This is a genomic window from Sutcliffiella rhizosphaerae (genome assembly GCF_917563925.1).
Lineage (GTDB): Bacteria > Bacillota > Bacilli > Bacillales > Bacillaceae_I > Sutcliffiella_A > Sutcliffiella_A rhizosphaerae.
In genome coordinates this window covers 1-57,671 of the sequence record NZ_CAKJTJ010000008.1, presented here as the reverse complement: position 1 = coordinate 57,671, position 57,671 = coordinate 1, and the positions used below count along the sequence as shown (strand labels likewise).

The following is a 57,671-nucleotide window of genomic DNA, read 5'->3' as shown; positions in this document are numbered from 1 at the left end:
TAGGAGTTGGCAATAGCAAGATTGGTCTTATTGGCATACGTGAATCTTATAAGGAAGCAAGACAGTGTGTGCATTTAATGAATAAATTCTCAACTGATAAAACGATCTCCCAAATTCAATCGTGGGGGTTAATTCGCCTTTTAGATGAAATAAAACCATCTGTTAGAGAAGAATTTTTGGCTCAATATCAAGTGGGAAATTTACCACTACATTTAAGGGAGACATTAGAGGCATTGATAGAAAACAATCACAACATAAATGATACCTCGAAAAAACTGCATATCCACCGTAATACTCTCCATTATCGACTAGAAAATATTGAGCAATTGACTGGCCTTCATCCTAAAACAATGAACGGGTTAGCGCTATTACATATTTTACTTATTTTTGATAAGCTTAGAGAAACGTTCTAGGCTTTTTTTGTGCATTTGCACAAAAGTAAGTGTCGAATTTCCTGCAAGTTTAGCTGGATATCTAATGTTTTTATTTTCAGAATATTATTAAATATTTATATAGTATAAATAAGAGAAAAGGTGTTGTACAAACAAATGAAAATTATCATCGCTCCCGATTCTTTTAAAGGAAGTTTAACCTCCATGGAAGCTGGAACCATTATTAAAAATGCTTTTCAAAAAGTATTCCCACAGGCAGCTATCGAAGTGGTTCCCATGGCTGATGGTGGGGAAGGAACCTTAGATACGCTTTTATTTTCAACAAAAGGTAAGCGTTTACAAAAAGAGGTGAAGGGACCCTTAGGTGAACCTGTACCTGTAGAATACGGAATATTAGGGGATGAGGAAACAGTTCTAATTGAAATGGCTAAAATCTCTGGATTGCCCATGGTGGAAGAGAGCAAACGCAATCCATTGAATACAACTACCTATGGAATTGGGGAAGTAATCTTAGATGCGATTAATCAAGGTTATCGAAAGTTTTTAATCGGTTTAGGAGGAAGTGCAACAAATGATGGGGGCCTAGGTATGCTGCAAGCTCTTGGTGCAACCTTTCAAGATGAAGCAGGAAAAAAAGTACCTCCTTTTGGCTCAGCAGTTGGAGAAGTGGCAAGTGTGGATTTCTCCACGATACATCCACAAGTGAAGGAGTGTCAATTTGATATTGCAAGTGATGTGGAAAATCCCCTGTGTGGAGAGATTGGAGCATCTGCTGTTTTTGGTCCGCAAAAGGGTGCAGATGAGAAAATGGTGGAGATGCTGGATGCTTCATTAAGTAAGTATGGGGCACTAATCGAACAGCACTTGGGTAAAACTTTTCAAAACATGAAAGGAGCTGGTGCTGCTGGCGGATTAGGTTTTGCATTTTTATCCATAGGTGGAACCATTCTGTCCGGATCTAAATTAATCGCAGAAGCAGCCAACCTACATCAAGATATTCCTCATGCAGATTTAATCATCACAGGGGAAGGCCAAAGTGATTTTCAAACGCTTTACGGAAAAATACCTGGATATATTGGGCAACTTGCATCGGAAAATAATATTCCAGCAATGCTTATTTCAGGTAGCTTAGGAGATGGGTACGAGAAGCTATACGAATATTTCACAAGCTGTGATTCAATTGCAACTGGTCCCATGTCGATTGAAGACTGCATCTTACATGCAGAAAATCTTTTGTATAAAAAAGCATACAATCTTGCAAAAATTATTCATTTGCATTCAAAGGGGGATTAACCAATGGAAGGGCCATTATTATTTTTAATATTATTTCTTGGCGTTGTATTTATCGTATTTTGTACAGCAAAATTAAAACTAAATCCGTTTTTGTCTTTATTATTTGCTGCTTTTCTCGTTGGTATTTTTGCAGGTCTACCTATAAATGAAGTGGTAGATGCTGTTAACGGCGGGTTTGGAGGATTAATGAGTAGTATCGGGATTGTCATCGTGGCAGGTACTATCATTGGAACAGTTCTAGAGAAATCTGGGGCTGCTTTAAGAATGGCAGAAGTAGTGCTTCGAATTGTCGGCCAAAAACGCCCACAGTTGGCCATGTCGATGATAGGTGCAATTGTAAGTATTCCGGTATTTTGTGACTCTGGATATATTATACTATCAAGCTTGAAAAAGACGTTAGCAAAAAGAGCAAAGGTAGCACTTGCATCAATGTCAGTAGCTTTGGCAACAGGGCTTTATGCTACACATACGTTGGTTCCGCCAACACCAGGACCGATTGCGGCTGCAGGTAACATTGGAGCAAGTAATTACTTAGGCACAATCATTTTAATCGGTTTATTAGTTTGTATTCCAACTATAATCGTTGGATATATTTGGGCAGTAAAAGTAGGTTCTAAGATTCGTATTAAAGGTGAAGATGATCTTGAGCTAAACTATGAAGACGTAGTGAAGTCATTTGGGGAGCTTCCGAGCACAGCGAAATCCTTTACCCCAATTTTACTTCCGATAGGGTTAATTGCTGCAGGTACAATTGCTAGTTTCGTAAATATTGAAGGACCATTAGCAAGTACTTTAGCATTCTTAGGTTCTCCTGTAGTAGCTCTTCTAATTGGGGTATTAGCATCCTTCTTCCTTATGCCAAAATGGAATGAAGAAACCCTTACTGGCTGGGTAGGAGAAGGGATGAAAAGCTCGACAAATATTCTTCTTATTACCGGTGCGGGTGGAGCATTTGGCTTTGTCATTAGAGCAACACCAGTAACAGATCAAATTCAAAGCTTTGTAGATGGTGGAGTGCTAACAGGTGCATTATTTTTACTAGTTCCTTTCCTAATTGCAGCTGCCTTGAAAACAGCTCAAGGATCTACCACGACATCTATGGTTATTACCTCAGCCCTTTTTGCACCATTACTACCGCAATTAGGAATTGAAGGTGCAATTCCACTAGCTTTAGTAGTAATGTCCATCGGTGCAGGTGGGATGGTAGTAAGTCATGTCAATGACAGCTATTTCTGGGTCGTTAAAGAATTCAGTGGGATGGAAGTCACGGATGCCTACAAAGCTCAAACGATGGCAACACTTGTCCAAGGTGTAACTGCTATCACTTTTACCCTACTCCTTTGGGTATTGCTGGTGTGAAAATTACGCGTCCAAAAATAAATTGCTTGGAAGAAAACCTATTTTTACGGTTTTCTTTCAAGCATTTTTTATAATAAAAGTATAATTCTTTAAAAAGAACATGGTATAATAAGGAAAAATATGGGGGTGGAATGTGAAAAGAGAGGTACGTCTCACAGAGAAGTTGTTATTGGCGGGATTTAGTTTCATTTTGATTTTTATGATAGTGCAGGATTGGGTCCCATTAGGTTCACTGAATGATGTTTACGCCATTGCTGAGGATCGTACAACTGGGGAATTAATCACCGTAACTCTAGTTGGTTTTGTGCAATTTCTAATTTTAACCGGGGTAGTTCTCTATTTTTTAGGGAGAAGATACCCATTTCTAATCAAGCTCTGGTTAATTATCCATCAAATGTTTATCTTTGTAGGAGCACTTTTTGCTTGGTGGATCCCGTACTTCTTTGGTTATGGTGCAGCAGAAAGGGTCGAAAGATATGATCAAATGTTTGGAAATACCCACTCCTTCCTACCACCAATGAATGGCATCGTTCCTAATACACTCCACACTATTTTTCATTTCATTCTTTTCATCTGCATCCTTTTGACCATATATATTAGCATCACAGATTCAAGGAAAAAGAAATCGACGGTGGTAAGTTTAGACCGGTAACTTGTACCTTCAATGGACAAAAACCATCCTTGCTAACATGCGAGTCTCAACAAGCGGTAGGCAGCTGGGGAGATAGTGTTTTTAGGCTACCCCTAAAAAATGTGAACTACACTAGAAGATAAACAATCCCTCACTATGAAAGTCAACTAAAAAAGGTGGACTCTTGTGGGAGTTCACCTTTTCTTTATACTATTGGGTTAATCAATGGAAACAACAGTGCCGTCCCCTTTATTCCTCGGAAGGATCAGAATCTCAACCCGACGGTTTTGGGCTCTCCCTTGCTCGGTAGAATTGGTGGCGACCGGGTAGTATTCACCGAAGCCTTTGGCGCTGAACCAGCGGGGGTCTAAGTTATCGTTTTCTATCACGATTTTCATGAAGTTTACTGCCCTCATAACGCTTAGTTCCCAGTTGGAGGCGAATTGTGAATTGTTTATTGGTACATTATCTGTGTGACCGCTAATGATGATGTTTCTTGGTGGGTTAATTTCTAGTAAGTTCGAAATCTCTCTTGCGATCACCAAATCTTCGTTTCTAACTCGATCACTACCTGAACGGAATAAGACGTTATCACGAATCAAAAGTAATAGTCCTTCATCGGTCAATGTTGTTTCTAACATTTCGTCTAATTCTTTTTCTGCGATATAAGCGTCTATTTTTTCTTGAATGCCTTTTAGTTCTAGCATATCAGATTCTAAATCGTATTCTTCCTCTGTTTCTTCTTGGTCTTCTTTTTCCTCGAAGGTCACTGCGTCATCCTGATTAATAGGATTTGGATATTCGAGAATGCCAGTCCCTTTTGTGAAAACTTCATTAAATACTTCTGAAAGGGCTTGGAACCTTTTGGCATCGATAGAACTCATCGAATATAATACGATAAACAATGCTAAAAGAAGTGTTAGCAAATCGGCGTAAGGAATTAGCCAGCTCTCATCAATATGCTCGTCATGATCGTGCTTTTTTCGACGTCTACTCATTCGCTAACTCATCACTTTCTTCAAGGATTTTCTTTCTCTCGTTCGCAGGTAAGTAAGAGCCAAGCTTCCTTTCAATAACTCGTGGTGATTCGCCTTGCTGAATAGATAATAGACCTTCAATCATCATGTACTTAAGGTCAGCCTCAAGTTTCGACTTTCTTTTTAACTTATTTGCAAAGGGATGCCACAATACATAACCAGTGAAAATTCCAAGAAGTGTTGCAATGAAAGCAGCACTAATGGCTTGTCCCAGCCCATCAATATTATTCATATACTGCAAAGCAGCTACTAGACCGATTACTGCTCCTAAAACCCCTAGTGTCGGTGCATACGTTCCAGCTTGTGTAAAAATAAGTGCTCCAGATTTATGACGTTCCTCCATTGCTTCAATTTCCTCAGATAATACATCTTTAATAAAGTCGGCACTTTGACCATCAATTACTAAAGAAATTCCGTTCTTTAAAAAGTCATCCTCTATTTCATTAGTAGAGGGCTCTAAAGCCAACAATCCTTCTTTTCGAGCCACTTGAGCCAATTCTGAAAAAGTCCTGATTAATTCCAGCTTGTTCATTAGTTTTTTTTCTTTAAACAAAATACCAAAAAGCTTAGGAACTCTTTTAATTTCTGCTGAAGGAAATGCAATCACTACAGCACCAACAGTACCTAACAAGATTATCAAAAGAGCAGCCGGATTAATAAGTGCAACCGGACTAACTCCCTTCATGAACATCCCAACTCCAACAGCAATCAATCCGACAACTAAACCAATCAACGTTGTTCTATCCATAAAACTCACCTATCTCTCCTATACTAAAAAATACTCTACTCTTTATTTCGACAACTTTCTGGATTTATTAAGGAAACAAGTGGACAGAGATTATGTTTCTTTTTTCATTAAAGGAACTAATAGAGTTGGAAAATCAAACAAGAGTAATATATCACAATCAATTTTGAACTAAAAAGGGATAACCATATTAAATAAAGGTGATGAATCCTGTAAAAATCCTACTCTTAAGCAGATGTAAAATAATAATGGAAAACATATGTATAAGGACCACTTTTTCCTTTTTTTATTTTTGATAAAGGTTTAAGATGGATAGGTATATATTTTACATTATTGTTATTTAATTGATAGTTTTGGTGTCTATACCAGTAAAAAATTGGAGGAGTTATTTTGAACAACTATAGTAGTGTCACCATACTAATACCGGCTTACAATCCAGACCATAAGTTGACGGAATTAGTTAGAAATACTGTGAAAGAAGGTTTTCAAAAAATAATTGTTGTAAATGATGGAAGTAGACAGGAATGTCATCATATTTTTGATGAGTTAAAAAAAATTAATCAATGTACTGTTTTAGAACACAATTTAAACCAAGGAAAGGGGCAAGCATTAAAAACTGCATTTGCCTATTTCTTAAAGAATTCTGCAGGTTCAGAAGGCTTAGTCACAGCGGATGCTGATGGTCAACATGCCGTAGAGGATATGAAAAAAGTAGCAATGAGGTTATACGAACGACCAGATAGCTTGGTTCTTGGGGTAAGGGACTTTTCGGCAGCAAATATTCCCTTTAGAAGTAAATTTGGTAATGTATTAACAAAAGGGGTTGCCCGTTTTGCTTGCGGGATTAATGTTTCAGATACGCAAACTGGTTTAAGGGGAATACCAGCTAGTTTCCTTGAAAAACTCCTCCATGTTGGTGGACAACGATATGAATTTGAGATGAATATGTTAATAGAGTGTAAGACAAACAATATTGATATTGAAGAAGTAACTATACAAACTATTTATATTGATGAGAATGAGTCATCCCATTTTCATCCAATTATTGATTCTATTAAAATATATTCTGTATTCTTCAAGTTTGCCGTATCTTCCGGGCTGTCTTTTGTGTTAGATGTATTATTATTTGCTTTATTTGTTATGTTGCTTAATGGAGTATTTGTGGAAACATATATAATTTTTGCTACCATTTTTGCAAGAGTACTATCTGCACTATTTAATTTTACTGTAAATCGTAATGTGGTATTTAAATCAGCCGCCCCGAAAGCCATCTTAAAGTACTTTACTTTGGCTGTGGTACAAATGCTTGCTTCAGCTTTAGCTGTGTATCTAATATATTTAATGGTAGGGTTTGGAGAGGTTGGAATTAAAATAATCGTTGATTTCCTATTGTTTTTAGTAAGTTTTGTTATTCAACGAGAATGGGTTTTTAAAAAGAGAATAAAGCTGGGTGAAGTACAGTGATTAATTCGCTTTTTCATTTTGGGGCTTTATTTCTATCCTTTGCTGGATGGGGAATGCTTTTTTATAATAAATGGCGTTTAAATCCAGCAGTTATCCCATTACTTGTTTTTTCCTGGGTTACTGCCATTGTCTTTGGAGCAGGATTATTAAATATTATTTCAATAGCTGTTTACCTTATTTTCGCGATGGGAATTCTATTAACCTGTTATTATATTTATCTTTCTTGGAAGAAAAGAGTTGACCTTTTTCCTCTTTTGACACCATCTACCGTTATATTCTTGGTGTCTCTGATTATTATCGTGTTTTCTTTTCGAGGTTTAATTCATACACATTATGATGATTTTAGCCATTGGGGATTAATAGTAAAGGAAATGTTTCAAGTAAATGGTTTGCCTGATGGACGAACAATGGTGGACTTTAAGAACTACCCTCCAGGTAGTGCAGTTTTTATTTTTTATATACTTTCAATCTTTGGATATGCAGAAAGCTATGCCCTTATGGCCCAAGCATTCTTAATTTCCTCAGCGCTTATTGTATTATTCATTTCTATAAAATGGAATAACATAGGAAAACTTGTCCTTGCAATTGTTATTTTTCTCACACTTTTAACTATTAATGGAACGTATATTTACACTCTTCTAGTCGATGGTTTATTGGGGTTTGTAGCACTTGCTATTACCATTATTGCTTTCCATTATCGTCATGATTGGAGAAAAAGTGTGGCAGTTAATGCCCCAATCCTTATCCTACTACTTCTAATAAAAGATAGTGGAAAAGTCTTTTTTCTGATTAATATTTGCATCATTCTTTTGTTTGTCATTAAAAATCAATTAAAAGATAAAACAATAAAGAATCTGCGCTTAAAAGCAATGTCAAGAGTCATAATAGCGGTATTAGTCATACCTCTTTCACTTAACTTTCTTTGGGGACAGTACGTGGACAAAGTTTACCAGGAATCTAATTACAACAAATTTGCTATAAATCGCGCTAAATTAATGGATATTAATAAATCAGAGGAATTTATTCAGCAATTAGGACCAATGTTGATTGAATCTTCAACTAATTTAGAAGTGCCAAGTATAAAAAGTTTCTTAATCTTGAATTGCCTTGTAATTGCAACTATCATTTATATGGCTATCCTACACCAAAAAAGATCTAAGTTGCTTATTTCAAGTTTGATATATGTTAATGCGGCTTATATCTTTTATATTTTCACTCTATATTTAATGTATTTATTTTTAATGCCTGAAAATGAAGCGGTAAGATTAGCTGGTTTTGGAAGGTATCTTTCAACCATTTCCATTTACTGTGTAGGAATATTAATGGCTGTCCTTTCTTACGAATGGACGACACAAGGCACTGTAACAAAAAACAAAGTGGCTCAAGGCATATGTATTCTATTACTGGGCATTTCTTTTTTCTTGCCTTTTAAAGATTCCTTTAAAAACTTAATAACAAATAAGCCTAATTCAGAGACCTCAATTCGTTTAGGTATTAAGGATCAATATCAGCGTCTTCTAAATGCTCAAGCCAGTGGATCGCATGTACTGTATTATAGTCCAAAGAGCTTTGATGATAGAGGATACTTAGACTTTATTTTAAAATATGAACAACTTAATAGGCAATATTCCATTACTCGCAGTGTTAATACAGAAGAAGAACTAAATGAATTTTTTATTAAATTGGAAGCAGCGGATTATTTAGTATTAGTAGATGAAGATCAACAATCAGAACAGCATCTTTCTGGTTATATGGTAGAAAAGAGTAAGAATGGAGTTTATGTGATTGTAAAAGATAATGATGGAAAAATAATAACACTTAAGCCTGTAGAATAGATTACTCGGAAAAGTAATAGTGCTTTTATTTCGAACTCTTCCAAGGTGTTCAACAAATTTTTCTTTAAAAGAGGATATAGGACAACGTAGTCGAATAGTTGATTAGAAAAAGATGGTTCATAATATGATTGACCAGATTTTTCAAACGATTTGATACTATTAAAATGAGGTGATAGGCATGCAAGTTACAGTTGACAAGATCTTTGTTAATTTGCCTGTAAAGGATTTGAAAAGTTCTATGGAATTCTTTGGGAATGTTGGCTTTACCTTTAATCCTCAGTTCACAGATGATAATGCGACATGTATGATCATTGGTGAGAATATTTATGCCATGCTTTTAGTAGAAGATTATTTTAAAACGTTTACGAAAAAGGAGATTTCAGATGCTACCAAAAGTACCGAAGCAATCATTGCCTTATCAGCAGGTAGCAGGAAAGAAGTAGATGAAATCGTTCATCGTGCACTTAAAGCGGGTGGAACACCATCAAATGAGCCAATAGATCACGGCTTCATGTACGGTTGGAGTTTTCAGGATCCAGATGGACATCTTTGGGAAGTTTTTTATATGGAGCAAGGACAGGATTCCGAATAGAATTTTAACAAATTATTCACATAAAAGCTTGAAGGCAAAGTCCACCCACGGACACTGTCTTTAAGCTTTTTTTGTTGAAACCGGAAAATTCCTTCTTTTTACAGTCGACAAATTTCGCGAATTATCTGTGTTTGTAAAAAAATAACTGCTATAATTCTTATAGAATGGCACGCAAGTATCGTTACTGTCGTGCTTTTATCAGATCCTATAAAAAGCTTTTACATTACACTAAAAAGAGGCAAATATGAAGCGAAGAATATTAAGAATTCTCATCGGTATGATTATCATTACGGCAACAATTGTTTCCTTACATTTAAAAACGAGCAAAACAACTGAAGATGTACCTACAGCTATAAAGGGAGTTATAGACCTTTCTGATCTGGAGCTTTCAGAAAATGAACCAATTAAGTTGAATGGAGAATGGGAATTTGTATCTGGTAAACTAGTGAACTCAGAGTATTTCTTATCTAGAACAACCCCAGTATACGTTACGGTTCCCATGCTCTGGACAAAGTATGAAGTAAATAATGAACCTGTCTCCAAATATACTAGTGCGACCTATCGCTTGATTGTAAAGCCTCCACAGAATGTCCAATCATTCGGAATAAAAACCAGTAATATTCGCATGTCCAATTCAATCTTTGTAAATGGAGAAAGTATAGGTCAAAGCGGTGCTCCGAAAGAAGAGAAGTCTTATGTGCTAGCTAATACCCCGTATGTTTCCTTTTTCCATAGTGAAGAAGACGAGATTGAAATTATTGTTCATGTTGCAAACTTCCACTATGCAACTGGTGGCGGAATTGTTAGCCCCATCCATTTTGGTGATGCAAGTAGTATTAATAAGGTAAGAGAGATGGAACTTTCCTACGATTGGGTGATGATTGCGTCTTTCTCCATTGTCGGTTTATTTTTCTTCGGATTTTATTTCCATTACCGAAAAGATAGGAGTTTATTGTATTTTGCCTTATTTTGTTTTTCCATTGTTTTATATTGGGCTACTCATGGTGAGAAAATCCTACATCATATATTCCCGGAAATCCCCTATAATATATTTCAAAAACTGCAAAGTACTTCTAATTTAGTTGCCATTTTTACTTTAGCTTACTTTCACCATCTATTAAAAGAATTTACAAGCGAAAAGTTAGTGAAGATCTTAATAACAGCTGGAATTTTGTTATCCGCTACCATTTTATTACCCGTTTCCATTAATTCTCACTTGCAGCATGTATACTCCATCTATTTTTTAATCGTCAATTTATATGTTTTATATATTCAGCTAAAAGCAAGTATCTATAAAATCTCTGGTTCGTTCTATCTTTTAATTGGTTCATTTACACTTTTCATTTATTTTATTGTGGAAACACTTAATCTTGGGAATATGAGAATGGAACAATTACCACCTGTTTTACCATTTATCTACCTATTAACCATCTCCTTATTCATTGCGAATCGTTTTACAGATACGTATAGGAAAAATGAAGAATTGTCACAAAGACTTATTCAAATAGATCAATTCAAAGATGAATTCTTGGCGAAAACCTCCCATGAGTTTCGCACTCCTCTCTATAGTATGATCACTCTCTTACAGACTATGTTGAGTAAGAAAAATACGGAATCGTTAACCGCACATCAGGAGGAAAAAATAAACTTTGTCATTGCGAAGGCGAAACGATTATCAAGTTTAGTGAATGATATCTTAGACTTAGTGAAAGTTAAACGAAGAGAATTGAAGCTTCAAATAGAAGAAGTAGATTTATATACGAATACATATGTTATTACTGAAGTATTTACATATATTCTGCAAAAAGATGTGAAGATTAAAAATAAAATTCCTAGAGATATCCCATTTGTACTTGCGGACGAAAATAGGTTAAGACAAATACTATACAATTTAATAGACAACGCTATAAAATACACAAACCATGGAAGTATTCAAATTAAGGCTACTAAGAAGAATAATCAAGTGATTATTTCGATTCATGATACTGGTATAGGAATTGAAAAAGATAACATTGGAATGATTTTTCAAGATTACGAGCAACTAGGAAGAGGTGTAGAAGGCGTAGGGCTTGGACTTAGTATTACAAAAGAGTTAGTAGAGCTACAGCAAGGCGAGATATGGGTTGAATCAGAAATTGGAAAAGGATCAATATTTAGCTTTAGTTTGCCTATGTCGAAAAAAGAAGTTAATGAAAGTGAAGGAATAAGTCATCCCTTTGAAGGAACCAAGCATACTTCCTTATCTTTTCCTTTTTTTCACGGTAATCCTAATCACAAAAAGATTATCATCGCGGATGATAACCATTCCAACATTAAAGTTCTGCTGGAATCTCTTAAAACAGAAAATTATTATATTATCGCTGTAGACAATGGTACAGATGTATTAAGGCAGTTAAAACTACATGCTGATATCGATTTAGTTGTCCTTGACATTATGATGCCAGGGTTAAGTGGCTATGAGGTATGTAGAAAAATAAGGGAAAGTTACAGCTTGACGGAGTTGCCTGTTTTAATGTTAACTGCTGCCCTTTTAGCTGAAGATATGATTGCGGCATTTCAGTCTGGTGCAAATGACTTCCTGCACAAACCAATTGATTTGGCAGAGCTGAAAACAAGAATGAATAATTTACTTGTAATGAAAGAAACAGCCCAATCTGCATTAAATATGGAAGTAGCATTTTTACAAGCACAAATTAAACCCCATTTTATTTATAATGTATTAAATTCTATTATGTCTCTTAGCTATATTGATATCGATCAAACCAGGAAGTTAATCACAAATTTTGCAAACTTCTTAAGAGGTAGTTTTTTATTTGGGAATACAGATAAATGGATACCAATTCATAAAGAAATAGCATTCGTTCAATCGTATGTAGAAATCGAAAAAGCTCGTTATCCTGATGTCTTTTCATTTGAGTTACATTTAGAAAAGGAGCTATCCGGGTCCATTCCTCCATTGTTCATCCAACCTTTGGTAGAAAATGCGATTCGCCATGGCGTCAGTAGGGGGAAAAAAATTGGCTTAGTCGTATTAACTATTGAACAAAATGAGACGGATACCACCATTACAATCTCGGATAATGGAACAGGAATGAGTAAAGAAAAAGTGGAGAATATTTTATCCTTTAAACAACAGAAAGAGGGAGTGGGACTATTAAATATCATGAAGAGATTAAAGCAATATCCACAAGCATCATTTTTTCTAGAAAGCGCTGAGCAAAAAGGTACGACTATTAAGTTGGTGCTGCCAAATAAATTAGTAATTAAAAAGGAAGAATTATCATGATAAAAGTAGCCATGATAGATGATGAAATACTTGCTATTACGCTGTTGGAAAATCTGATTAAGGATGTGGAAAGTGTAAATGTTGTTGGAAAGTTTACAAGCTTTGAAGAGGGGTTAAATCAATTAAAAGACCTTAAGCCTGATGTTATATTTTTAGATATAGAAATGCCTGGTGCAAATGGTATTAAGGTGGCAGAATACATTCACGACATTGATGAAGAAATTGATATTGTATTCGTAACGGCTTATGATCAATATGCGCTTGATGCCTTTGGCGTACAGGCTGTAGATTATTTACTAAAGCCAGTAGATAAGGAGAGGTTACAGAAAACCATTTTCAAAGTAATGAAAAGAAGAGGAAGAAAGCCAGCAATTAATACGAGATCAGAAAGGCAGTTGGAAGCACAATTTCTTGGGAATTTTGTGCTATACAATGCGAATAATGAACCGGTAAAATGGCGGACTAAGAAGGTCAAAGAGCTTTGCGCCTATTTGTTACACCATCAAGAATCCGTTCACAAAGATCAGATTGTAGAGGATTTTTGGCCAACACATTCTCTAGAAAAAGCAAAGAGTCTTTTACACACAAGTATGTATCAGCTTAGAAAAGAATTGAAGAATCAAGGGTTTGAAGAAGCCATCCACTATATTGATGAAAGATACAAGCTTCATTTGGATATTACGAGTGATCACCTGCGATTGCTCTCTGCGCTAGAACAACCCCAAAAAGATATTAATAGAATTATTGAGTTATATAAAGATGATTACTTGGCGGAGGATCAATATTTATGGTCCTCAGGTACAAGTCATTCGATAAGAAAAAAAGTACTCACGGTCTTAGAGAATGCTTACAAAGAGAGTGCTAGTCAACAAGGACTAGAAAAGTTAATAGAATTAGAGCCATTAGAAGAAGCATACAGGCAGGCATTAATACAAGCATTTATTCAAGAGGGTCAGATTACGGAGGCTCTTCATCATTTCAAAGAATATGAAAAATTTCTTTGGGAGGAAATGAGTGAAAAGCCAAGTAAGAAGACTAGGGAGTTACTAAAAAAATATCTATAACAGAAAGAAGAGGATACTTTTGGGTATCTTCTTTTTTTAATTGGAATTCATTATTTTAGGATGCAGATGATTATTTTACAAAATATCACATGTTTCCAGTTTAAAGTACCTATAAAAATACAAATTAATTGAGGTTATTGTCGAATATTGTCATTTTTGTTCAGAAAATGTTCAGACTTATGAACTACAATGTGCAAAGGGAAAAGTCTCGAAAAGAGAGTTGCACAATAAACCATGAAAACATCAATAGCATTCTCTTAATTATATGAAGGGAGTTTTATAGGTTGATAAAAAATACTAGATTCAAACGAACAACATCTATGACCATGATTATGCTGCTCTTATTTTATTATGTCATTCCATTTTTTGCACTGGATGCAGATGTAAGAGCATTTTCTGAGAAAGGAATTTGGACTTCTGAACATTCTACGTCCTATTTTAAGGATAGTAGTCCAATGGAGGTTGATTCCGATCTTCAGCTGAACTTAACAAATGATAGTACACTAACTTCCATAAAGTTGGTTATTCAAAATGTAAAAGCGGGAGATGAACTCCATTTTACTGAGAAGCATGGAATTAGTGGGGGATATGATAGTGCTAGTGGTGCGTTAACACTTAGTGGAGAAGCTTCTAGTGAACAGTTTGAAGAAGTTTTACGAGGTGTAACATTCTCTACTACCTCTGCTGATTTAGAAACTCGAGATATTACTTTTACAATTGGTGGAGCTTCCTATTTGGAACAAACAAACCATTACTATGAGTATGTTTCTACTTCATCTCCAGTTTCATGGGAGGATGCGAAAAAGGCAGCAGAGAATCGTTCGTTTTTGGGAAAACAGGGTTATCTAGCGACAGTAACTAGCCAAGAAGAACACGACTTTCTTGCGGAGCTATCGCTTGGTGCAAGTTGGTTAGGTGCTAGAGATATTAATCGTGACTTGTCTGATGGTGGCTTCCTTACAGGGGATCTAAGTCAAGGTGACTGGCGCTGGGTTACTGGACCAGAAGCTGAACAGAATCACGGCAATGGTCTAAAGTTTTATAGTGGCTACATTGGCTTTGAGGGGACAGAAGTAAGCTGTGAAACTAGCCTAGAGTGTAACAAATATACTAACTGGGCAGCAGATGAGCCTAACAATCAAGCAGCCAGTAAATGGGTGCTACAACTATCAGATGCTAAATGGAGTAATCAGTCACCAGCTAGCGGACTTGTATCAGGTTATCTAGTAGAGTATGGTGGATTACCAACAGATAATAGTGGAAGTATTTTTACTAAAGCAAAAAAACTAGTGGAAGTTCATGAAACTTCCTCAACTACAGAAATTACTTCAGAAGAAAGTGAAGAAAAAACAGAGGATGCTACTGAAGAAAGTACAGAAGAAGATTCATTAGAAAGCAAAGAAGCTAAGGTAGATAAAAAACCAGAAGCGAATATGTTACTTACTTCATTAGGTTGTACGTTCAATGGAGCAAGAGCAGTTTTTGGTGGAGAAGCTGGAACTGAATTATTCCTTGGTGGAAGTTTCATTGAATTAGGTATTAGTAATTGGGGAGATTTTGGAACTCTTGGAAGTAAGCCAGCCAATTTTAGAGGAACTTTAGGTGGGGAAATAATGCCGCATCAAGGTTCCGACAGAATTGGAATGAGTGCAGATCATGATGGCTTCTGCAATGGACGTGATTTACCAGTCGATTATTATTTGCCGGGAACACCAGAAGAACGATTTGTTGTAGGTTACAAAGCTGGTTCAGTAACAGAAAGTAATACAAACTCCGCTCAAATGGGCGACAAAAATATGTCCACTACTGTCGCAAATGAATCAAATACTAGTAGTGGGTTACTTAAAGCTCGAACGGTTTCTGTTTGGGATAGCAAAATGGAAATAACTCAGGTTATTAGTTTTAATGTGAACGATAAGTTCTATCGAAATGACGTTACCATTAAAAATATATCCAGCAGTGAATGGGATGGCGCTCGTTATATGCGATCATTTGATCCAGACAACTCGCAATTTCGTGGAGGTTCATTTGACACAGCTAATACGGTTACCCATACCATTGCAGAAGATAGAAAAGCAGTCGTAAAAGCTGAAACATATAGTAATTCTGACCCGTTATATGTAGCTTTTGGCTCAAGAATACCTATATTCTACTATTCGAATGATACAGCTGCAAAGGCTTCGATTTTTGGTTTTTCGAATAGAAATCCTTACAAGGCAAGTGCATACGATAATCCAAGACTTAAAGGTCAAACAGTGTATGATGATATAGCAATTACTATGACATGGGATTCAGGAAAGCTTGCTGCTGGTGATAGTAAAACGTTCACCTATTATACGAGCTTAGACGAACGTGATTTTGCTGATGTATCAAAGGAAATTTTTATAGATGATGTGAAGAAAGATATTGACGAGATAGATGATTTTGATGATGTGAAAAAGGTTAAAGATAAAATTGATGCTGAAGAATCACTAGACGAAGAAACGAAAAAAGAGTTGAAAACGGATATTATTGACGTACTTACTGACGAAAAGAAGGATTTTCCAGTAAGAGGAAAAGATGATATTTTATTAATTGGTGAACTTATTAAAGAATCAGATTTATCGGAAGATGAGAAGGACGATGTTCGTAAAGACATCGTTAAGAAAATAATAGAAGATATTGAAGAGCTGACAGCGGAAGAAGAAGAAGCAACAAAAGAGTTAATTGAAGAGATTGTGGACCCAGAGAAAAAGGAAGAGGCAGAAAGATACTTTACCGCTAAAACAGATGTGAAAACGCCAGCTGAAAAAGCAATTGAAGAAGCTGAAGAAGAACTAGAACGCTACGAAAAAGTAGAAGGAGATGTAACAGAAGACCTTTACAAAGAAGTAGAAGAAGCAAAGAAAAATTTAAAAGAGGCCTTAGAAACAGTACCGTTAGACAAAAAGAAAGTAGTTAAAGAAACGAAAGCATTGGAAGAGGCAACGAAAGCTTTAGAAGAAGCAACAAATGAATTAGAATTAGAAAAAGCAAAAAAAGTAGCTGAGAAAGCAATAGACAAGGCAACGGAAGCAAAGGATCGCTATGAATTAGCAGAAGGCGATGAAACAGATGATATCTATACAGCAGTAGAAACAGCGAAGAAAGAGCTGCAAGAAGCCCTAGACAAAGACCCTGCTAACAAAGAAGAGATCGAAGAAGCGACAGAGAAATTAAAAGAAATTACATCCGACTTAGAAAAAGCCAGCGAAGCAAAAGAACTAGAAAATGCGAAAAAGGATGCAGAAAAAGCAATAGAAACTGCAACGAACACTGAAGATCGTTACAAGTTAGCAGAAGGTGATGAATCCAAGGATGTTTACACAGCGGCGGAAACAGCAAAGAAAGAGCTGAAGGAAGCGCTAGACAAGGACCCTGCTAACAAAGAAGAGATCGAAGCAGCAACAGAGAAAATAAAAGAAACTACCGCTGACTTAGAAAAAGCTAGCGAAGCAAAAGAACTGGAAAATGCAAAGAAGGATGCAGAAAAAGCAATTGAAACTGCAACGAAAATAGAAGATCGTTACAAGTTAGCAGAAGGTGACGAAGCCGAAGAAGTCTATACAGCAGTGGAAGCAGCTAAAAAAGAGCTGAAGGAAGCGCTAGACAAAGACCCTTCTAATAAAGAAGTGATTGAAGCGGCAACTGAAAAATTAGCAAAAGCAACTTCCGAACTAGAAAAAGCCAGCGAAGCAAAAGAGCTGGAAAATGCTAAAAAAGCAGCAAAAAAAGCAATCGAATCTGCAACGAAAGCAAAAGATCGCTATGAACTAGCAGAAGGCAATGAGACAGAAGATGTTTATACTGCAGTCGAAGCAGCCAAAAAAGAACTACAAGAAGCGTTAGATAAAGACTCTGCTAATAAAGAAGAAATAGAAGCAGCCACAAAGAAGTTGGAGAAAGCAATTGCTGAACTAGAGAAAGCTAGTGAAGCAAAAGAGCTGGATAATGCAAAAAAAGCGGGAGAGGAAGTACTAGAAGCTGCAACGAAAGAGCAGGAACGCTACAAGAATGCAGCAGGAGATGAGACAGATGACTTCTATATTCAAGTAGAAACTGCTAAAAAGAAGCTTAAAGAAGCTTTAAATGCTGACCAAGCAGATAAAGACTTAATTCTATCAACAACTACTGCTTTAAATGAAATAATCAATCAACTAGATAAAATCAATGAAGAAAAAGAGCTAGAAAATGCGAAAAAGGCAGCGGAGAAAGCAATTGACGAGGCAACAAATGCAGAATACCGCTATGAGCTAGCAGATGGTGAAGAGACAGAAGAAGTCTATACAGCGGTTGATACAGCGAAGAAAGAACTGCAAGAAGCGCTAAGTAAGGATCCTGCTAATAAAGAAGAGCTTGAAAAAGCAACTGAGAAATTAGCAAAAGCAACATCCGAACTAGAAAAAGCCAGCGAAGCAAAAGAGCTGGAAAATGCAAAAAAGAATGCAGAAAAAGCAATGGAAACTGCAAATAACGCGAAAGATCGCTACAAGTTAGCAGATGGCGATGAGTCCAAAGAAGCTTACAAAGCAGTGGAAAAAGCGAAGAAAGAGCTACAAAAAGAACTTGATGCCAAGCCTGCAGATACTAAAAAAATCATTATTGCTACTGAGCTTTTAATAAAAACAACAAAAGAACTGGACAAAGTAGCAGCAGATAAAGAATTGGAAAATGAAGTTTCAGCAAGTAAGGATGCCCTAGAAAGAGCAGAAAAGGAACAAAATCGTTATGAAGCAACAGGTGGTAAGAATACCGATAAGGTTAACCAAGCTGTAGAAGCGGCGAAAGAGTCCTTGCAAAAAGCTTTACAAGCTAAACCTCAGCAGAAAGAACAAATTCAACAAGCAAGAAAAGAGCTAGAAGCAGCAACAAAAGAATTACAAAATGAGCGAATCAAAAAAGAAATAGAGAAAAAGATTGCGGAAGCAAAAACGGTTGATCGTTTAGTACAATTAATTAAAGACATTGAAACAAGTGTAATCAGTGAGAAAACGAAAGCTGAATTATACACAAAAGTCGTGGATACACTTTTAAACGAAAAAAATAATCTATCTTTTACAGACTCAAAGCAAATAGTGAAAGTCGTGGATACGATTGAAAAAACAACTAAATCAAACAATGAAAAGCAGCAAGCAATTGTCAAAATCACAGAAAAAGCGATATGGGAAGTGGCGAAAAAGGATCAACCTTTAAAAGATAAAGAGAGATTCCAACAGCCTGTAAATAAAGCCATCTTAGACGCAGCACAGCAAGTGAAAAATGACAAAGAAAGGGAGCGCTTAATACGTTTACTGGAAATAACTGTAGATGCACGTTCCTTATCAACAGAAACAGCATTTGTTTTTGCAAAGGGAGATACTTGGGAAAGTATCACTTCTCAATTCATCATGTTAACTAAAGGTCATTATGGTTCAGCGATAGCATGGGAATCTAATAAAACAGATGTAATAAAAATTGCTCAAAACCAAGCTACAGTAGATCGAAAAGTAAAAGACCAATCAGTCATTTTAACTGCCACAATTTCAAATGGTAATCAAACAATAGAGAAAACCTTCTTACTTGTGGTGAAAAGTAATGCTTTTGGTAAAAAAGAAATTGAAAATGTAAAAAGGGAAGTAACAGTCGCAGCAGGTTCCAACCTTGCAACACCACCTGCTATCCAAAGAATTAATTTATGGGATATGAATGGAAATAAGATTGTGAACAAAATAGACAAGCTGATTATTGATCATTCGGTCATTACGGAAGCAGTTACAGAATCACTTGTAATTTACATGCCTGATGACAAAAAGAATCTAGCAGATGAAATAGCTGTCGAAATTCCTTTAAGTGTCCTAGAGTTGATTCAAGCTACATTGACAATTAAAACAGATCAAGGGTCCATTATTCTTTCAAGAGAAACGATCGAACAAATGCAGCTTGATGGAAAAGACTTGTTTTTCCGCATTGTTCCTATAAGAGAAACGACAGAAAAGAACAATGTAATAGATAGATTACAAAAACATGAGCTTGTGATGGCAGAATTAAATGTTGGTCAACAAGCGAAAGTTTTAGGAACACCAAGAGAAATTGAAACAAACTACAAAGGCTATGAAACGACTGTCATTCTTCCACTTGATGATGTAGAGTTTACAAATATTGAAAACCTACGTATATTTATCGAGCATACAGACGGTGATAGAAAAGTATTGGCAGGAGAAATAGTAGTAGATGAAAATGGACATCCAGTTGGACTTCAGTTTACTATTAATAAGTTCAGTACCTTTACCATTTTCGAAATAGTTGCTAGTGAAACTTCTGAAGGAAATAACCCACCAAGTGGCGGGGAGAACAAACCACCACATCAAGGTGAAAAACCAAAAGGAGAAAACACTAAGCCTGTAGTGGAAGGTAAAAAACCAGAAGACATAAAAAAATTACCAAATACAGCAACAGCTACCTATACTTTCATGTTAATCGGATTTTTACTAGTCTTATTAGGTGTAATCATGTTAATTGTGAGAAAATCAATTTTTACTAAACTAGTAAAATAATAATTTATACCTAATCTTTAAACTTGTAGACGATAACCTTAATGGTTTTTGTCTGCAAGTTTTTTTTGTACAATTAGAATTGGCACTACCTAAATAGGAATCTAAGGATTTACCGTTGAAAGTACAACAGAATGTTTGAAATAATGGTGTTAGAAATAATTGTATATTAGGAGGAAGAGATGTCAAAAAGAATAGAAAAGCTTGTAGAAGCAGCAAAAGAACATTTGGATCATAAGGAATCTATTATGTATTGTGTAATGGGAGTGTATGAAGACAAAAGAGGTTGGGTAAGAAAAGGTATTTTAATTGCTACAGAATTACGTGTGCTTTTTTATGGATCGCGTTCTTTAGGTAGATTTGACATAGAGTCCTTCCCTTATGAACATATAAATTCTATGGAAATGGGAAAATCGTCATTAGGAAACTATATTATTCTATACACTGCCAATAATAAGGTTCAAATTAAATGGATTAATGAAAGTAATAGTGGAGAAACTGAAAAGCTAGTATCTTATGTTAGACAGAATACGACGAATGCTGCTCATCCTAATAGTAATAGTGCATTTCAACATAACAGCACTGCAGATGAATTAAAAAAATTTGCCGAACTTAGAGATCAAAACATTATTTCTGAAGAAGAATACGAACGCATGAAAGATAAACTTCTAGGTGGTACAGGGGACCATATCTCCTGGCTAGAAAAGAGAAGAGAAGAACGTGAACAACAACAAAAAGAACGAGTTTCACAAAGAAACAAAAATGTTAAAAATACCGGAAAAGGCTGCCTTGGTTGCTTAGGAATCCTCTTCCTCCTTGGCATTCTAATGAACGCATGTGGCATGATTCCTGACTCAAATGATGAAGGATGGATGCCAATGGATGATATTACGATTTCAATCAATAACAAGCCTATCTCCGAATAGATGGGTTTGTTACATTATTGAAACATTTGCAACATATATACATCTCAATTGATTTTATTCATAATATTTAACAGTGTTAGAAGCTATTACTTCCCCCTTTCATTCTCTCCTAACCCAGTACATTCGTTTTCATTATTTTTCTTTTAGAAGGTTCATTTTATCAGTTTAAGAGCCTATTTAAGCCTTACATTAAGGCTGTAACCAATCCACATTAAATAGAGTCTTAAACTCTATGTAATACTATAATTGGTATAATATTACATAGAGGAGCGTGAGGAAATGGAAATTTTGAACGAAAACGATGTGAATGTGATGCTTGACGACATGCTGAGGGAACCCAAGGAGTTTTGGAATGGATTTTATGAGGATAGGACTAAAAACATACCCTTTTTTCAAATGACAGGACCGGATGAAAATCTCGTTTCAATTTTTCAAAAAGGCATCTCGATAGAAAGAGTGTTGGAATTGGGATGTGGCCCAGGTAGAAATGCAATTTATATGGCGAAAAACGGAAGCAAGGTAGATGCTTTGGATATTTCCGAAAATGCTATCGAGTGGGCGAAGGAGCGAGCCCTGGGAGAAAAGGTATCGATACAATTCCTTTGTAAGTCGCTTTTTGATATACATTTAGAGGCAGAGATTTATGACTTTATTTATGATTGCGGGATGTTCCATCACTTGGCTCCGCATCGCCGAGTAACATATCTTACTATAGTAAAAAACGCACTGAAACCTAATGGACATTTCGGGTTGGTGTGTTTTAATACAAAAGGTGCTGTGGCAACATCCGATTACGATGTTTATAAAGGCAGAAGTTTAAATAAAGGGATAGGCTACACAGAAGAGAGGCTAAAAACAATCCTCAACTCTCACTTCGAAATCCAGGAGTTTAGGGAGATGGAAAAACAACCACCACAAAGTTCAATGTTTGGAGAGGATTTTTTGTGGACGAGTTTAATGAAAAAGCGGGGGGACGATTTTTCTGCTTCCTAAAGGAGTGGATTAAGTGCTTAAAGCATGCCTGAAGAATTTCTTATACATAGTAGAGCATAAATTAAATGTGATGGTGGAGTGTTGGAAGTTAGGGCTTTATCTTCAGGGAATCCAACATGACTTGTCGAAGTTATCTCCAGTGGAATTTTTTCCGTACGCAAAAAAATTCTTCGCTGCCAGGGAACTTAGTAAAGAAGAACAAGAGAAATGGCAACTGGCATGGCGCCATCACCAGCGTAAAAATAAGCATCACTGGGAGCATTGGGTCATTGACTTTGATTCAAAAAAAGCTGCTCCTATGCCAAGAAAATATCTTCTGGAGATGGTATGTGATTGGCGATCCTTTTCAAGGAAGTGGGGAAAGCAAGTGAAAAATCATCACCTGGACCTCTCGGAAAAAATCATTTTACACCCGGATAGTAGAAGAGAGCTGATGGATATCATTTATAGAGGAAAAGATGGGGATAGTTCTTCTTCTCATTAATTGTATCTGTCATTTCGTATCTCGAAACATTTATATTGCTTTTTGTATTTATCCACCATAAACTGGTTACAAACATATAAGAAATAGAGGTAACGATAATGAATCAAACAGCGGGGAATAAAGAGCTGCGTATTGGTATCTTAAGTGCGGGATTATCCTATATTTTATGGGGGTTTCTTCCATTATTCTGGAAGCTGATTGATAATGTATCAGCAGGGGAAATACTGGCGCACCGGATTGTCTGGTCGCTCCTATTTATGTTAATTATATTAGTGTTTATTCGGAAGGTGCCTATGTTCATTTCTGAGCTAAAGGCACTCACTTCTAACTGGAGAAGAGCTCTCGGAATTGCACTTGCTTCCATTTTTATTAGCATTAATTGGGGTCTTTACATATGGGCTGTAAATGCGGATCGGGTTATTGAGGCTAGCCTTGGATACTATATAAACCCGTTAGTAAGCATTTTGTTAGCTGTTATTGTGCTAAAAGAAAAACTATCACGCTTGCAAACTCTTTCTATCATTCTAGCGGGAGCTGGCGTGCTAATCTTGACTATTAACTTTGGGACCTTCCCATGGGTAGCTATGATGCTGGCGGTTAGTTTTGGGTTTTATGGGCTGATTAAAAAAATGGTGCAGCTAGGTGCACTAGTGGGCTTGGCTATTGAAACGCTATTCATTACGCCGTTTGCATTGCTGTTTTTGAGTTTTGTTCATGTAAATGGTGGAGGGGCGTTCGGAGGAAGTATAGGGATAACGGCCTTTCTCCTGTTCGCAGGAGTTGTTACAGCAATTCCCTTACTTTTATTTGCAAGCGGAGCGAAGAGAATTCCATTGTCCATGGTTGGGCTTTTACAATATTTCGCTCCAACGATCAAACTAATTCTAGGTGTATACCTATTCAACGAACCTTTCACATCCATACATCTAATAGCCTTCGCATGCATATGGTCAGCGTTGGTCATCTATACATTAAGTTTGACGAGATGGAAGCGGAGGGACGGTTCAATGGCTTCCCTTCAGCAATAGATAAAAATAAAAAGGGGGGCATGCTGCTACCCTTTCAAGGAGGTACTATGCGAGTAAAGGATAAGCTATACGGAGAATATGAGGTAGAAAGTGTACTAGCGGAGTTAATTTTGAGCGAGCCTGTTCAGAGACTGAAAGGAGTTCATCAAGGTGGAGCAAGTTACTTGGTCAATGAAAAATGGAATGTGACCAGATACGAGCATTCCATTGGGGTGATGTTATTAATTCGGAGGCTGGGTGGATCGGTGGAGGAGCAAATAGCAGGTCTACTCCACGATGTATCCCATACTGCATTTTCTCACGTAATCGACCATGTGCTGGATCATCCGGATGAAGATTACCATGAGATAATTTTTGAAAAGGTAATCGTTCAATCTGAGATTCCTACTATTCTCCAGAACCATCATTACCGCTATGAGGAAATCCTCCTTGATGACTCGCGTTGGACGTTACTCGAGCAGCCTGCACCAGAGCTTTGTGTCGATCGTATTGACTATACACTAAGAGATATGAACCGGTATGGAGAGATATCTTTGCAGGATGCTCATCACTTTTTGGAGCAAATCATCCTAATAGATAGTCAAATTTACTTAAAAGATATTAAAGCTGCAGAATGGTTTGTGGAAACTTACTATAAAGAAGTTATCGATTTTTTCATGCATCCACTCAATGTATATGGTTATGTTAAGTTGACCTCCTTGCTTAAATCGGCACTCCAAGAAAAAGTAATTGTGTTAGAGGACTTTCTCGATAAGGATGAAGCAGTGTTGGCGAAAATAAAAAGATCTGATAGCTCCAAACTTCAAGCTGAGCTCCAACAAATCCATGATGAAGTCATTTTAGAGGAAAACAAAGAGGAATACGACATCCATCATAAAGGAAAGCTTAGACTAATTGATCCCTCCGTTTATTTAGATAATAGATTAAAGAGAGCCTCAGAACTATCTGGAATGGTAAGAGAACAAGGTGATAAAGCTTTTCAAAAGGCAAGTACAGGTCTCTTTTTAAAAGTGATCCCATTTTCTTAACTAAAATCGAAAAGGATGATACTAATGAATGATATGAAAGAAATAGCTGTTGCTTTCCTTCAAACGGTAGCCTCTGGAAACATTCGAGAAGCATATGAGCGCTACGTTAGTCCAGATTTTCGCCATCATAATCCATACTTTCGTGGGGATGCAGAATCATTAATGGCAGCAATGGAAGAAAGCTCACAAGCAAATCCAGAAAAAAGGTTAGAAATTAAACATACTATCTCAGAAGAAAACACGGTCGCCATTCACTCCCATGTGAAACAAAATCCAAACGACCTCGGTGGTGCAGTAGTCCACATCTTCCTCTTTCAGGATAATAAAATCGTTGAGCTCTGGGATGTCGGCCAAGCTATTCCAGAAGAATCACCAAATGAAAACGGAATGTTTTAAAGCACCAAGGGGGCTTGCATGTTAAATACATCTTTGAAACTAACTCAGTTTACCAAGAATGATATCCCTGGGCTTATTAAATTGTCTGCTTCTGTAGGTTGGGATTATGATGAGAGTGAAATAGAAACGGTTCTTCAATCGGGACAAATTTTCGGCTATAAAAACGAAGTGGGTGACATCATTGCCAGTGCAGCAATCATACCTTATGACAATGGCACAGCTTCCATTGGAATGGTCATTGTGAATGATGCATATAGAGGGATGGGGCTTGGTAAAAAAGCCACAGAGAAGTGCATTCAAAGTGTAGCTCATGATACTACGTTTCTTTTAATAGCAACGGAGGAAGGAAGGCCGATCTATGAAAAGTTAGGCTTTCAAACAGTTAGGTCCGTCCATAAAATGTTATGTGACAAGTACATACCAAATAATTATCAGCTTATAGAAATAGAAATTACTCCTTTCCAAGAAGCCGATTTTTTTCAGTGTGTAAGTTGGATCGATTCGCGTTTGGCGCCGGTAGAAGTGAATTTTTGTACAATAGGATTAAACAGTCATCTAATTGTTTCATTGCCAAGGATCGTCAATCAAACATTATCGGCTTCGGCATGTCAATTGATGGACCAATAAATCGTATTATAGGCCCTTTAGTAGCACCAAATGTTGCAACGACTACGAGCTTACTTGAAAAATTAGCTTCAGGTCATAAAGGTCGGTTGAGGGTAGATGTCCCGTCTGAACAAAAAATGTTTATAGAAACTCTAATGAATAGTGGCTTTATAGTAGTCAATCAACCTCCTATTATGGTGAAAAATAATGATTCGATTCATAAGCGAAATGGGCATTTATTCGGTATTGCTGCCCAAATCTTTGGGTAAAAGAAAAAGAAAAAGAGATTAAAATCAGAAACAGGGTAATCCTGCTTCAGTGTGTAGACAAAGGTACATTTTTATTTAAATCCATGCAATTCCCTTGTTGATCGTAGTGGAAGACGCGCAGACTCCTGCGGGAGGAAGGGAAATGGGAAACCCCACAGGGCGCAGCCCGAGGAGGTTCCCGGACCGCCCGCGGAAAGCGAAGCGTCTGCAACGAAGATCAACAGTTAAATACAAATCTAAAAATAATTTGGGTTTGTCAACAGTCTGAAGCAGGGTAATCCTGCTTTTTTTTGTGCCATTGAAATTTTTTCCGCTCTAACATCGTTATAATGGATAAGAAAGAAATGGCAGCAAAGGGGAGTGCAAATTTGCAAGAGCAAGATGATGTTTTTTTTATTGAGCAGGTGCTTGCAGGTAACAAGCAAGCGTATGCGTTTATTATAAAACGATACAAAAATAAGCTTTATGCCATTATTTTAAGGATGGTAAAAAATCCAGAAGATGCAAAGGATTTGGTACAGGAGTGTTTTACTAAAGGTTACCAAGAGCTTCATAAATATGATAGAAGTGGTAAGTTTTCAAGTTGGTTTTATCGAGTTTCTATAAATTATTGTATGGATACCTTCCGTAAAAAAAGATGGGAGCTCGTGGAGTATACTGAGGAAAATGGAGTAGGAGTAGGAGCCCTTTCTGCAGAGGTTGTCTATCTACAAAAAGAAAAGTATGAGCAATTGGAATTACTTCTCGAACAGTTACCGACGGAGGATCGTCTAGTTCTATTATTGAAATACATTAGAGATATAAGCTACGAGGAAATATCCGAAATCCTTAACATTCCAGTCCACAGTGTAGCCAATAAAATCCATCGTGCTAAGAAAAAAATGAGGGCAGCTATGCAACGGGAGAAAGGGGGATACTTCAATGAAATGTATTAGTTTTGAGAGGCTGACAGCTTACGTTGATGGTGTACATTCTGATAAGGAGAAAGAATTAATAGATTATCACCTTGAGTTTTGTCCATCATGTCGCCATGCTTTAAAAGCGTTGCAAAAAGAAGATGCCTTTCTAGAAGAAGCTATCAATTCTCCTCTTCTACCTGAAGAGTTTGACCAAGAAGTACTAATTAGATTAGAACCTTATAAAGCTAAGGGTGCAAAAAAATGGGTATACCAGTTACTTTCTGTGGCGAGTATTTTTCTAGCTGTAAGCCTTGGATTAGTCTTATATTCTAGTTCTCCAAATAACACTAGCCCTACTCCAGTTGTTCCAGAAAAAGAAGTGCTTTATAAAGTGGAGGATAAAGGAATACTTCTAGAAGTCACTCATATAAATGCTAGTCCGCTAAAAATAGAGATATTTTACGAACTAACACCAGATGAACAAGTGTTGGAAGGTTTTTTGGAAAAAAAGAATGTGAATTATCTTAGTGAGCTAGAATATAACTATCAATTCCCAAATCCAATCGGAGTAATGGTGGATAGCGATGGTCAAGAATTTCCCTTTAGAGATCTCGCCACAAGCTCATTTTTAGAGTCTGAAAATTCGGTTGTCTTAAAACCTACTAATCCCGAGAGCCTCCCAGATACATTTCAAGTTAATGTTTATTTTGAAGAGTTCTTTTTAGAGGAAGGTAATTGGAAAATAGAGATTCCAGTAGATATTACTGAATCAAAGAAGTATACAAAAACGACCGAAATAAATAAAGCCTTTTTATTAGATAACTTCCATGCAGAAATCCTTACATGGCAATCATCAACAAATGCCCATGTTATTACACTTCAATCTGACTTTAGTGAAAAGGAAAATGAACGACTAAGAGCAATTATTGAAAAGAGAGGAGATGACTCGGAGAATTCCCCATTTATCGATACTGAAATAAGTGTAAAAACAGAGGAGGGTAAAGAACTTCTTATAGATGATAGAGTTATTTTTTCTAATATGGGCCGATCCTTCACCATAACTATTTATTTCAATAATAGATATAAAGGTATGGTTCCTAGAGAAAATTTACCTCTGACGGAGAAACTTCTTATAGAACTTAATGGCTTTAATTTATATGAGCCCTCGAATATTGAATTTACGTTAACTGAACAATCTAAGAACATAGAAAAAGGTAATTGGAAGATTGAATCTGTTACAGAGGAAATAAAGGAACAAAAAGAGAAAATAGTAACAATTACTGGCTTTACCGGTATTCAAAATGTAGATAGCGTAGAAATTAACATTACAGATAACCAAAATGAATCAATGATCTTTTCCGAAAATGTTGAAGTTACGAAAGAGGGGGCTTTTACCATTCAAACTCAAGCTCCAATTTACACAACTGAATACAATCTAGATATCTATACCATTTACAAACAAATAGACTACCACTCAGAAGTACCACTTTGGAATAGATGAGCTAGGGATAAATGGATAAAAAGAAGCAAAGGTTATCCCTTCGCTTCTTTTTCAATTGTTTTCAATATTAATAAATCACCTATGAATAGCAACCATGATTTCTCTACCATTAAATTGAATAATAATTTCGTTTTGGCGCCTTCTTTCAGATAAAAAATGTTTTGTTAATTGGATAAAATAAATGGTTAGAAAATAAGAGATGGCGATTCCGTTTAATGTTAGGCGAACTAGTAACATCGTCATCTGCTCGAACCAAGCGCTGACTATAAAAGAAACAATCCACAAAAAAACTAAAGTAATAAAACCATATAAGTACCAGCCAGTACTATTGTCCGCTTTATTATTCTCCATCAACCTGCACCTCCATGGTATAACTTGCAAGTATGATATCGATATCAAAAGTATGTAGGATGGACAGAAAAAAGAACAAAAGCAAGCTTTTGCTGATTTAAGAAAGTATGAAAATATGTAAAAGTGGCATCAAAATATCAAAAATTAACAGAAAAATATCTAATAACAGTGAGAAAATATTTAATACCAATCTGGAAATATCTAAAGACTACTCGATTCCTTAGGATATGTCCGAATCCCTCTGGGTTATGTTCGAAATTCTAAAAACAATCGAAAAACGGTTCTATCCGGTATGTACTTCATCAAAAGCATTGGTAATTTTATGATATTATTATATAAAAAGGAAGACGACGACATAAATGTAAAAGCAGGTGTTACAAATTGGGAGAACTAATAAACATACGGGGTAAGAAGCTTTACGTAGAACAATATGGAGAGCAAAATAAAGAAGTTTTACTTTATTTGCATGGAGGTCCAGGAGCGAGTTGCCTCGATTTTTCCGACCAAGCGGAGGCACTTTCCGAGAAACTTAGAGTCATTGCCATTGATCAACGAGGCGTTTTGCGTTCAGAGCCCCTTCAACCAGATGAATCATTTGGAATTATGGATATTCTAGAGGATTGTGAAGAACTTAGAAATACATTGGGAATTAACAAATGGTCTTTATTAGGGCATTCTTTTGGAGGATATCTGGCATTGTTATATGCTAATTCTTTTCCAGGATCTATTCAGAAAATACTATTTGAAGCTCCGACGTTCGATATAGGGCTGTCGATGAAAAACTTGTTCCACTACGCTAGTGAAAAAGGTCATTCTACATCTATTTATTTAAATGAAGGATCTGATGCAAAGGAGTTATTTGCAAAATGGGGGGAATTTTGTTCTACCATCGGTGAATACGATAAAGATCTTATTTATTTACATAACATTACGCCTGATAGGTTAAATCAAATTTATGGTCAAGTAGATGGGCAGCTATGGAAACAAACTCAGATTCATGGGAAAAAACTTTTTCAAGAGGGGGCTATATACCAATCAGGTCTCCAGTTACTAAATGAAATTCCCCATTCCGCACTATTATTGAGTGGCAAATATGATCCTGTTTTCTGTTCGATCCAGTCTGAAAAGTATTTACAAAATAAATCTAACAAACTAGTAACCTTTGAGAAAAGCGGTCATTTTCCACGTCTAGAAGAAACAGAGAAATACGGGAGAGAGGTTTTACAATTTTTAGGGGTGAACACTTCAGGTTCTTATTTATGATTTAAGACAGAAGGGAAGGTTAAATAGCAGTACAACGTAAGGAGCAGAGTGATTATCCCCCCTGCCCTTTTTTATTTTGACAAAAATTAAACAAATTTATATAATGTTTATAAAATAACTAACAAATAGATATAAGGTTTGTTTAATCTAAACGAAGGGTGATTTATAACAAATGGAAATGATATGGTCCTCCAATCTGGAAGAATTGAAAAAAGGGTTTACTGAAGGAACAGAAGTCTTTACATGTCTTTTATGTGAAAAAAGTATTGAAAAAGGTATTATTTATCCTTATGAAGGTTTTAATTACGAAGCAGAGAGATTTATGCGCATTCACATTCAAAAGGAGCACGGTTCGGTATTTGAATATCTTATTGGGCTTAACAAAAAGTTAACAGGTCTAACGGATCATCAGAAAAACCTTTTGAACCTTTTCTATCAAGGTAAAAGTGATAAGGAAATACAAACCGAACTTGAAATTGGCAGCCCCTCAACCATCCGTCATCATCGTTTTGCCCTAAAGGAAAAAGAAAGACAAGCAAGAATATTTCTAACATTGATGGAGCTTCTTGATGAAAAGGATCAGCATGCCCCTGCATTTGTTCCTATCCACAAAACAGCCACGATGGTGGATGAACGTTACAATATTACTCAAGAGGAACAGACTTCGATAGTGGAGAAGTTTTTTAAGGAATCAAAACTAAATAAATTTCCACCTAAAGAAAAACAACGACTAGTTGTCTTGAGAGAAATAGCGGCCCAGCTTCAAAAAGAGCGTATTTATAAAGAAAAAGAATTAAATGAAGAGATAAGCAAATTCTATGAAGATTACGTATTAATTAGACGCTATCTCATTGACTATGGGTTTCTAACTAGAAAGAATGACGGAAGTGCCTATTGGCTAGAAAACTAGAAGAAAGCTGTTGGGCATATGCTCGACAGCTTTTTTATAATTCCCTTACAGTTGTGTTTTTTACCTAATCTCGCATATAAATGATTGGAAAAATTATGTTATTATTAAAAATAAATACATAGAAAGCTTTCGAGAGGGGTTTCATATGAATCTAGTGGATGTGGCTACTATTCTAGTGGCAATGGTGTTTGTGATTGTCGTTGTATTTCAAGTTCTATTGAGCTTAGGTTTTCCTTTAGGAGAAATGGCTATGGGAGGATATCACAAAATCTTGCCTAAAGGATTGAGAGTGGTGAGTGCTGGGAATGCTCTCATTTTGATCTTGATGACGATTATATTTTTGCAGCATACTTTTCAAGTTTCGACTGCACTTGCATTTTTGCCGACTTCTGTATTGGTATGGATCATTACGGTTTTTTTGGCAATTAATACTCTAGCAAACTTTTTCTCCACTAGCCGCAAGGAAAAAGTGTTCATGACACCATTATCAGGAGTTGCCATGCTTTTATGCTTGTTTATTTCCTTATCATAAAATCGAGCGGAGGGTATCATGAGAACGATGGATCAAAAACTTTTAAATTACTACCTCGAGCTGAAAGGACCTGAAGCAGGTCCGTGGAACACATCTCCTGCTTGCCTGCATACAGAGCAAGTCACAAGGGATTTCATTAGAAAGCATATTAATCTTACTCATGGAATAAGGGTTTGTAATGTCGGAATCGGGACTGGGGATTGGGATGATTTCCTCGGTTATTGGTTAAATGGCCATGGAATATTAACAAGTATTGATATTGACAATGAAATTTGTGAGATCTTCGCCTATAGACAAATGAGAGAAGGGCATCCAAATCCAGCGCAAATACATAATAAAAGTATTTTTGATAAAGATCTGCCTTCTGCAACCTTTGATGTCGTCACACTGATTGGTTCAGCTATCCAAGAGATAGGTGAATTCCGAAAGTGTATGGACGCTTGCTTTCGTTTATTGAAAGATGATGGACAGCTTTTATTAATGATCAATTCGAAATATAAGTCAGAAAAAATGATAGATGAGTTGGATTATGAAGTATTGAAGAAGCAACACTATCCGGAATTCCCTGAATATCCGTTTAGTATTATTTTGTTTAAAATGTGATTAACTATTTCTTCCTAAATGAAAGGAGCCTACGATTTTGAAACTAGAAAATTTTCAAGAATATGAAGATCCAATTTTATATGATAAAGAGAATAATGGGTATTTGCCTGAGCTAGAGTTGCTGGAAGCATGGGCGGCGAAGCAGGGGGGTACCATTATTGATTTGGCATGTGGGGCAGGGGGGTACCATTATTGATTTGGCATGTGGGACAGGAAGATTGACCATTCCATTGGCGGAGAAAGGATTTTCACTCTTAGGGGTCGATCTACACCGGGGAATGTTACAGCAAGCACAGGAAAAAGCTGCTGCAAAGAGTTTACTTATAGATTGGGTTCAAGAGGACTGTACAAAGCTCCAGCTAGGCACCAAAAGCAAGCTCATTTATTCAGTTGGGAACTCCTTTCAACATTTTTTAACGAATGAAGCACAGGATGGATTTTTCCATTCTGTTCGAAATAATTTAGAAACAGGGGGAATCTTGATTTTTGGTACCCGCTTTCCAAGCAAGGAAGAGTTGATTCAGCCGAGCACGGAAGAGTTCTGGAGGTCTTACATAGATGAGGATACGAACCAAAAAGTCGACCTCTATACCATCAGTTCCTATGATGCAATTACGCAGGTTCAGCACTATATCACTACTAGAAAGTATCAAAATGAAATTGGCGAAATTATACAAGAACATAAGACTACGATCAGTCTGCGTTACACCTATCCACAGGAAATGGAGAGAATGCTCAGCAACCATGGTTTCGAAATCGTAAACTTGTATCAAGATTGGAACGGAACCCCTTTGACTCAGGATAGCTACGAAATGATCTATCTAGTAAGGAAAAGTTGAAAACAAAACAAACGACCCTATTCGTATATAGAGGGTCGTTTAATTTAGACACCTTTACTAAATGAGTTTCTGGATAATTTCATTTACTATTTGTTCCTTAAACGAATCAACCGCAACCAACTCAGAGTCCTTCTGTCCGTATCTTCTTAGATTAACGCAACGATTGGCAACCTCCCTATCTCCCACTACTAATACACAAGGAACCTTCTGCAACTGGGCAGCCCTGATTTTATAGCCTATTTTTTCGCTGCTTCTGTTAATTTCTACCCTAACCCCGTCTTTAGATAACAGAGACTTTACCATCTTGCAGTAATCTATATGCACATCCGAGACCGGAATAATTTCGACCTGCACTGGTGCTAACCATACTGGAAATGCACCACCAAAGTGTTCCACTAATATTCCGAAGAAACGGTCAATAGAACCAAATACAGCTCGATGAATGACTACGGGACGCTGTTTTTCACCTTGTTCATTTACATAATGAAGATCAAACTTCTCTGGCATTTGAAAATCAAGCTGAATTGTTGCGCACTGATGACTACGTTTTAAAGCATCTTTAATATGGAAGTCTATTTTGGGTCCATAAAAGGCACCATCTCCAATATTCAAGTGATACGCCATTCCGAGGTCGTTTAACACATTTGTAAGTGCAGACTCTGCATGCTCCCATAGCATATCATCTCCCAGTGAATCCTCTGGGCGAGTGGAGAGTTCTACGGAATAGTCAAAGCCAAATGTTTGATAGACTTTATCTACAAGTTGAAAAATTTGCTTTATCTCACTTTCAATCTGATCCTCACGTACAAATATATGAGCATCATCTTGGCAAAATGTACGAACACGCAGCATACCATTCAAAGCACCGCTATATTCATGACGATGAACCTGACCAAACTCAGCCATTCGTACAGGCAAATCCCTATAAGAATGAAGCTTGTTTTTAAAGATAAGCATATGACCAGGGCAATTCATCGGTTTTAACGCATAGCTTTTCTCATCAACTTCTGTAAAGTACATATTTTCCTTGTAATGATCCCAATGCCCTGATTTTTCCCAAAGTTTCTGATTCAGCATAAAAGGAGTGCGTACCTCTTCATAAGAAGCGCTTTCTTGTAACTCGCGGGCAAAGCGCTCCAATTCGTTTCGGATAATCTGTCCTTTAGGTAAATAAAAAGGCATTCCTGGAGCTTCCTCTGAAAACATGAATAACTCTAACTGTTTTCCTAACTTACGATGGTCACGCTTTGCGGCTTCTACTAAGATGTGAAAATGATTCTTTAAATCAGTATCTTTATGAAATGCCACTCCATAAACACGTTGTAATACATCATTTTCTTTATCTCCGCGCCAGTATGCACCTGAAACTTTAGCGAGCTTAAAGGCTTTGATTTTACCTGTTGATCGGAGATGTGGTCCACGACAAAGATCCATAAACTCGCCTTGTTGGTAGACGGATATATTCTGATCAGATGTCAAATCATCTAAAATCTCCAGTTTGTAAGGCTGATTTTTAAAAAGTCTCCTCGCTTCTTCCAATGTAACCCCCAATCTCTTTATCTCCATATCTTCTTTTACGATTTTTAACATCTCTTTTTCAATAGTCAAAAGATCCTCAGGAGTCAAACTACGTTCTAAATTCAGATCGTAGTAAAATCCATCCTCTATAACTGGGCCAATTCCAAGCTTCACATCTGCAAACAATCTTTTTACTGCCTGTGCCAATACATGTGCAGTAGTGTGTCTCATTATTTCTAGCCCTTCCTGTGAATCGATTGATATGACAACGAGTTGAGCATCATCAGACAATTTGAAATCTAGATCAACTAACCCACCATTCAGTTTACCTGCCACGGCTAGCTTACCCAAACTTGCGCTAATAGATTGGGCTACTTCGGCAACTGTTGTTCCTCTCACAAACTCTTTGCACTGTCCATCTGGAAATTGAATTTTTACCATGATTGAATCACTCCTTAAATAAAATAAAAAAACACTCGTCCCTATGAAGGGACGAGTGCAATAAAATAACCCGTGGTTCCACCCAAGTTCCCATAAGCAAAATGCTCACGGCTCTGGCGCTTGTAACGGAGCGTGACCGGCATTGGATACTTAATTTCCTCAATACAGCTCTAAAGGTGGTAAAAGATTTTCCCTGCGTTAGGAAGATTTCAGCAATTTCCTCCCTCTCTAATAACCGTAAAAAATCTCTCTTGTCCTTGTCATTGCTTTTAAATGAATAAGGCTGTTTTCGTGAACGAACTTTTCGATACTGGAAATTTTACTTTTGTGCTATTTTTACTGGTTTACTAGCAACAACCTCTTTAAAGAGGCATAAAAAAAATAAAAAACACACTCATCCCAATGAAGGGACGAGTGTGTTGAAATAACCCGTGGTTCCACCCAAATTCCCATAAGCAAAACAATGCTCATGGCTTTGGCGCTGTAACGTAGCGTTTTCGGCATTGGATACTTAGTTTCCCCAACACAGCTCAAAGGTGGTAAGAGAATTTTTCAGTGTTAGCAAGATTTCAGCAAATACTTGCCTCTCTGTGAACTTGAATAAAGACTCTCATGTCCTTTTCTTAGCTTCAAAAAATTGTTATTTTTGATATTACAATATATTACTATCGTGTGCAAGCCTTTTTTCAAAGGCAGAAAAAAGTTATTGTCTTAAGTTATATTGATATATATATTTCCAAACAAACGTTTGATCAATGATTATTTTTTCTATTGTTATATATAGCTTCAAACTAATTCGAAAAAAATCGACTTTTTTCTTATAGTATTCTAATATAACATTAGAATAGAACAGGATTTACCGTTTTTTTAGCTAGTGGTATATCATTTTTAAAACAAACGTTTGATCAATAAAAAAAATAATGTTATCAATTAAGGAACAAAGTGTATCCCCCATAAAACGACTATTTTCGAAAGTTTTATAAGAATAATAATTTAACACATAATTATCCTCACCTTCTTACTATTCAATCTTTGTCCGTCCGGTCATTTCTAATTGTTGCCTTTCTTTCTCTTGGAGTGTCCGGGCTTCAAGATCTGAATACTGCCCCAAAATATCACCTTGCTTATAGATTTCTTTTGATTGTTCTTTGTTTACGGAAGGATTGGATTTTGAAGTTCCTATTCCTGGAAGTAAGCATGCTCCAACTATGATTGCAATTAATATTCCTAGTATGTTTCCTTTAATTAGGAAATAAATTAAGATACTTAAATATATGATCCACCACATACCCATCCCTCCATTGTAATCATATAAATTACTTCTATGTGAGTTGATGGAAAATATGAATACAACATGTAATACTGAAACCAAAGAAAGGGGAGTGTACTAATGAATAATCCAAATGGTATTCCAATAAAATTTTATGAACAAAAAGAATAAACGGAGATATCAGTACCTCCGATTAGATTTATGTGGAAGAAAATAATTGAGGCAATAGGAAGAGAAATGCGCATTGCTAACTACAGGTTAAGCTCCAACTTTCATTTGAGAATGGCGGCTAAGTGCTTTTAAGATAAACATTTTATCTTGGGCAGTGAGTAATCTCCAGCTTCTAACTTTGATTTTCATCGTCCATCTCTCCTTTTATTGAATGCTGTTATATAAACACGTTGTTGCTATGGTTATCCAGCAATATTTCTTACTAAAAAAATACCTCCTTTTCTATAAAGATAAACAACAAAAAATCCAACATATTCCGCATTGATAGAGATGGATATTGGAGAATATTGACGATATAACAAAAAGAAGCCCAATAAATGGACTTCTTCATCTTGATGTATAAACATTTATGTTTTGGTTTTTCGCTCTGTACTGAATGGCCTCAAGTCTGTGATGACTCGATTTTTTTTCAAGCTTTAATTTGAGCTTTTTATCTAAGCAACTATCAGAAATAATAGCGAAGTAATTGGCTCTTATTGTGTGCCAGAAAAAGAGTGTGCTCTTAACTATTTTCATAGCAGGACCTCCTTACTTTCATAAATCAACGGAGGTTGGTGGGGTAACTGGCTGACTGGTATAGAAAAAACCATACGGAAGTCCCTGTAGTTTTGCGTCACTAGCTTTCACTAGTTTTGCCTTTTTCCATGATTTATGAAAAAATACATTCTTATTATAAGTACTACAAGGAAAATTAGCACGGGACTTTTGATGTGTTTATTGTGTAATTGAATGTGAGTTTACTTGAAAAATTGCATAATAGGAAAAGATATTTCTATTTTATCCCAAAAAATCATGGTAAAATAAATAATTAGTTGTTACATATTGAAGGAGGTATACATATGAAACGGACAACAGAGATTGTATTATCAGTAATTGCTGTAGTACTAAGTGGTTTAACAGCTATAATAGGTCTTATGTTCAACAGCATGATGGCTGATGATGAATTTAGACAAATGATGGAAAGTGATGAATTTAGGCAATCAATGGAACAGGAATTGGGTTCAAACCCTAACTTAGAGGCTGCAGATTTGGATACGATTAATTCTATTTTTGCGTTAGTTGGTCCATCGTTACTGATTGTAGGAATTCTTTCCTTAGTTCTTGGAATCATCGGTATTATTGCTATAAAAGGAAACAAAAAGCCTATCCTAGCAGGTGTTATGCTCATACTAGCAGCGCTAGTTATCGGAATCGGAACTATTGGATTTGGATTAATCCCGGCCATCCTGTATTTGATTGCAGGAATTATGAGTTTGGTACGTAAGCCCCAAGTAGGATTGTAAATAGCCAGAAAACGGTGTAAATACCCAAGGTCGCTAACAAAGTAGCCTTTGGCATTGTTTTTTCTCTCTTTAACGTTGCATAGCAACGTTTTTTTTCTTTTCTTTTAAAATAACATCCAATTGAAAATATATTGATTATTTAGATTAATAATAGTATCTTAAATTTAAAGGACAAAATGGTAGCGTTTGCATTATTATGGGTTGGATATCTGACTCGTATTTTTATGCTACTTTGCGCAAACGTTTTCACAAGGGTGTATTATTTCATAAACGCTATCTAAACAAACGAAAGGGGCACATTAATGAAAAGAAAATTTCATAGGTGTATGGCTGTTGTTCTTTCTGTGCTATTAATTATTTCATCATTCGCTGGTATTTCACCATCAGCTTTTGCAGACAGCGGAAACAAAAAAATCGTCCTCAGTTATGAACGATCAGATGAGAATTATGATGGCTGGAATTTGTGGGTTTGGGGAACTGGTATAAAGGATGATCAAGTAGATTTTACAGAATTCCAGGAAGGCAGAGCGTTTGCAACCATTGAAGTTGCTAAGGGTATAGACCGGGTAGGTTATATCATTCGCAAGGGAGATTGGGAAGAAAAGGACATTGATTCAGACAGACACATTTTGGTGAACAAACAAGACAATACGACAAAAGTACATGTAAAGAGTGGGGAAGTCAATGTTCACCAAATTCCAGATGGCAAGGCGCCTATTGTGGAGGAGGGAAGTGCACAGTTCTTTTTCCGCGATAAAGAGCTTTATGAAAATAACGAAATGGACAAAGTTGATAAAGTAGAGCTGTCTATTCTAGGCAAAAAGTATGAAATGCAATTGGAAGAAGAGTTGGAGAGGTATACATATAAGTATGAGCAACTTCCACCAGGTAAACATGACTATACTTATTTTGTAACTATAGATGGAATAACGACAGAAGTAACAGATCCTTATAATACAGTTGATGGAAAGTCACATATTGAATATAACGTATCTGAATGGGGAGTTTCAGCTGATGTAAGCCCAGGCACCATTCATTTTAATCAAAATGCTGTAGTGACAGTGGAGCTTCAAACGGAGACAGATGTGAAAGCGCGCGAGATTTCTATTAATCTATCTGCGATTGGTGGTAAGGAGAAAGTTCAGATAGATCCAGAATTAAATGAGCTTACCATTTCTGTAAAGCACAATGTAACAGCAGGGATAAAAAAATTACCGATTACTATCATTGATGAGTTCGGTAATCGTCATGTAACGGAAGCAGAGCTAGAAGTCAAAGCCCGTACTTATACTGGTGAAAGTGCTGATTTCGATTGGGACGAAGCAGTTATATATTTTATGCTGACAGACCGTTTCTTTGATGGAGATGCGTCCAATAATGACCCACATAGGATTGGTTATGATACGACATTTCCTGGTACGTATCAAGGTGGAGATTTCAAAGGGATTACCGAAAAGCTAGATTACTTGGATGAATTAGGTATTAATACAATTTGGATAAGTCCAATTGTAGACAATATCAAATATGACGTTCGGCATTCGAATCCTGGGACTCCTTATTATGGCTACCATGGATATTGGGCGGATAATTTTGGCGAAATAAATCCACATTTCGGATCTATGCGAGATTTCCATACATTAATTGATGAGGCACATAATCGTGGTATTAAAATCATGGTGGATGTGGTCTTAAATCATACAGGATATGGATTAAAACCAACGGACAGTTCAAGTGTATCAAACTTCCCAACAGACGAAGATCGAGCTCGTTTCGCTGGGATGTTACGAGATGGGGGAAGTGACGAGATTCGTGGAGAACTTGCTGGGTTGCCTGACTTCCTTACGGAAAATCCAGAAGTTCGAGAACAAGTAATAAAATGGCAGACAGATTGGATTGAAAAGTCTCGCACACCTCAAGGGAATACAATTGATTACTTTAGAGTTGATACAGTAAAGCATGTGGAAGATACAACATGGATGGCGTTCAAAAACGCGCTAACGAAAGAGATGCCTGAACACAAACTGATAGGAGAAGCGTGGGGAGCAGGAGTAAACAACGACCAAGGCTATTTAAATAGCGGTATGATGGACTCGTTACTAGATTTTTCGTTCAAATATGATGCAAGAGATTTGGCGAATGGTCAGCTAGAAGCGGTGCAATCAAGATTGGAGTATCGAAACAATCAATTAACTAACTCTGCTACTTTTGGCCAATTTTTAGGCAGCCATGATGAAGACCGTTTTTATGAAGTGGTAAATGGTGATCTAGGGAAATATCAAGTAGCTGCGTCCTTGCAGTTGACAGCAAAAGGTCAACCTGTCATTTATTACGGGGAAGAGCTTGGCTTGCCTGGTAAAAACAACTACCCTCTTTATGATAACCGTCAAAATTTCCCTTGGAATGAGGCAGAGGGAAATAAAATTCTTGAACACTATCAAAAAGTACTAGCGTTTAGACAAGACAATCCAAAAACGTTTGCGAGAGGAGATCGCAAAAAAGTTGCAGGATCAGACAGTGACAAATATCTGATTTTCTCACGTACATACGGGGAAAATACAGTCTATGTTGGCTTAAATACTGCCACTACTGCTAAAGAAGTTACTCTAAGCTTCGGTTCTTCTGAGGCGGTTGTAACAGATCGCTATAACAATCAAACGTACCATGCCACAGAGGAAGGAAAAGTTACTCTCTCTATTCCAGCAATGGAAGATGGAGGAACCATTCTGTTGGAGGTAGAAAATGGTGGAGTTCCAGTAGAAGAAGAACCAGGTGAAGTAGGTGAAATTGGGGAAAATACACTTCGTATTCATTACCAACGAACAGATAATAGCTACGAAAATCTAGGTTTATGGCTATGGGGAGATGTGGCTGCACCTTCTGAAAATTGGCCAGCTGGTGGTACATCATTTAAGGCCTCTCAAGTAACGAATTATGGAGCTTATGTTGATATTGAATTGAAAGAAAATGCAAATAACGTAGGATTCTTTGTACTCGATACTACAAATGGTGATAAAGATGCTGGTGATAAAACTCTAGAAATTTTCACTGCAGAGCTCAATGAAGTTTGGATTAAAGAAGGCTCAGATGAAGTCTTTTTATATGAGCCGGTTAATCTGCCCGAAAACACGGTCCGTATTCATTATGAAAGAAACAATGCTGATTATGATAATTGGTGTCTCTGGAACTGGGAGGATGTAGAGAGTCCATCTGATGGTTGGCCGAATGGAGCAGCAGATTTTAAAGGAATTGGAAAGTACGGCGCTTATTACGATATTAAACTTAAGGAAAATGCGAACAAAATAGGCTTCCTTTTTGTAAATAAGCAATCAGGGGCACAAACTGGAGACATGACATTCGAGATGTTAAATCAATACAAACAACTTTTCGTAAAAGAAGGCGAAAATCAAGTCTACACCAATCCGTATGGTACGGTGCCAATAGCGCTTATTTCAGGAGAGGTCTTGTCAGACAAGCTAATCACGCTTCATTTTACAACAACAGTTGGCATAACTGAAGATGAGCTAAAAGAACAGTTAAATATTAAAGATGTTGATGGTAATGAGGTTACATTTACAAGTGTTAATATTGAAGGTCCGCAAACAGTAAATGTACATGGAGATTTCAATTTAGAAAAAATTCCGTTTGAAGTAACTTATGGCGAAAGAACTATTTCGGTAAAATCAGGCTGGAAGCTAATCGATGAAATGTATGGCTATGATGGCAAGCTTGGTGCTGACTTGCACCGTGACGGTTCTGCAACATTGAAGGTCTGGTCGCCAAAAGCAGATAGTATTTCTGTTGTTCTCTATGACAAGAATGATCAAAACATCGTAGTCGAGACTGTTCCGATGACCAAAGGAGATCGAGGCGTATGGTCTGTGAAGCTTGCTGAAACTAATACAGGCTTAGCTAATCTAAAAGGCTACTACTATCATTATGAAATCACACATGGAAATGATACTAAGCTTGCGCTAGACCCATATGCTCAATCAATGGCAGCGTGGAATAATGATGCTGGCTATCCAATTGGGAAAGCGGCAATAGTAGATGTAAGTTCAATAGGACCAGAGCTTGAATACGCAACAATTCCTGGTTTTAAAAAGCGAGAGGATACCATCATTTATGAAGTGCATGTCCGAGATTTCACATCCGATCCAAACATTGCAGATGATTTACAAGCAAGATTCGGCACCTTTGCATCGTTTGTAGAGAAATTGGATTATATCCAAGAATTAGGGGTCACTCATATTCAATTGCTTCCTGTAATGAGCTACTATTTTGCTAACGAATTTGAGGCAGATGAAAGAATGCTAGAGTATGCATCGACTGGGACGAATTACAACTGGGGCTATGATCCACAAAGTTACTTCTCTTTAACTGGTATGTATTCGGAAAATCCAGAAGATCCTGAGCTTAGAATAAAGGAATTCAAAAATTTAATTAACGAGATTCATAAGCGGGATATGGGAGTAGTACTGGATGTGGTATATAACCATACGGCAAGAGTGTCTATTTTTGAAGATCTTGTGCCTAACTATTATCATTTTATGGATGCGGATGGGACACCAAGGACAAGCTTTGGTGGTGGGCGTTTAGGAACGACACATGAAATGGCCCGGCGCATTCTCGTAGATTCTATCAAATATTGGGTAGAAGAATACAAGGTTGATGGATTCCGTTTTGATATGATGGGTGATCATGACGCAGAGAGCATTCAGATCGCTTATGACGAAGCAAAAAAATTAAATCCAAACATTGTGATGATTGGGGAAGGCTGGGTAACCTTTGTTGGTGATGAGGGGGAACCAGTACAAGCGGCAGATCAGCAGTGGATGCAGCATACAGATTCTGTTGGGAGCTTTTCCGATGAATTCCGTAACGAGCTTAAATCTGGATTTGGAAGCGAAGGACAGCCCCGTTTTATTACAGGTGGTGCCCGGAATGTTCAACAGATTTTTGATAACATCAAGGCTCAACCTCATAATTTTTATACAGATGATCCAGGGGATGTCGTTCAGTATATTGAAGCACATGACAATCTCACACTTTATGATGTGATTGCCCAATCTATCAAAAAAGACCCAGAAATTCCAGAGAATGATTTGGAGATTCATCAACGAATCAGAATTGGAAATGCAATGGTGCTAACTTCCCAAGGGAAGGCATTCCTTCATGCGGGGCAGGAATATGGACGAACGAAGCAATGGAGGGCAGACGCATCTAGTGCACCATACAAGTCTACCTTTATGACAGATGAAAATAACAACCCGTTTGTCTATCCATACTTTATCCACGATTCTTATGATTCGTCAGATATCATTAATCGAGTTGACTGGGAAAAGGCGACAGACAAGGAGAAATATCCAGTAAATCATGTAACGAGTGAATATACGAAAGGGTTAATTAAGTTACGTCGTTCTACCGATGCATTCCGATTGGGTACGCGTGAGCTCATAGATGAAAATGTCACAATGATTGAATCTCCTGAAATCAAGGAACAAGACCTTGTGGTAGCATTTCGCAGTGTATCAACAAATGGTGTTGAATATTATACGTTTGTAAATGCTGATACAGCTTCTAGAACACTAACGCTAGAGGAAGATATTAGTAAAGGTATAGTTGTTGTAGACCAAAAAAAGGCTGGAGTTGATGCAGTATCCGATCCTACTGGATTTGAGTTGAACGCCACTAGCATTACGCTTGAGCCACTGACTACTGTGGTAGTTAGAGTTGGTGAAGAACCAGTAGATGGTGAAGATCCTGATGATGGGGGCGGGGATGGAAATAACCCGCCAGGAAATGGAAACAACCCAGGAACCCCACCTGGAAAGGGTGGCGAGAACCCAGGAAATGGAAACAAACCTGGGACTCCACCTGGAAAAGGTGGCGAAAATCCGGGGAATGGCAACAAGCCTGGTACACCTCCTGGAAAAGGTGGCGAAAATCCAGGGAAAGGTAACAAACCAGGAAATAAGCTACCAGTCACAGCAACATCGACTTACAACTATTTAATGCTTGGTGCTATCTTGATCTTACTTGGAGCATCAATATTAATTGGTAGAAAAAAAGAACAGTTGGGTTAAGCCACCTGATAAACCGCACAGGATTTAACCTTGTGCGGTTTTTTTATAAGAAGATATAGCATGATAAGGTGGTTAATGGTTTCGACTTTCGTGCTATTCGCCTTAAGTTTATTGGGTATTATTTACCCGCCATAAAAGAATGTTTTACTATCCCAAAGGTTTGGTAGAAAAAGTTTTGTTAGTAAAGGAAAAGAAAAAGCCCACCATTCAACGAAGGTCAGCCTTTCATTTTGTTACTAGAATCCACCAGGCTTAAAGATACTTCTTAACACCAAAGTACATGCCCCGATTGCCATCCCTTTTTTACCAAGATCAGAAGGTTCAATTGCCTCTGAACCAGGTGAACTTTTGAGGGTACTCCTATCTACCATAGCTCTTATAGGTGCTAAAATTAGATCTCCTGCTTCAAATAGCTTTCCTTCCAAGATGACTTTAGAGGGTGTAAATATATTTATAAGATTGGCAATAGCAAGTCCCAAATAACGTCCTGATTCTTCCAAAGCTTCCTGGGCAAGACTGTCGCCTTTCTCTGCTGCTTGAAAAACGGAATCAATACTAAGATTGGTTTCAGAGAGAATGGTCTCCCTTCCGAAACGAATACCGCGTTTTAATTTTTCCAGTATGGCGGATTCTGATGAGAAAGCTTCCAGGCAACCATAGTTGCCACATTTACATCTCGGACCATTTACATCCACTATCGTGTGACCTATTTCGCCAGCACTATTGTATTTGCCAGTATATATTTTGTGATTTAGAACAATCCCGGATCCAATCCCACGGCCTACGCTAATGCAGATGAAATCGGAAACATCTTTTCCTTTCCCGTACCAACTTTCTGCCAATGTTAGGGCCCTTACGTCGTTTTCCACAAGGACAGGTATGGAGAAGGTATCCTCGAGTGATTCTTTGATTGGAATTTGGGTCAGATTTAAATGTGGTGCGAAAAGAGCGATGCCCTCCTCTGGATCAACTAGCCCATGCATGGCAACGCCAATACCTACAATCGAAGAATATTGCAAACTATTTGTTCTCAATGTAGATTGAATACATTCCTTCAGCATGGTTAGAAATTCTTCTTGAGAAGGCGAAGTGAAAACTTCTTGATTATGACTATAAATGATTTCACCATCAAGATTAGATACAACCGTTGTGATTACTTCGGCTGCACCATATAAGCCAATGATGAAATAATTAGAAGTATCCAGACTTAGCATAATGGGCTTTCTGCCACCTTGAGATTTTGCTGCTCCAGTTTCTTCTTTTATAAAATTTGCCTGGTGCAACTCAGCTACTATGCTTCCTACTGTTGGAGGTGTCAGCTTCGTTAGTTTTGCAATATCAGCTCTAGAAATAGGTCCTTGAGTACGAATGATATTCATAATGGCGGATTTGTTTAGGGATTTCATTCCTTCAAAGCTACCTGTTTTCGGGATAAACGACATAACGGATCCTCAATTCTATAATAATTTCATTTATTTCGTCCACGGTTTTAATACACCTTTCCAACTTACATTATACTCAAATTGGTAATCCTCTGGGTGATATTTATGCAATAAAAAGGAAAGAGAGTTAAGGGAAATAATTGCAAGTAACCCGATCCATGCTACTAAGAGGATAGCCAATACACTGCAAATCAGTGTTGTAATGATTGCATAAAGTGCAATATTTAAAGTGAACGAATAATTCTCAGTAACTAGCTTTAACGCCCTTTTTAACAAGATCAGAATGTCATCCGTCTTTTGAATAATGAGTAAGGGAAACGTGTAGAAAATAACTAGATTCCATAATATAAGTATATACATAAGAAGGATTCCAAAAATATTTGATAGTATTTCCCCTTGTGAAAACAATAGAATGATATAGGCTATACCTGGAATCATGACAAATAAATACAATCCAGAGAGTCGAATTCCGATATGAAAGAATTTTTTCATAAAATGAAAATAATCTTGTATCGAGACAGAAGCTCCGGTTTTGCTTTTTTGTATAATAGCAAACAGCCCAGCCGTAGCCGGGCCAAATGTGAATAAGGGTATCATACAAATCCACCATAAAATGGTGAATTTAATAATGGTCCCAAGCATTTGATATCCTTCATATATAGAACGGTTGAAAACTATCCATGCATCCCTCATATATCTTCACCCTTTAATTCCGGATAGAGCAATTCCTTTAACTAAGAATCGCTGTGCAAAAATGAACAGAATGATCACTGGAAGAGCAGAGAAAATGGTTGCGGCCATCAATTTTGCAAATTGAATATTGAACTGTCCTTGCATGATGGCGAGACCAACAGGTAATGTTCGCATGTCTGCACTTGAAGTAACAATCAGTGGCCATAAATAATCATTCCAGTTCCCCATAAAGGTAAAGAGAGCAAGAACAATTAGGGCGGGCTTTGCTAATGGTAGGATGATTCTCCAATAGATTGTAAAAGTAGATGCTCCATCCATTCTTGCAGCTTCTTCCAGTTCTGCAGGAATTCCGATAAAGAATTGTCGTAAAAGAAAGATTCCAAAAACACTAGCAAGTCCAGGGAAGATCATGGCTGCGTAATTGTTTACCCATCCAAGTGAACTAACTAGGCCATACAATGGGACCAGGTTCATGACAGGAGGGATCATCATCGTTCCCATGAATGTCCAGAAAAGTAAGTCTCGGCCTTTAAACTTTAACCGTGCAAAAGCGAACGCAGACATGGAGTTAAATAGTAACATTAAGCCAGTATGAATGGTTGCGATAATAAAACTATTCCAGAACCATCTTAAAATGGGAACGTCCTGTCTTGCAAATACAGAAGTAAAGTTATCGAATGTAAATGTTTCTGGTATCCATTTAATAGGCCAGGATATTGCTTGGCTCTCTGGTTTCAGTGAAGTGGAAATAACCCATAAAAAAGGGATGATCCAAAACAAAGCCATGAAAGATAAGAATAACAAACTGAATCTTTTAGATGAATTATCTTTTAAAGCCACTTATTTTCCCTCCTCTACTTTTCTTTCGTCATTATCTTGAATTGAATGATACTAATGGCAAGTAAAATCAGCCCAAGAATGACAGACATTGCCGCTGCAAGACCGGCACGGGGGTTCCCACCTGTAAATCCGACTTCATAAATGTATAAAATCAATACTCTTGTTTCATATCCAGGTCCACCACCAGTTGCAAGCTGTGGCTGGGCCATGACATTAAAGGAAGCAAGTGTGGTGATAATCAAGACAAATGCCATCGGCCCTCTTAGTCCAGGTAAGGTAACGTGGAAAAATTGTTGTAATTTATTTGCTCCATCTATTTTTGCTGCCTCATACAAATGGTCAGGGATTTCCCCTAATGCAGCAAGGAAAAGAATCATATTAGTACCGATTGTCCACCAGATTGTCATGATAACAAGCGATATCCAGACCCACGGAGTACGTGTCAGCCAGGGAATGTTATCAAGTCCAAGCTGTCCAAGGTAATAATTGATAAGACCTGCATTTGTATCTAGTAGCCATATCCAAATTAACACGACTGTTACAACAGAAAATAAACTTGGTGCATAAAATAAAGCCCTGAAGAAATTGTGCCCAGGAGGCCTGGTATTGATGGCGATCGCCAATAATAATGGAATAATGACTAAAAATGGTACGGATAACACGACGAATACTAGTGTTGCTCTAAAAGCGGACCAGAAATAATCATAATATAGACTATCTGAATTCCAGAGAATGTTTGCATAATTTTGGAGTCCAGCAAACTTCATATCTGTGAAGAAATTCCAATCGTGGAAACTAATATATAGTCCATTCAAAGTTGGATAGGCAAGAAATATGATAAAAAAGAAAAGATGGGGACCTATAAATAATAGAGGGGTTATTCTACTTCTCCAATCCTTTCCTTTACGGGAAGGCGGATTTTGCTTTATTTCCAGTGTCTTCATCTGCATTCCACTCCCACTACACGATCTATTAGTAACATTAAATTTTAATAAGATAAGGAGGGGAATCCCTCCTTATCTGAATGAATTATTACTGAGCAGCATCTTTCGCGTTCGCTTCCCCTTCTTTTGCAGCTCGTTCCAATGCATCTTTAGGAGAAAGTTGATTTAACATTGCTTCATCTACAGCCGGTCCAGTTGGTCCCCATGCATCACCGTAAAATGGAGTAGCAGGTGGGAAGATAAAGTTTTGTTGTGATGCTTTATATTGATGTTCCAATGCTTTAAATTCATCACTTTCCAAAACAGAATGCTTGGCAGGTACTTGGCCCGCTTTTGCCCATTGTAAGCTATTCTCAGATACATACTTAATGAATTTCATCGCAGCCTCATGTCTTTTTGGATCAGCATCTTTTTGCGCTGGTAAAACAAAGTTATGAGAACCCGCCCATACCGCTTCTTGATCACCAAAAGCTGGTACAGGAGCAGTGGCAAAGTTTAACCCATCTTGTTCTTCAAAACCGGCAATCATCCATATTCCGTTAAGATGGAAGGCGCTTTTTCCTTGACGGAAGAGGGTAACTTCCCCATCTGCCTGTACATCAGCAGGAGAAACTTTATGTTTATATACTAAGTCTACCATTTTTTGTAACGCTTCTTCACCCTCAGGCGAATTGTAAAGTGGTGTGAGTCCATCCTCACTTACAGATTGACCACCATGTGACATTAAGGATGTATAGAAAATCATATTACTTGGCCAGAATACAGGCATTGCAATTCCCCAAGAATCTGTTTTTTCTTGTACTGCAAGGGACATTTCGAGCAATTCATCATATGTTTTTGGTGGCTCACTGAAGCCTGCTTCTTCCAATAAATCAACATTATAGAATAATGTTAGTGGATGAACATCTAAAGGTATTCCGTACCGGTGATCTTCAAAAACTCCTGCATTCCAAACCTCTTCAATAAAATCTCCTTCATTCAGACCCATATCGCTCGCTAGGTCATCAAGAGGAGTTAATAGATCATACCGTGCGTAACCAGCAATGGAATCAAGATGCATAATGGCAATGTCCGGAGCTTCTCCATTGGTTACAACAGTTCTATATTGATCATAGAAATTACCCCAAGGCATCGTTTGGGTATTGATTTTGATTTCCCCTTTATGCTCTTCGTTAAATTCATTAATAATTTTCCCGATATCTTCCCCATCCGGCCCAGTGAATCCGTTCCAGAATTCCAGTGTTATTTCGCCGCCATTTCCTCCGCCTTTTGTCTCATTGCTGCAGCCTGCAAAAATAAGAGTAGAACATAGAAGCAATAGAAGCATTACCTTTAACCCTTTCATCATGTTACCCCCTATAGTTTTAATGTATGGAAGGATGAACTACATCCGTGTTCCCTAGTTCTTAAAAGAAAGCCCTTACAATATTACTCTGCAATCCTTTTAGTTTATTAATTTATTTAACTTTCTTGCCATTTATGATAACGCATACATTTTAAACTAGCAATAGAAAATTAGTGTGAAAATTTAAATATTTATTTTGTAAATAGCTAAATTGCTGATTTAATCGGTTTAAAACAAAAAAATAGAAAAAATCAAAAAAATTCTCCAAACTCGCCTTTTTTCTAGTTATTATGTAAGTTAATTAAATTATTTTATAAAAAAGGGGAGAGGTAAATTTGGTGAAAAAAGGGTGGCTAGGATTAATTTTATCTGCAGTTTTATTATTAAGTGTAATTGGTTACTTGTTTATGGGAGATATATTTCGGGAAAAGGGACCAGTTTATCAGAATCCAGTTTTTGAACCTGTCATTGCTGATCCTTCCATCGTAAAAGGGGAAGACGGCTTTTTTTATGTCTATGGTACAGAGGATAATTGGGGGGATGGAATGGGGTCTAGAATAGTACCCATTGTACGATCCGAAAACCTGGTTGATTGGGAGTATGTAGGGGAAGCATTTTTGGAAAAGCCAAATTGGAAAGAAGACGGAGGGATATGGGCTCCAGATGTATCATTTTTTAACGGAAAATATTATATGTACTATTCACAGTCCACTTGGGGAGATGCTAATCCGGCAATAGGGGTGGCAGTATCCGATGTGCCAGAAGGTCCTTTTGAAGATAAAGGTAAACTCTTTGACAGTAAGGAAATAGGGGTAAACAATTCGATAGATGCTCAAGCCTTTGTAGATGATGACGGTACTCCATATTTATTTTGGGGAAGCTGGCATGGTATTTGGGGAATTGAATTAGCAGAGGATGGACTATCATATATCGGAGAGAAATTCCAAATAGCGAGTAAGGATTTTGAAGCTGCGTATATGATAAAACGGGACGGCTTGTATTATTTCTTTGGCTCTCAGGGCTCATGCTGTGAAGGTCAATGGAGTACGTATCGTGTTGCTGTCGGCAAAGGAGAATCTGTTAGAGGCCCATTTTATGATAAAGACGGCAAGGACATCGTAAATTCTAGTGGCACATTAGTCTTGGAGGGCGGAGAACGATTTGTCGGGCCTGGTCATAATGCAATAGTGGCAGATGATGCGGGTCAGGATTGGATCATTTATCATGCCGTAGATAAAGAGATGCCGTGGATAGGAAGCGGAACAACAAGGCGTCCGCTGATGATTGATAAAATTGTTTGGGAGGATGGTTGGCCTACAATTGCTGATCAACAGCCAGGCGAAGGAGAATTGGAAGGACCAATAACTGGGCAGTAATTGGTGCTATCGATAAGGTTTAGTAGCAAAGAACTTTAGGTTGTATAAGAAAATTCTTGAAAACGGTTTCTTTGTACAGTAGTATGATTACAAGTTAGTAAAATTAATTAATAAACTTAAAAATGAGAATAATATTACCCGTAAAGGAGGAGCCACCCTATGACGAAAATTTTTGAAGATATTACTGTTTCGCCGGAACAAAAAGTGAGGATATGGCTACGAGAAAAGGGGCATGATGGAATTCTATTCCGAAGGCGTAATAATTTTTCGTGGATAACCGAAGGAAAAGTGAACCATATTGTGCAGACAACAGAATTTGGAGTAGCTGACATTCTACTTTTAGATGATAAAAAATATTGTATTACCGTGAAAATGGAATCAAGAAGGTTGATGGAAGAAGAACTAGTGAATCTCGGTTTTGAGCTTGTTGAATGTGAGTGGTATGAGAGTACCCACCAAATAATTGAAAAGCTCAGTAAAGGAAAGGCAATTGTAGCGGACTCATATTTTCCAGGAATGGAGGATGTCTCTTCTGCGTTAATACAATTAAGAAGTCAATTATCCATAAGCGAAAAAGAACGTTACGAATGGTTATGTAAATTTTCAGCAGAAACATTGGAAGGTGTCGCAAGAAAGATACTTCCAGGAATGAGCGAATATGAAATTAGTTCTCTTGTAGCAGCCGCGTGTATGAAGGCAGGCGTTAACCCACAAGTAATCCTAATAGCAACAGATGACCGGATTTATCAATACCGTCATCCAATCCCAACTGGAAAAAAGCTTAAAAAATATGCGATGCTCGTCCTTTGTGCCGAAAAGGGAGGGCTGGTTGCCAACGTGACACGTTTTGTTCATTTTGGATCACTTCCTGAGGAACTACTAATTAATCGAAAGAAGCTAGCACTTATTGATGTCCAAATGAATGTAGCGACAAGGCCAGGCAGGAAGGTAAAAGATATTTTTCAAAAAGCAGTGAACGCATATGCTGAGGCTGGGTATCCAGAAGATTGGCGTCTTCTTCATCAAGGAGGACTGACAGGATATGCGTCAAGAGAGTTTTTGGCTACCATGAATAGTGAAGAGGAGATACTTGTAAATCAAGCATATGCATGGAACCCTGCAATAAGGGGTGTTAAATCAGAAGATACGATATTAATAGAATCAGAAGATAACAAATTTCTCACGCATACCGGGAACTGGACCTATATAGAAATAGAGCATGAAGGAAGGGTTTATTTACGCCCTGATATACTAATACAAGACTAAAGGAGATTTATTCGATGACAATTCCAAGAGCAGAATATCCAAGACCTCAATTTATTCGTAAAGACTGGCTTAATTTAAATGGACAATGGCATTTTGATTATGATGACAACAATAAGGGCCTAGAGGAAAACTGGTACCTTGAGAAGGATTTTTCCAAAGAAATTACGGTCCCTTTCTGTTATCAAAGTGAACGGAGTGGGATAAACGAAACAGATTTTCACGATTTGGTCTGGTATAAGCGTTCCTTTGATATTCCTATGGATTGGAAAGGAAAGCGACTCATCTTACATTTTGGGGCTGTGGATTATCGTTCTTCTGTTTGGGTTAACGGCAAATATGTTGGTATCCATGAAGGTGGTCATGTGCCTTTTCAGTTTGAGGTGACAGAACAAATTCAATTAGGAACGAATGAAGTGACTGTCAGAGTGGAGGATATGACAGAGGAGCTAGATCAGCCACGCGGAAAGCAATATTGGAAGGAAAAGTCTGAAGGGATTTTTTATACAAGAACAACTGGAATTTGGCAAACAGTCTGGGTAGAGGCAGTATCTACTTCCTATATTGAAAAAGTAAAAATGACTCCGGATATAGATAAAGATGAGATTCAATTGCAATATGTGGTATGCGGTGGATCAAGCAATCAAACAATGGAAGTAGAGATTTCCTTTCAAGGAAAGTTAGTGGCTACTGACACTATTAAACTATGGAAAAATAATGGGTCCCGTTCTATATTCTTGAGTGATTTTCACGTTCATGATGAAGGTCGCCTTTGGAGTCCTGAACACCCGAACCTTTATGATATAGTGTTTCGATTAAAAGAAGAAGAAACAATTATGGATGAAGTGAAAAGCTATTTTGGAATGCGGAAAATATCAGTGGAAAATGGTATTATCATGCTGAATAATCGCCCATATTACATGAAATTAATCCTGGATCAAGGCTATTTCCCAGATGGATTGTTGACCCCACCTTCTGACGATTCTATCCGAAAGGATGTAGAGCTAACGAAGGAGATGGGTTTTAACGGTGCTAGAAAACATCAAAAAATGGAAGATCCACGCTATCTTTACTGGACAGATAAGCTTGGTCTCTTAGTTTGGGGAGAGATGGCAAACAGCTACACGTACACAGATAATGCGGTCCGGCGGATTACAGATGAATGGCAAAAAGCGATTGAGCGTGATTATAATCACCCTTCTATCGTTGCGTGGGTACCAATTAATGAAAGCTGGGGTGTTCCTAAGCTTTTAGCCGACAAAAGACAGCAGGATCACACACTAGCTCTATATTATTTAACCAAATCGCTCGATTCTACTAGATTAGTTATTTCCAATGATGGTTGGGAACACACTAAATCCGATATTTGCACGATTCACGACTATGAAAGCAGTAAAGAAATATTGAAAAATCGTTATCAATCAGTTGAGTCCATTATGAACTCAACACCTGGAAATCGACTTATTTATGTACCTGGATTCCAATATGATCATGTTCCCATCCAAGTTACTGAGTTTGGTGGCATTGCTTATAAAAAAAGTGATTGGGAAGGTTGGGGCTATTCCGGAGCAACGGATGACAAGGATTTTGCAAAACGTTATGAAGCTGTAGTGTCGGCTATGTTAGAGTCTCCATTAGTACAGGGCTTCTGTTATACGCAACTGACAGATGTCGAACAGGAAATTAACGGACTCTTAACCTATGACCGAAAGCCCAAAATTGATCTGAAAATCATTAAAAAGATTAACGAAGGGAAATCCGTTGATAATTTAACAGGAGAGGAAGTGTAAGATGACTTACCAAAATCCGGTTATTTCGATCAAAGGACTAGATCATGGAGATCCTGCAGTACTTCGATATAATGGAAAATATTATTTATATCATACAGGGCCAAGGGAAATTAGGGTTTACGTATCCGCGGATCTAATATATTGGGAAGCTGCAGGGATTGCCTTGCATGCTTCCGATGATCCTAACCACTGGGCACAGATCGACCTTTGGGCACCGGAAATTATTCATGAAAACGGAACTTTTTATATGTATGTAACTGGTGCTGTCAAAAATGAAGCAGGATTTGGAAATGATGAAATTAGAAGAATTGGAGTTGCAAAAAGTAATAATCCTACTGGTCCCTTTACTCTTGCCAAAGAACCACTGACAGATGAATGGTCCATAGATGCCCACCCTTTTAAGGATGATGACGGCAGCTATTATCTGTTCTACAATGTGCGAAATTCATTTACGAGAGGTCCAAATGATGTAATAGGTACAGGTAATGTCGTAGACAAGATGACAGATTTAGAAAACTTGAGCGGGAATCCGACGATGGTTGTAGCCCCCGAACATTTATGGGAAGGAAATAAAGAGCACTCTTTCTTTTGGAATGAAGGGCCGTTTGTTTTAAAGAAAGATGGAATTTACTATCAGATGTACAGTGCAGGCTTTTTTGGAGACGACACATACGGAGTGTACTATGCTACCTCCACTACACCGATGGGGAAAAACGCCATGGAAGATAAGAGCTGGAAGAAATGGAATGGGGGACAACCAATTCTAAAGACAAATGATGCTTGTCACGGACCGGGTCATCATGTGGTGGTAAAGGGACCAAATGGTGTGGACGATTATATTGTTTATCATGGCTATGAGCCTGATGAAAATATAGGCGAAAGAAGGGTTAGGGTCGGTCGTTTTAAGTGGGAAGATGCCCACATCTGGCTCGAGCCACCGGTCAAAGAAGCACTTCCGCTTCCAAATCCTCCGAGTATGGATGGACGTCTTATCAAAGAAACTACCGAATTAAATGTGAAATTGGCTAAAGAGACATTTCCAGCTTTTCACTTTGAAACGAATATATGCTTTACTGATACAGATTTAGGTGAACTTCCATTCCTTTCCTACGAAGTCACGGAACAGGAAAAAGTCGTTTGGTTTTTTGATCAACAGAAACAAGTAATAAGTGCTGAGCTAAATGGGAAAAGAAAAATGGACGATTTTGCGTATACTCTCCCTAGAAACTATGATCTTTCTGCCTACCATTTTATTAATGTAAGAAAAGAGGAAACCAGGATTCATTTTTATCTAGATCATGTATTGGTAATGGATGTTCCCGTGCCATTTAAAGAAACAGGAACGATGAGATTTATCAATAATGGTGAAAGTCAGTACTATCAGCAACAGGGAACTATTCTTACTCGTTTATAAGAGGAGATGGATGAAGATGATTAATACACTTCAACATGAATTTCAGAAAATATTTGGTGGCGGAGAGAGCGCAATCCGTCACTTTTTCGCCCCTGGTCGCGTAAATCTGATTGGGGAGCACACAGATTATAATGGAGGCCATGTATTTCCTTGTGCGTTAAGCATCGGTACGTATGCGATTGTCAGATTGCGAGAAGATCGGCTTGTAAAACTTCACTCTACTAATTTTCCTGACCGTGGCATTATTTCATTCACGATAGATGACCTTAAATATAAAAAGGAAGATGATTGGGCGAACTACCCTAAAGGTGTCATACATGAGTTCAAGCAAAGCGGCTATCGAATAGAGAAGGGATTAGACGTTTTATTTTATGGTAATATTCCGAATGGTGCTGGCCTTTCTTCTTCTGCCTCAATTGAACTTGTGACTTCCGTCCTTTTAAAAGGTCTCTTTGAATTATCAATAGATGAAGTGGACATGGCATTAATTAGTCAAAAAGCAGAGAACGATTTCATGAACGTGAACTGTGGAATCATGGACCAGTTTGCGATAGCGATGGGAAAGGAAAACCATGCTATCCTTCTAGATTGCAACACTCTTCAATACAGATACAGCCAGCTCCCATTAGATAATGTATCCCTTGTAATAGGAAATACAAATAAAAGAAGAGGACTTGCTGATTCTAAATACAATGAAAGAAGAAGTGAATGTGAAAAGGCTTTAAAAATAATTCAAGCCCATCTGCCTGTAAACACGTTGGGTGACCTTACTCCAAATCAATTTGAGGAAGTAAAAGGAAAAATACCGAATGAGGTAATACGGAAGCGGGCAAAACATGCTGTCTATGAAAATGCAAGAACCATACAGGCGGTAAACTTGCTTCAAAATGGTGATATGAAAGGTTTCGGAGCATTGATGAATGCATCACACATTTCACTTCGAGATGATTATGAGGTGACTGGTCATGAATTGGACTCGTTAGTGGCTGCAGCTTGGAACCAGGAAGGTGTACTTGGCGCCAGAATGACAGGAGCAGGCTTTGGTGGGTGTATAGTCTCCCTTATAGAAACGGAACATCTAGAGGCTTTTATGGAAAATGTGAAGATAGCATACAAAGAATCTACCGGTTTACATGCAGATTTTTACATTGTTGACATAGGAGATGGAGCTAGGGAGCTGGTGGAAATCTGACTTCAAAAAAGGAGTGTAATAGCAATGACCATTAACATCTATCAACAGATTGACTTGCTCATCCAATATGGACTTCAAAAGAACTTGATTTTACAAACCGATGTAGATTTCACGCGAAATGCCTTGTTGGAATCTTTAAAGTTGGAAGATTATCTGCCTGTAAAAATAGAAACGGAGCATGTCCATTCACTAGTGCCCATATTAGAAAAAATCCTTGATTGGGCATCCGACAATGGTAGATTGGAAGTAGACTCTGTAACCTATCGAGATTTACTCGACACTGAAATAATGGGACACTTTGTTCCACGTCCTTCTGAGGTGAACAAAAAATTCTTTGAATATTATATGCAACAAAGTCCAATTGAAGCTACCGAGTATTTCTATCAACTGGCAAAGGACTCTCATTATATTCGGAGAGATCGAATTGCGAAGAATAAGCAATGGCATACAAAAACTGATTACGGAGACTTGGAGATTACGATTAACCTTTCCAAACCCGAAAAAGATCCTGCAGCTATAGCAGCTGCACGAAACATGCCGCAAAAAGACTATCCAATTTGCTTACTATGTAAAGAAAACGTTGGCTATAAAGGGAGAATCAACCACCCTGCCCGCCAAACTTTACGTACAATTCCTTTTGAGATAGCTAATGAAAGATGGCACCTTCAATTTTCCCCTTATGTCTATTATCAGGAACATGCCATTCTTTTCAAAGACCAACATGAACCGATGAAAATATCAAAAATGACTTTTAAGCGTCTATTAGAACTTACTGAAAAACTGCCACATTACTTTATCGGCTCCAATGCCGATCTTCCGATAGTTGGAGGTTCCATTCTCAGCCATGATCATTTTCAAGGTGGTTATTATGACTTCCCGATGGCAAAAGCAGAAGTGGAGGACTTATTTTCGATTTCTAACTTTCCAAATGTAAAAGCAGGAATCGTACGTTGGCCAATGTCTGTGATTCGCCTCCAAGGAATGGTGAAGGAAGAGGTAGTAGAAGCAGCTGATGTAATTTTTCAAGCCTGGAAATCCTATCGTGATGAACGTGTAGAAATTATTGCTTTTACTGGAGACACCCCTCATAATACCATCACACCTATAGCGAGAAGAGCTGGGGAGTTGTATGAATTAGATCTTGTACTACGCAATAACCGGACAAATGAGGAGCATCCGATGGGGATTTTCCATCCTCACGAAGAAGTACATCATATCAAAAAGGAAAATATCGGGCTAATTGAAGTAATGGGGCTAGCTGTCCTCCCTGGCCGACTGAAAGATGAATTGAACCAGCTTGAGAAGTTGTTACTAGAAGAAAACAGCCTTGAGAAAATTGCTGTTGATCCATTAGTTCAAAAACATTTGGAGTGGGCAAAGCACTTAGTGGAAAAACATCAACATTTCAACCAGGAAAATGCTAATAAAATACTAAGAGAAGAAGTAGGGCATGTATTCGAAAATATATTAGAACATGCGGGAGTTTTTAAACGAGATAACAAAGGGAAAGAAGCTTTTAAGCGGTTTGTTGAATCCTTTCAATAATAATAGTGGGGCTGGGACAAAAATGTTTTAGCCTAAGACAAAACCGAACTTATTTGAGTGATTGATCAAATATGTTCGGTTTTTTAGTATAAAAATATGCTTTTATTTTTTAGATTACACTAGCGGT

The 57,671-nt window shown here is 37.4% G+C and carries 45 protein-coding genes, 1 riboswitch and 1 other annotated feature (1 of these 47 running past the window's edge); of the genes, 34 read left to right on the top strand and 11 right to left on the bottom strand.

What is annotated here, in order from left to right:
- The 4 genes from LRP81_RS09535 to LRP81_RS09520 all read left to right on the top strand — a co-directional run.
- On the top strand, positions 1–413 hold the 3' portion of the coding sequence (locus tag LRP81_RS09535) for a CdaR family transcriptional regulator (RefSeq protein ID WP_230501045.1). 727 nt of this gene lie to the left of the window's left edge; 413 of the gene's 1,140 nt are visible here — the last part of the coding sequence; its start codon lies off the left edge, out of view; the stop codon is at positions 411–413.
- Positions 414–548: 135 nt separating this feature from the next.
- A complete protein-coding gene (locus tag LRP81_RS09530) occupies positions 549–1,685 on the top strand; it encodes a glycerate kinase (protein WP_230501044.1) in 1,137 nt (378 codons plus the stop codon).
- A gap of 3 nt (positions 1,686–1,688) precedes the next feature.
- Complete coding sequence (locus tag LRP81_RS09525; RefSeq protein ID WP_230501043.1) at positions 1,689–3,044, top strand: GntP family permease; 1,356 nt, start codon at positions 1,689–1,691, stop codon at positions 3,042–3,044.
- Between the two features lie 133 nt (positions 3,045–3,177).
- Complete coding sequence (locus tag LRP81_RS09520) at positions 3,178–3,696, top strand: hypothetical protein (protein WP_230501042.1); 519 nt, start codon at positions 3,178–3,180, stop codon at positions 3,694–3,696.
- Between the two features lie 197 nt (positions 3,697–3,893).
- On the opposite strand, the gene motB is transcribed toward LRP81_RS09520, so the two are convergent.
- Together motB and motA are read right to left on the bottom strand one after the other, a co-directional pair.
- The gene (gene motB / locus LRP81_RS09515) at positions 3,894–4,673 is read right to left on the bottom strand and encodes a flagellar motor protein MotB (protein ID WP_230501041.1); all 780 of its coding nucleotides are present in this window, start codon (positions 4,671–4,673) and stop codon (positions 3,894–3,896) included.
- Positions 4,666–5,460, bottom strand: coding sequence for a flagellar motor stator protein MotA (motA, locus tag LRP81_RS09510; protein ID WP_230501040.1), 795 nt, complete (start codon positions 5,458–5,460; stop codon positions 4,666–4,668). Before motA ends, motB begins: the two co-directional genes overlap by 8 nt.
- A gap of 387 nt (positions 5,461–5,847) precedes the next feature.
- Between motA and LRP81_RS09505 the strand changes: the two genes are divergently transcribed.
- The 16 genes from LRP81_RS09505 (at position 5,848) to LRP81_RS09430 (ending at position 28,376) form a co-directional block, all read left to right on the top strand.
- Positions 5,848–6,921, top strand: a complete 1,074-nt coding sequence (locus LRP81_RS09505) for a bifunctional glycosyltransferase family 2/GtrA family protein (protein ID WP_230501039.1) — start codon at positions 5,848–5,850, stop codon at positions 6,919–6,921.
- Complete coding sequence (locus tag LRP81_RS09500; RefSeq protein ID WP_230501038.1) at positions 6,918–8,756, top strand: hypothetical protein; 1,839 nt, start codon at positions 6,918–6,920, stop codon at positions 8,754–8,756. The genes LRP81_RS09505 and LRP81_RS09500 overlap by 4 nt, the downstream gene beginning before the upstream one ends.
- 178 nt (positions 8,757–8,934) lie before the next feature.
- Positions 8,935–9,348: a VOC family protein gene (locus LRP81_RS09495; protein WP_230501037.1), complete on the top strand. Its 414-nt coding sequence runs from the start codon at positions 8,935–8,937 to the stop codon at positions 9,346–9,348.
- A gap of 244 nt (positions 9,349–9,592) precedes the next feature.
- Positions 9,593–12,634 carry a hybrid sensor histidine kinase/response regulator gene (locus LRP81_RS09490; RefSeq protein ID WP_230501036.1) on the top strand — a complete coding sequence of 1,014 codons (3,042 nt, stop codon included), beginning with the start codon at positions 9,593–9,595 and terminating at the stop codon, positions 12,632–12,634.
- Positions 12,631–13,698: a response regulator gene (locus LRP81_RS09485; protein ID WP_230501035.1), complete on the top strand. Its 1,068-nt coding sequence runs from the start codon at positions 12,631–12,633 to the stop codon at positions 13,696–13,698. Before LRP81_RS09490 ends, LRP81_RS09485 begins: the two co-directional genes overlap by 4 nt.
- 284 nt (positions 13,699–13,982) lie before the next feature.
- Positions 13,983–20,249, top strand: coding sequence for an immunoglobulin-like domain-containing protein (locus LRP81_RS09480; RefSeq protein ID WP_230501034.1), 6,267 nt, complete (start codon positions 13,983–13,985; stop codon positions 20,247–20,249).
- Between the two features lie 179 nt (positions 20,250–20,428).
- Positions 20,429–21,172, top strand: a complete 744-nt coding sequence (locus LRP81_RS09475; RefSeq protein ID WP_230501033.1) for a PH domain-containing protein — start codon at positions 20,429–20,431, stop codon at positions 21,170–21,172.
- Positions 21,173–21,451: 279 nt separating this feature from the next.
- Positions 21,452–22,165 carry a class I SAM-dependent methyltransferase gene (locus tag LRP81_RS09470; protein ID WP_230501032.1) on the top strand — a complete coding sequence of 238 codons (714 nt, stop codon included), beginning with the start codon at positions 21,452–21,454 and terminating at the stop codon, positions 22,163–22,165.
- Between the two features lie 13 nt (positions 22,166–22,178).
- Positions 22,179–22,649: a DUF5662 family protein gene (locus LRP81_RS09465; RefSeq protein ID WP_230501031.1), complete on the top strand. Its 471-nt coding sequence runs from the start codon at positions 22,179–22,181 to the stop codon at positions 22,647–22,649.
- Positions 22,650–22,747: 98 nt separating this feature from the next.
- Positions 22,748–23,677 carry an EamA family transporter RarD gene (rarD, locus tag LRP81_RS09460; RefSeq protein ID WP_230501030.1) on the top strand — a complete coding sequence of 310 codons (930 nt, stop codon included), beginning with the start codon at positions 22,748–22,750 and terminating at the stop codon, positions 23,675–23,677.
- A gap of 47 nt (positions 23,678–23,724) precedes the next feature.
- Positions 23,725–24,705, top strand: coding sequence for an HD domain-containing protein (locus tag LRP81_RS09455; RefSeq protein WP_230501029.1), 981 nt, complete (start codon positions 23,725–23,727; stop codon positions 24,703–24,705).
- Positions 24,706–24,729: 24 nt separating this feature from the next.
- Positions 24,730–25,101, top strand: coding sequence for a nuclear transport factor 2 family protein (locus LRP81_RS09450; protein ID WP_399207419.1), 372 nt, complete (start codon positions 24,730–24,732; stop codon positions 25,099–25,101).
- Between the two features lie 18 nt (positions 25,102–25,119).
- Positions 25,120–25,728: a GNAT family N-acetyltransferase gene (locus LRP81_RS09445; RefSeq protein ID WP_230501027.1), complete on the top strand. Its 609-nt coding sequence runs from the start codon at positions 25,120–25,122 to the stop codon at positions 25,726–25,728.
- A complete protein-coding gene (locus LRP81_RS09440) occupies positions 25,632–25,976 on the top strand; it encodes a GNAT family N-acetyltransferase (RefSeq protein ID WP_230501026.1) in 345 nt (114 codons plus the stop codon). Before LRP81_RS09445 ends, LRP81_RS09440 begins: the two co-directional genes overlap by 97 nt.
- A 329-nt stretch (positions 25,977–26,305) precedes the next feature.
- Positions 26,306–26,911: an RNA polymerase sigma factor gene (locus LRP81_RS09435; protein ID WP_230501025.1), complete on the top strand. Its 606-nt coding sequence runs from the start codon at positions 26,306–26,308 to the stop codon at positions 26,909–26,911.
- The gene (locus tag LRP81_RS09430; RefSeq protein ID WP_230501024.1) at positions 26,898–28,376 is read left to right on the top strand and encodes an anti-sigma factor family protein; all 1,479 of its coding nucleotides are present in this window, start codon (positions 26,898–26,900) and stop codon (positions 28,374–28,376) included. The genes LRP81_RS09435 and LRP81_RS09430 overlap by 14 nt, the downstream gene beginning before the upstream one ends.
- A gap of 75 nt (positions 28,377–28,451) precedes the next feature.
- Here the strand turns inward: LRP81_RS09430 and LRP81_RS09425 are convergent, their stop codons facing one another.
- The gene (locus tag LRP81_RS09425) at positions 28,452–28,727 is read right to left on the bottom strand and encodes a hypothetical protein (protein WP_230501023.1); all 276 of its coding nucleotides are present in this window, start codon (positions 28,725–28,727) and stop codon (positions 28,452–28,454) included.
- 381 nt (positions 28,728–29,108) lie between these two features.
- Between LRP81_RS09425 and LRP81_RS09420 the strand changes: the two genes are divergently transcribed.
- The 6 genes from LRP81_RS09420 to LRP81_RS09400 all read left to right on the top strand — a co-directional run bounded on the left by LRP81_RS09420 (position 29,109) and on the right by LRP81_RS09400 (position 32,874).
- Complete coding sequence (locus tag LRP81_RS09420) at positions 29,109–29,990, top strand: alpha/beta fold hydrolase (RefSeq protein WP_230501022.1); 882 nt, start codon at positions 29,109–29,111, stop codon at positions 29,988–29,990.
- Positions 29,991–30,162: 172 nt separating this feature from the next.
- Positions 30,163–30,900: a DUF2087 domain-containing protein gene (locus LRP81_RS09415; protein ID WP_230501021.1), complete on the top strand. Its 738-nt coding sequence runs from the start codon at positions 30,163–30,165 to the stop codon at positions 30,898–30,900.
- 145 nt (positions 30,901–31,045) lie between these two features.
- A complete protein-coding gene (locus LRP81_RS09410; RefSeq protein WP_230501020.1) occupies positions 31,046–31,432 on the top strand; it encodes a hypothetical protein in 387 nt (128 codons plus the stop codon).
- Between the two features lie 18 nt (positions 31,433–31,450).
- Positions 31,451–32,035, top strand: coding sequence for a class I SAM-dependent methyltransferase (locus LRP81_RS09405; protein WP_230501019.1), 585 nt, complete (start codon positions 31,451–31,453; stop codon positions 32,033–32,035).
- 37 nt (positions 32,036–32,072) lie between these two features.
- On the top strand, positions 32,073–32,231 hold the full coding sequence (locus LRP81_RS23340; protein ID WP_317987056.1) for a class I SAM-dependent methyltransferase: 159 nt from the start codon (positions 32,073–32,075) through the stop codon (positions 32,229–32,231).
- A complete protein-coding gene (locus tag LRP81_RS09400) occupies positions 32,206–32,874 on the top strand; it encodes a class I SAM-dependent methyltransferase (RefSeq protein WP_317987058.1) in 669 nt (222 codons plus the stop codon). Before LRP81_RS23340 ends, LRP81_RS09400 begins: the two co-directional genes overlap by 26 nt.
- A 57-nt stretch (positions 32,875–32,931) precedes the next feature.
- On the opposite strand, the gene thrS is transcribed toward LRP81_RS09400, so the two are convergent.
- The 3 genes from thrS to LRP81_RS09385 form a co-directional block, all read right to left on the bottom strand.
- A complete protein-coding gene (gene thrS / locus LRP81_RS09395; RefSeq protein WP_230501018.1) occupies positions 32,932–34,833 on the bottom strand; it encodes a threonine--tRNA ligase in 1,902 nt (633 codons plus the stop codon).
- A 44-nt stretch (positions 34,834–34,877) separates the two neighbouring features.
- Positions 34,878–35,106, bottom strand: a binding site (T-box leader).
- Positions 35,107–35,854: 748 nt separating this feature from the next.
- Positions 35,855–36,121 (bottom strand): hypothetical protein, encoded by a 267-nt coding sequence (locus LRP81_RS09390; protein WP_230501017.1) that lies wholly within the window; start codon positions 36,119–36,121, stop codon positions 35,855–35,857.
- 540 nt (positions 36,122–36,661) lie between these two features.
- Positions 36,662–36,850 carry a hypothetical protein gene (locus LRP81_RS09385; RefSeq protein ID WP_230501016.1) on the bottom strand — a complete coding sequence of 63 codons (189 nt, stop codon included), beginning with the start codon at positions 36,848–36,850 and terminating at the stop codon, positions 36,662–36,664.
- 39 nt (positions 36,851–36,889) lie between these two features.
- Positions 36,890–36,981: riboswitch (cyclic di-GMP riboswitch) on the bottom strand.
- Positions 36,982–37,173: 192 nt separating this feature from the next.
- Between LRP81_RS09385 and LRP81_RS09380 the strand changes: the two genes are divergently transcribed.
- Together LRP81_RS09380 and LRP81_RS09375 are read left to right on the top strand one after the other, a co-directional pair.
- Positions 37,174–37,617, top strand: coding sequence for a DUF4064 domain-containing protein (locus tag LRP81_RS09380; protein WP_230501015.1), 444 nt, complete (start codon positions 37,174–37,176; stop codon positions 37,615–37,617).
- Between the two features lie 302 nt (positions 37,618–37,919).
- Positions 37,920–43,700, top strand: coding sequence for a pullulanase (locus LRP81_RS09375; RefSeq protein WP_230501014.1), 5,781 nt, complete (start codon positions 37,920–37,922; stop codon positions 43,698–43,700).
- Between the two features lie 236 nt (positions 43,701–43,936).
- On the opposite strand, the gene LRP81_RS09370 is transcribed toward LRP81_RS09375, so the two are convergent.
- The 5 genes from LRP81_RS09370 to LRP81_RS09350 form a co-directional block, all read right to left on the bottom strand.
- Entirely contained in the window at positions 43,937–45,142 is a 1,206-nt protein-coding gene (locus tag LRP81_RS09370; RefSeq protein WP_230501013.1) for an ROK family transcriptional regulator, read from the bottom strand.
- 30 nt (positions 45,143–45,172) lie between these two features.
- Entirely contained in the window at positions 45,173–45,835 is a 663-nt protein-coding gene (locus LRP81_RS09365) for a DUF624 domain-containing protein (protein WP_230501012.1), read from the bottom strand.
- A gap of 6 nt (positions 45,836–45,841) precedes the next feature.
- A complete protein-coding gene (locus LRP81_RS09360; protein WP_230501011.1) occupies positions 45,842–46,675 on the bottom strand; it encodes a carbohydrate ABC transporter permease in 834 nt (277 codons plus the stop codon).
- Positions 46,676–46,689: 14 nt separating this feature from the next.
- The gene (locus LRP81_RS09355; RefSeq protein WP_230501010.1) at positions 46,690–47,619 is read right to left on the bottom strand and encodes a carbohydrate ABC transporter permease; all 930 of its coding nucleotides are present in this window, start codon (positions 47,617–47,619) and stop codon (positions 46,690–46,692) included.
- A gap of 88 nt (positions 47,620–47,707) precedes the next feature.
- Entirely contained in the window at positions 47,708–48,964 is a 1,257-nt protein-coding gene (locus LRP81_RS09350; RefSeq protein WP_230501009.1) for an ABC transporter substrate-binding protein, read from the bottom strand.
- A 338-nt stretch (positions 48,965–49,302) separates the two neighbouring features.
- Here LRP81_RS09350 and LRP81_RS09345 point away from each other — a divergent pair, with 338 nt between their 5' ends.
- From LRP81_RS09345 to galT, 6 genes are all read left to right on the top strand, one after another.
- Positions 49,303–50,340, top strand: coding sequence for a family 43 glycosylhydrolase (locus LRP81_RS09345; protein WP_230501008.1), 1,038 nt, complete (start codon positions 49,303–49,305; stop codon positions 50,338–50,340).
- 159 nt (positions 50,341–50,499) lie between these two features.
- A complete protein-coding gene (locus LRP81_RS09340; protein ID WP_230501007.1) occupies positions 50,500–51,606 on the top strand; it encodes a M24 family metallopeptidase in 1,107 nt (368 codons plus the stop codon).
- 14 nt (positions 51,607–51,620) lie between these two features.
- On the top strand, positions 51,621–53,393 hold the full coding sequence (locus LRP81_RS09335; RefSeq protein WP_230501006.1) for a glycoside hydrolase family 2 protein: 1,773 nt from the start codon (positions 51,621–51,623) through the stop codon (positions 53,391–53,393).
- Position 53,394: 1 nt separating this feature from the next.
- Positions 53,395–54,807 carry a glycoside hydrolase family 43 protein gene (locus LRP81_RS09330; protein WP_230501005.1) on the top strand — a complete coding sequence of 471 codons (1,413 nt, stop codon included), beginning with the start codon at positions 53,395–53,397 and terminating at the stop codon, positions 54,805–54,807.
- Between the two features lie 16 nt (positions 54,808–54,823).
- Positions 54,824–55,999, top strand: coding sequence for a galactokinase (locus tag LRP81_RS09325; protein ID WP_230501004.1), 1,176 nt, complete (start codon positions 54,824–54,826; stop codon positions 55,997–55,999).
- Between the two features lie 24 nt (positions 56,000–56,023).
- On the top strand, positions 56,024–57,544 hold the full coding sequence (gene galT, locus LRP81_RS09320) for a UDP-glucose--hexose-1-phosphate uridylyltransferase (RefSeq protein WP_230501003.1): 1,521 nt from the start codon (positions 56,024–56,026) through the stop codon (positions 57,542–57,544).
- The last annotated feature ends 127 nt before the right edge of the window (positions 57,545–57,671 follow it).

What these genes read in the sequence shown, in the direction of transcription:
- LRP81_RS09530 (WP_230501044.1), top strand. Translation starts at nt 549, where the DNA reads ATGAAAATTATCATCGCTCCCGATTCTTTTAAAGGAAGTTTAACCTCC.
- LRP81_RS09525 (WP_230501043.1), top strand. Translation starts at nt 1,689, where the DNA reads ATGGAAGGGCCATTATTATTTTTAATATTATTTCTTGGCGTTGTATTT.
- motB (WP_230501041.1), bottom strand. Translation starts at nt 4,673, where the DNA reads ATGAGTAGACGTCGAAAAAAGCACGATCATGACGAGCATATTGATGAG.
- motA (WP_230501040.1), bottom strand. Translation starts at nt 5,460, where the DNA reads ATGGATAGAACAACGTTGATTGGTTTAGTTGTCGGATTGATTGCTGTT.
- LRP81_RS09495 (WP_230501037.1), top strand. Translation starts at nt 8,935, where the DNA reads ATGCAAGTTACAGTTGACAAGATCTTTGTTAATTTGCCTGTAAAGGAT.
- LRP81_RS09490 (WP_230501036.1), top strand. Translation starts at nt 9,593, where the DNA reads ATGAAGCGAAGAATATTAAGAATTCTCATCGGTATGATTATCATTACG.
- LRP81_RS09485 (WP_230501035.1), top strand. Translation starts at nt 12,631, where the DNA reads ATGATAAAAGTAGCCATGATAGATGATGAAATACTTGCTATTACGCTG.
- LRP81_RS09475 (WP_230501033.1), top strand. Translation starts at nt 20,429, where the DNA reads ATGTCAAAAAGAATAGAAAAGCTTGTAGAAGCAGCAAAAGAACATTTG.
- LRP81_RS09470 (WP_230501032.1), top strand. Translation starts at nt 21,452, where the DNA reads ATGGAAATTTTGAACGAAAACGATGTGAATGTGATGCTTGACGACATG.
- rarD (WP_230501030.1), top strand. Translation starts at nt 22,748, where the DNA reads ATGAATCAAACAGCGGGGAATAAAGAGCTGCGTATTGGTATCTTAAGT.
- LRP81_RS09455 (WP_230501029.1), top strand. Translation starts at nt 23,725, where the DNA reads ATGCGAGTAAAGGATAAGCTATACGGAGAATATGAGGTAGAAAGTGTA.
- LRP81_RS09450 (WP_399207419.1), top strand. Translation starts at nt 24,730, where the DNA reads ATGAATGATATGAAAGAAATAGCTGTTGCTTTCCTTCAAACGGTAGCC.
- LRP81_RS09445 (WP_230501027.1), top strand. Translation starts at nt 25,120, where the DNA reads ATGTTAAATACATCTTTGAAACTAACTCAGTTTACCAAGAATGATATC.
- LRP81_RS09435 (WP_230501025.1), top strand. Translation starts at nt 26,306, where the DNA reads ATGGATAAGAAAGAAATGGCAGCAAAGGGGAGTGCAAATTTGCAAGAG.
- LRP81_RS09430 (WP_230501024.1), top strand. Translation starts at nt 26,898, where the DNA reads ATGAAATGTATTAGTTTTGAGAGGCTGACAGCTTACGTTGATGGTGTA.
- LRP81_RS09425 (WP_230501023.1), bottom strand. Translation starts at nt 28,727, where the DNA reads ATGGAGAATAATAAAGCGGACAATAGTACTGGCTGGTACTTATATGGT.
- LRP81_RS09415 (WP_230501021.1), top strand. Translation starts at nt 30,163, where the DNA reads ATGGAAATGATATGGTCCTCCAATCTGGAAGAATTGAAAAAAGGGTTT.
- LRP81_RS09410 (WP_230501020.1), top strand. Translation starts at nt 31,046, where the DNA reads ATGAATCTAGTGGATGTGGCTACTATTCTAGTGGCAATGGTGTTTGTG.
- LRP81_RS09405 (WP_230501019.1), top strand. Translation starts at nt 31,451, where the DNA reads ATGAGAACGATGGATCAAAAACTTTTAAATTACTACCTCGAGCTGAAA.
- thrS (WP_230501018.1), bottom strand. Translation starts at nt 34,833, where the DNA reads ATGGTAAAAATTCAATTTCCAGATGGACAGTGCAAAGAGTTTGTGAGA.
- LRP81_RS09390 (WP_230501017.1), bottom strand. Translation starts at nt 36,121, where the DNA reads ATGTGGTGGATCATATATTTAAGTATCTTAATTTATTTCCTAATTAAA.
- LRP81_RS09385 (WP_230501016.1), bottom strand. Translation starts at nt 36,850, where the DNA reads ATGAAAATAGTTAAGAGCACACTCTTTTTCTGGCACACAATAAGAGCC.
- LRP81_RS09380 (WP_230501015.1), top strand. Translation starts at nt 37,174, where the DNA reads ATGAAACGGACAACAGAGATTGTATTATCAGTAATTGCTGTAGTACTA.
- LRP81_RS09375 (WP_230501014.1), top strand. Translation starts at nt 37,920, where the DNA reads ATGAAAAGAAAATTTCATAGGTGTATGGCTGTTGTTCTTTCTGTGCTA.
- LRP81_RS09370 (WP_230501013.1), bottom strand. Translation starts at nt 45,142, where the DNA reads ATGTCGTTTATCCCGAAAACAGGTAGCTTTGAAGGAATGAAATCCCTA.
- LRP81_RS09365 (WP_230501012.1), bottom strand. Translation starts at nt 45,835, where the DNA reads ATGAGGGATGCATGGATAGTTTTCAACCGTTCTATATATGAAGGATAT.
- LRP81_RS09355 (WP_230501010.1), bottom strand. Translation starts at nt 47,619, where the DNA reads ATGAAGACACTGGAAATAAAGCAAAATCCGCCTTCCCGTAAAGGAAAG.
- LRP81_RS09350 (WP_230501009.1), bottom strand. Translation starts at nt 48,964, where the DNA reads ATGAAAGGGTTAAAGGTAATGCTTCTATTGCTTCTATGTTCTACTCTT.
- LRP81_RS09340 (WP_230501007.1), top strand. Translation starts at nt 50,500, where the DNA reads ATGACGAAAATTTTTGAAGATATTACTGTTTCGCCGGAACAAAAAGTG.
- LRP81_RS09335 (WP_230501006.1), top strand. Translation starts at nt 51,621, where the DNA reads ATGACAATTCCAAGAGCAGAATATCCAAGACCTCAATTTATTCGTAAA.
- LRP81_RS09330 (WP_230501005.1), top strand. Translation starts at nt 53,395, where the DNA reads ATGACTTACCAAAATCCGGTTATTTCGATCAAAGGACTAGATCATGGA.
- LRP81_RS09325 (WP_230501004.1), top strand. Translation starts at nt 54,824, where the DNA reads ATGATTAATACACTTCAACATGAATTTCAGAAAATATTTGGTGGCGGA.
- galT (WP_230501003.1), top strand. Translation starts at nt 56,024, where the DNA reads ATGACCATTAACATCTATCAACAGATTGACTTGCTCATCCAATATGGA.